Source organism: Bacillus tuaregi (assembly GCF_900104575.1).
In the GTDB taxonomy this organism is placed as follows: domain Bacteria; phylum Bacillota; class Bacilli; order Bacillales; family Cytobacillaceae; genus Bacillus_BD; species Bacillus_BD tuaregi.
Genome location: NZ_LT629731.1, coordinates 3,404,354 through 3,462,024 on the forward strand (window position 1 = coordinate 3,404,354; position 57,671 = coordinate 3,462,024).

Annotated in this window: 52 protein-coding genes, 1 tRNA gene, 1 pseudogene and 3 other annotated features (2 of these 57 running past the window's edge); of the genes and pseudogenes, 5 read left to right on the forward strand and 49 right to left on the reverse strand. The window is 39.9% G+C overall.

Features of this window, described 5'->3' with window-relative positions:
- The 16 genes and pseudogenes from tig to BQ5321_RS18870 all read right to left on the reverse strand — a co-directional run.
- A protein-coding gene (gene tig, locus BQ5321_RS18795) for a trigger factor (protein WP_071395950.1) crosses the window boundary here: on the reverse strand, positions 1-187 show its 5' portion. 1,109 nt of this gene lie to the left of the window's left edge; the window shows 187 of its 1,296 coding nt (coding positions 1-187); the start codon lies at positions 185-187; the stop codon falls past the left edge of the window.
- Between the two features lie 159 nt (positions 188-346).
- Positions 347-1,366, reverse strand: a complete 1,020-nt coding sequence (locus tag BQ5321_RS18800) for a tetratricopeptide repeat protein (protein WP_071395951.1) — start codon at positions 1,364-1,366, stop codon at positions 347-349.
- Between the two features lie 128 nt (positions 1,367-1,494).
- Complete coding sequence (leuD, locus tag BQ5321_RS18805; RefSeq protein ID WP_071395952.1) at positions 1,495-2,088, reverse strand: 3-isopropylmalate dehydratase small subunit; 594 nt, start codon at positions 2,086-2,088, stop codon at positions 1,495-1,497.
- 13 nt (positions 2,089-2,101) lie between these two features.
- Positions 2,102-3,502, reverse strand: a complete 1,401-nt coding sequence (gene leuC, locus BQ5321_RS18810) for a 3-isopropylmalate dehydratase large subunit (RefSeq protein ID WP_071395953.1) — start codon at positions 3,500-3,502, stop codon at positions 2,102-2,104.
- Positions 3,503-3,538: 36 nt separating this feature from the next.
- A pseudogene (gene leuB / locus BQ5321_RS18815) lies at positions 3,539-4,664 on the reverse strand (3-isopropylmalate dehydrogenase).
- A 146-nt stretch (positions 4,665-4,810) separates the two neighbouring features.
- The gene (locus BQ5321_RS18820; protein ID WP_071395955.1) at positions 4,811-6,346 is read right to left on the reverse strand and encodes a 2-isopropylmalate synthase; all 1,536 of its coding nucleotides are present in this window, start codon (positions 6,344-6,346) and stop codon (positions 4,811-4,813) included.
- Positions 6,333-7,355 carry a ketol-acid reductoisomerase gene (gene ilvC / locus BQ5321_RS18825; protein WP_071395956.1) on the reverse strand — a complete coding sequence of 341 codons (1,023 nt, stop codon included), beginning with the start codon at positions 7,353-7,355 and terminating at the stop codon, positions 6,333-6,335. The genes BQ5321_RS18820 and ilvC overlap by 14 nt, the downstream gene beginning before the upstream one ends.
- Before the next feature lie 145 nt (positions 7,356-7,500).
- Positions 7,501-8,016: an acetolactate synthase small subunit gene (ilvN, locus tag BQ5321_RS18830; RefSeq protein WP_071396979.1), complete on the reverse strand. Its 516-nt coding sequence runs from the start codon at positions 8,014-8,016 to the stop codon at positions 7,501-7,503.
- Positions 8,016-9,737 carry an acetolactate synthase large subunit gene (gene ilvB / locus BQ5321_RS18835; protein ID WP_071395957.1) on the reverse strand — a complete coding sequence of 574 codons (1,722 nt, stop codon included), beginning with the start codon at positions 9,735-9,737 and terminating at the stop codon, positions 8,016-8,018. The genes ilvN and ilvB overlap by 1 nt, the downstream gene beginning before the upstream one ends.
- 85 nt (positions 9,738-9,822) lie before the next feature.
- Positions 9,823-10,083 (reverse strand) — a binding site (T-box leader).
- A gap of 361 nt (positions 10,084-10,444) precedes the next feature.
- Positions 10,445-10,518: transfer RNA gene (locus BQ5321_RS18840), tRNA-Arg, on the reverse strand.
- Between the two features lie 97 nt (positions 10,519-10,615).
- A complete protein-coding gene (locus BQ5321_RS18845) occupies positions 10,616-11,128 on the reverse strand; it encodes a metallophosphoesterase family protein (RefSeq protein WP_071395958.1) in 513 nt (170 codons plus the stop codon).
- The gene (locus tag BQ5321_RS18850) at positions 11,128-11,736 is read right to left on the reverse strand and encodes an XTP/dITP diphosphatase (RefSeq protein WP_071395959.1); all 609 of its coding nucleotides are present in this window, start codon (positions 11,734-11,736) and stop codon (positions 11,128-11,130) included. Before BQ5321_RS18850 ends, BQ5321_RS18845 begins: the two co-directional genes overlap by 1 nt.
- A 118-nt stretch (positions 11,737-11,854) precedes the next feature.
- Positions 11,855-12,934 (reverse strand): GerMN domain-containing protein, encoded by a 1,080-nt coding sequence (locus BQ5321_RS18855; RefSeq protein ID WP_071395960.1) that lies wholly within the window; start codon positions 12,932-12,934, stop codon positions 11,855-11,857.
- Between the two features lie 140 nt (positions 12,935-13,074).
- Complete coding sequence (gene racE, locus BQ5321_RS18860; RefSeq protein ID WP_071396980.1) at positions 13,075-13,890, reverse strand: glutamate racemase; 816 nt, start codon at positions 13,888-13,890, stop codon at positions 13,075-13,077.
- Positions 13,891-13,906: 16 nt separating this feature from the next.
- Complete coding sequence (locus tag BQ5321_RS18865) at positions 13,907-14,350, reverse strand: MarR family winged helix-turn-helix transcriptional regulator (protein WP_071395961.1); 444 nt, start codon at positions 14,348-14,350, stop codon at positions 13,907-13,909.
- Between the two features lie 214 nt (positions 14,351-14,564).
- Positions 14,565-14,789 carry a helix-turn-helix domain-containing protein gene (locus BQ5321_RS18870; RefSeq protein ID WP_071395962.1) on the reverse strand — a complete coding sequence of 75 codons (225 nt, stop codon included), beginning with the start codon at positions 14,787-14,789 and terminating at the stop codon, positions 14,565-14,567.
- Positions 14,790-15,130: 341 nt separating this feature from the next.
- On the opposite strand from BQ5321_RS18870, the gene recQ reads away from it, so the two are divergent.
- Positions 15,131-17,266 (forward strand): DNA helicase RecQ, encoded by a 2,136-nt coding sequence (gene recQ / locus BQ5321_RS18875; protein WP_071395963.1) that lies wholly within the window; start codon positions 15,131-15,133, stop codon positions 17,264-17,266.
- A gap of 93 nt (positions 17,267-17,359) precedes the next feature.
- Here the strand turns inward: recQ and sdhB are convergent, their stop codons facing one another.
- From sdhB to BQ5321_RS18890, 3 genes are all read right to left on the reverse strand, one after another.
- Entirely contained in the window at positions 17,360-18,121 is a 762-nt protein-coding gene (sdhB, locus tag BQ5321_RS18880; protein ID WP_071395964.1) for a succinate dehydrogenase iron-sulfur subunit, read from the reverse strand.
- A gap of 46 nt (positions 18,122-18,167) precedes the next feature.
- Positions 18,168-19,922 carry a succinate dehydrogenase flavoprotein subunit gene (sdhA, locus tag BQ5321_RS18885; protein ID WP_071395965.1) on the reverse strand — a complete coding sequence of 585 codons (1,755 nt, stop codon included), beginning with the start codon at positions 19,920-19,922 and terminating at the stop codon, positions 18,168-18,170.
- Positions 19,923-19,993: 71 nt separating this feature from the next.
- Positions 19,994-20,602, reverse strand: coding sequence for a succinate dehydrogenase cytochrome b558 subunit (locus tag BQ5321_RS18890; protein ID WP_071395966.1), 609 nt, complete (start codon positions 20,600-20,602; stop codon positions 19,994-19,996).
- A gap of 376 nt (positions 20,603-20,978) precedes the next feature.
- Between BQ5321_RS18890 and BQ5321_RS18895 the strand changes: the two genes are divergently transcribed.
- Positions 20,979-21,443: a YslB family protein gene (locus BQ5321_RS18895; RefSeq protein ID WP_084786861.1), complete on the forward strand. Its 465-nt coding sequence runs from the start codon at positions 20,979-20,981 to the stop codon at positions 21,441-21,443.
- An 82-nt stretch (positions 21,444-21,525) separates the two neighbouring features.
- Here BQ5321_RS18895 and uvrC read toward each other — a convergent pair whose 3' ends face one another.
- The 10 genes from uvrC to zapA all read right to left on the reverse strand — a co-directional run bounded on the left by uvrC (position 21,526) and on the right by zapA (position 33,303).
- On the reverse strand, positions 21,526-23,298 hold the full coding sequence (uvrC, locus tag BQ5321_RS18900) for an excinuclease ABC subunit UvrC (protein ID WP_071395967.1): 1,773 nt from the start codon (positions 23,296-23,298) through the stop codon (positions 21,526-21,528).
- A 145-nt stretch (positions 23,299-23,443) separates the two neighbouring features.
- A complete protein-coding gene (gene trxA / locus BQ5321_RS18905) occupies positions 23,444-23,758 on the reverse strand; it encodes a thioredoxin (RefSeq protein WP_071395968.1) in 315 nt (104 codons plus the stop codon).
- Between the two features lie 179 nt (positions 23,759-23,937).
- Positions 23,938-24,915, reverse strand: coding sequence for an electron transfer flavoprotein subunit alpha/FixB family protein (locus tag BQ5321_RS18910; RefSeq protein ID WP_071395969.1), 978 nt, complete (start codon positions 24,913-24,915; stop codon positions 23,938-23,940).
- Between the two features lie 222 nt (positions 24,916-25,137).
- Positions 25,138-25,911 carry an electron transfer flavoprotein subunit beta/FixA family protein gene (locus tag BQ5321_RS18915; protein ID WP_071395970.1) on the reverse strand — a complete coding sequence of 258 codons (774 nt, stop codon included), beginning with the start codon at positions 25,909-25,911 and terminating at the stop codon, positions 25,138-25,140.
- 51 nt (positions 25,912-25,962) lie between these two features.
- Positions 25,963-27,645: an AMP-binding protein gene (locus BQ5321_RS18920; RefSeq protein WP_071395971.1), complete on the reverse strand. Its 1,683-nt coding sequence runs from the start codon at positions 27,643-27,645 to the stop codon at positions 25,963-25,965.
- 223 nt (positions 27,646-27,868) lie between these two features.
- On the reverse strand, positions 27,869-28,276 hold the full coding sequence (locus tag BQ5321_RS18925) for a DUF350 domain-containing protein (protein WP_071395972.1): 408 nt from the start codon (positions 28,274-28,276) through the stop codon (positions 27,869-27,871).
- Positions 28,277-28,294: 18 nt separating this feature from the next.
- Positions 28,295-30,652 (reverse strand): endonuclease MutS2, encoded by a 2,358-nt coding sequence (locus BQ5321_RS18930; protein WP_071395973.1) that lies wholly within the window; start codon positions 30,650-30,652, stop codon positions 28,295-28,297.
- Positions 30,653-30,702: 50 nt separating this feature from the next.
- Positions 30,703-32,415, reverse strand: coding sequence for a DNA polymerase/3'-5' exonuclease PolX (polX, locus tag BQ5321_RS18935; protein ID WP_071395974.1), 1,713 nt, complete (start codon positions 32,413-32,415; stop codon positions 30,703-30,705).
- Between the two features lie 74 nt (positions 32,416-32,489).
- Positions 32,490-33,035 (reverse strand): CvpA family protein, encoded by a 546-nt coding sequence (locus tag BQ5321_RS18940; protein ID WP_071395975.1) that lies wholly within the window; start codon positions 33,033-33,035, stop codon positions 32,490-32,492.
- A gap of 7 nt (positions 33,036-33,042) precedes the next feature.
- Positions 33,043-33,303: a cell division protein ZapA gene (gene zapA, locus BQ5321_RS18945; protein WP_071395976.1), complete on the reverse strand. Its 261-nt coding sequence runs from the start codon at positions 33,301-33,303 to the stop codon at positions 33,043-33,045.
- Positions 33,304-33,444: 141 nt separating this feature from the next.
- Here zapA and rnhC point away from each other — a divergent pair, with 141 nt between their 5' ends.
- The gene (rnhC, locus tag BQ5321_RS18950) at positions 33,445-34,401 is read left to right on the forward strand and encodes a ribonuclease HIII (RefSeq protein WP_071395977.1); all 957 of its coding nucleotides are present in this window, start codon (positions 33,445-33,447) and stop codon (positions 34,399-34,401) included.
- A 77-nt stretch (positions 34,402-34,478) separates the two neighbouring features.
- Here the strand turns inward: rnhC and BQ5321_RS18955 are convergent, their stop codons facing one another.
- The 4 genes from BQ5321_RS18955 to BQ5321_RS18970 form a co-directional block, all read right to left on the reverse strand.
- Positions 34,479-36,209, reverse strand: a complete 1,731-nt coding sequence (locus BQ5321_RS18955; protein ID WP_071395978.1) for a methyl-accepting chemotaxis protein — start codon at positions 36,207-36,209, stop codon at positions 34,479-34,481.
- Positions 36,210-36,393: 184 nt separating this feature from the next.
- The gene (gene pheT, locus BQ5321_RS18960; protein WP_071395979.1) at positions 36,394-38,808 is read right to left on the reverse strand and encodes a phenylalanine--tRNA ligase subunit beta; all 2,415 of its coding nucleotides are present in this window, start codon (positions 38,806-38,808) and stop codon (positions 36,394-36,396) included.
- Positions 38,809-38,837: 29 nt separating this feature from the next.
- Positions 38,838-39,878: a phenylalanine--tRNA ligase subunit alpha gene (gene pheS / locus BQ5321_RS18965; protein WP_071395980.1), complete on the reverse strand. Its 1,041-nt coding sequence runs from the start codon at positions 39,876-39,878 to the stop codon at positions 38,838-38,840.
- A gap of 92 nt (positions 39,879-39,970) precedes the next feature.
- Positions 39,971-40,207, reverse strand: a binding site (T-box leader).
- A gap of 49 nt (positions 40,208-40,256) precedes the next feature.
- Positions 40,257-41,000 (reverse strand): TrmH family RNA methyltransferase, encoded by a 744-nt coding sequence (locus BQ5321_RS18970; RefSeq protein WP_071395981.1) that lies wholly within the window; start codon positions 40,998-41,000, stop codon positions 40,257-40,259.
- A 121-nt stretch (positions 41,001-41,121) separates the two neighbouring features.
- Between BQ5321_RS18970 and sspI the strand changes: the two genes are divergently transcribed.
- Complete coding sequence (sspI, locus tag BQ5321_RS18975; protein WP_071395982.1) at positions 41,122-41,328, forward strand: small acid-soluble spore protein SspI; 207 nt, start codon at positions 41,122-41,124, stop codon at positions 41,326-41,328.
- A gap of 51 nt (positions 41,329-41,379) precedes the next feature.
- Here the strand turns inward: sspI and BQ5321_RS18980 are convergent, their stop codons facing one another.
- Entirely contained in the window at positions 41,380-42,465 is a 1,086-nt protein-coding gene (locus BQ5321_RS18980; protein ID WP_071395983.1) for a M42 family metallopeptidase, read from the reverse strand.
- A gap of 174 nt (positions 42,466-42,639) precedes the next feature.
- On the opposite strand from BQ5321_RS18980, the gene BQ5321_RS18985 reads away from it, so the two are divergent.
- Complete coding sequence (locus tag BQ5321_RS18985; protein ID WP_071395984.1) at positions 42,640-43,047, forward strand: sigma-w pathway protein ysdB; 408 nt, start codon at positions 42,640-42,642, stop codon at positions 43,045-43,047.
- 46 nt (positions 43,048-43,093) lie between these two features.
- On the opposite strand, the gene BQ5321_RS18990 is transcribed toward BQ5321_RS18985, so the two are convergent.
- From BQ5321_RS18990 to polA, 15 genes are all read right to left on the reverse strand, one after another.
- The gene (locus BQ5321_RS18990) at positions 43,094-43,669 is read right to left on the reverse strand and encodes a TVP38/TMEM64 family protein (RefSeq protein ID WP_071395985.1); all 576 of its coding nucleotides are present in this window, start codon (positions 43,667-43,669) and stop codon (positions 43,094-43,096) included.
- Positions 43,670-43,737: 68 nt separating this feature from the next.
- Positions 43,738-44,001, reverse strand: a complete 264-nt coding sequence (locus BQ5321_RS18995; RefSeq protein ID WP_071395986.1) for a DUF1294 domain-containing protein — start codon at positions 43,999-44,001, stop codon at positions 43,738-43,740.
- Between the two features lie 80 nt (positions 44,002-44,081).
- Entirely contained in the window at positions 44,082-44,441 is a 360-nt protein-coding gene (rplT, locus tag BQ5321_RS19000; RefSeq protein ID WP_071395987.1) for a 50S ribosomal protein L20, read from the reverse strand.
- 33 nt (positions 44,442-44,474) lie between these two features.
- Positions 44,475-44,675, reverse strand: a complete 201-nt coding sequence (rpmI, locus tag BQ5321_RS19005; protein ID WP_071395988.1) for a 50S ribosomal protein L35 — start codon at positions 44,673-44,675, stop codon at positions 44,475-44,477.
- A 15-nt stretch (positions 44,676-44,690) separates the two neighbouring features.
- Complete coding sequence (infC, locus tag BQ5321_RS19010) at positions 44,691-45,194, reverse strand: translation initiation factor IF-3 (RefSeq protein ID WP_071395989.1); 504 nt, start codon at positions 45,192-45,194, stop codon at positions 44,691-44,693.
- Positions 45,195-45,289: 95 nt separating this feature from the next.
- Positions 45,290-45,416, reverse strand: a sequence feature (ribosomal protein L20 leader region).
- Positions 45,417-45,595: 179 nt separating this feature from the next.
- Positions 45,596-47,527, reverse strand: a complete 1,932-nt coding sequence (thrS, locus tag BQ5321_RS19015) for a threonine--tRNA ligase (protein WP_071395990.1) — start codon at positions 47,525-47,527, stop codon at positions 45,596-45,598.
- A 369-nt stretch (positions 47,528-47,896) separates the two neighbouring features.
- Complete coding sequence (ytxC, locus tag BQ5321_RS19020) at positions 47,897-48,790, reverse strand: putative sporulation protein YtxC (protein WP_071395991.1); 894 nt, start codon at positions 48,788-48,790, stop codon at positions 47,897-47,899.
- Between the two features lie 93 nt (positions 48,791-48,883).
- On the reverse strand, positions 48,884-49,813 hold the full coding sequence (gene dnaI, locus BQ5321_RS19025; protein WP_071395992.1) for a primosomal protein DnaI: 930 nt from the start codon (positions 49,811-49,813) through the stop codon (positions 48,884-48,886).
- Positions 49,800-51,227 carry a replication initiation and membrane attachment family protein gene (locus tag BQ5321_RS19030; protein WP_071396982.1) on the reverse strand — a complete coding sequence of 476 codons (1,428 nt, stop codon included), beginning with the start codon at positions 51,225-51,227 and terminating at the stop codon, positions 49,800-49,802. Before BQ5321_RS19030 ends, dnaI begins: the two co-directional genes overlap by 14 nt.
- A gap of 100 nt (positions 51,228-51,327) precedes the next feature.
- Entirely contained in the window at positions 51,328-51,789 is a 462-nt protein-coding gene (gene nrdR, locus BQ5321_RS19035; RefSeq protein WP_071395993.1) for a transcriptional regulator NrdR, read from the reverse strand.
- A gap of 220 nt (positions 51,790-52,009) precedes the next feature.
- Positions 52,010-53,038 carry a glyceraldehyde-3-phosphate dehydrogenase gene (locus tag BQ5321_RS19040; protein ID WP_071395994.1) on the reverse strand — a complete coding sequence of 343 codons (1,029 nt, stop codon included), beginning with the start codon at positions 53,036-53,038 and terminating at the stop codon, positions 52,010-52,012.
- Between the two features lie 247 nt (positions 53,039-53,285).
- Complete coding sequence (gene coaE / locus BQ5321_RS19045) at positions 53,286-53,894, reverse strand: dephospho-CoA kinase (RefSeq protein WP_071395995.1); 609 nt, start codon at positions 53,892-53,894, stop codon at positions 53,286-53,288.
- A gap of 18 nt (positions 53,895-53,912) precedes the next feature.
- Positions 53,913-54,554: a sporulation membrane protein YtaF gene (gene ytaF / locus BQ5321_RS19050; RefSeq protein WP_071395996.1), complete on the reverse strand. Its 642-nt coding sequence runs from the start codon at positions 54,552-54,554 to the stop codon at positions 53,913-53,915.
- A 115-nt stretch (positions 54,555-54,669) separates the two neighbouring features.
- Positions 54,670-55,503 (reverse strand): DNA-formamidopyrimidine glycosylase, encoded by an 834-nt coding sequence (mutM, locus tag BQ5321_RS19055; protein WP_071395997.1) that lies wholly within the window; start codon positions 55,501-55,503, stop codon positions 54,670-54,672.
- A gap of 65 nt (positions 55,504-55,568) precedes the next feature.
- Positions 55,569-57,671, reverse strand: the 3' portion of a protein-coding gene (gene polA, locus BQ5321_RS19060) for a DNA polymerase I (RefSeq protein ID WP_071396983.1). Its footprint extends 531 nt past the window's final position; the window shows 2,103 of its 2,634 coding nt (coding positions 532-2,634); its start codon lies off the right edge, out of view; it ends in the stop codon at positions 55,569-55,571.

Genomic DNA, 57,671 nt, shown 5'->3' on the forward strand with positions numbered 1-57,671 from the left:
ATGATTCAACACCGAAACGCTTTTCAAATAATGCACGTGGCATTTTCCCTTTACGGAAGCCTGGTACATTTACTTGCTTTACTACTTTTTGGAATGCAGAATCTAAGCTCTTGCTTACTGTTTCTGCATCAACTTCAACTGTAAGAACCCCTTGGTTCCCTTCTAGCTTTTCAAATTTTGCAGACATACTTTATTTCCCTCCAACAATCTATTTCATTTACCTTTACTAGCGAAATGATGAATGAATACGAATCAATTTTCGATCATATTCTAATAATAATATGATTTTTTTCACAAAAGCACCACTACATTATAACACAGGTTGTCACTGTTTCAACAGGCTGTCTTAAAGATTAGGATAAGAAATTTCTTCAATCATGCGGATATAGGAGTCTGCCTGCTGCAAATCAGCTTGTAATACCCGGTACTCCTCTATTAATTCATCTTCTGTATCATATTTTCCAAAATATTCATTTCCTAATACATGATAAGCCGCTGCCCAAGCGTTAAGGTTATTTGACTCTAGCTCAAAAGGATACAGCAAAAAAAACTGTCGTTCGACCAATGCCTTTATATGAGCAAATAAGACAGGATCCTCGTTTTCCAGTTTTTGTCTAAGGATTTCAAGAATCTCCTTCAGCTGGCGGCTTTCATTGATATGTGGTAATTTCTCTGGAATAACCGTTATTCTTTTATCAAATTTTTGAATCTCAATCGGCTTGTCATATTCCTGTTCCTTTAATACATTTAACAGCAGCGTTTTAAAGAAAACACTGCCCTTTTCAGATTGAAGATATTCAGTCATATCCTTCACAAAGGGGCGAGTGTTTTTGTTATTCAATTCACCTGCCAACAGCATTTGCTCCTCTGGAGTTTGATAAAGGAAGAAATCAATTTTCCGATTTGCCCACGCATTCTCCTTTGGTTCCTGCTGATGTACATCAATCGAACTATCCAGCATTCTAAGACTAAAATCGAGCAGGCGATGAAAATGCTCTAGCTTATCAGCTGGAATTCTATTCTCCGCTAATAGGTTCTCAATAGCGGCAACAACCTCTTCATATTTATGTAGCTGGACAAGATACATAATGTAGATATTCATGATTTCAATATCCTGACCGATTCCTTCTTGGAGCATTTTATCAGCTAAGTCCATCGCTTTATCTATCAAACCCGCATCGAAATAAGCTAGCAGCAGACCTATATGACTTTCACTGTTCCTTGCATCCAATCGGATCGCATGCTCCAACAGGTCAATCGCTTCATCATATTGTTTCTGATGTAAATGCTCAAGTCCTTTTTCCACCAGTCTTTGCTCTAAACCAGGAAAATAAACAATTTTATTCTTTTGGTTTTTATTATCCATCGGTATCAGCCTCAATGATTTTAATTGAGGTAAGTGTAGCACAAGAAAAAAAAGAAAGTAAACGTTTATCTTAACAGACTGAATCCTCACAAAAAAATCCACAGCTAAAACTGTGGATTTTTAGTCTATTACTGAATAGGTGCGTTTTCTTGCTCATATTTAGAAATTGCCTCATCAAGCTGCAGAGTGATTTCAATTTCATCCCAGCCATTGATCAGCATTTTCTTCCAATATGGTGACACAGAAAATGAAGCACTGAAGCCTTGATTATCTGAAAGTACTTCGTCTTCGAGATTAATAGTTAATTCATACGGCTGATTTTTTGCCGCTTTAAGCAAATACTCAACTTTTTCCTTTTCTAGCTTGATAGGCAGCATCCCGTTTTTAAAACAGTTTTGAAAGAAGATGTCTGCAAAGGATGGAGCGATAACTACCTTAAATCCATAGTCCTGTAACGCCCATGGAGCATGCTCACGGGACGAACCACAGCCAAAGTTTTCATTGGCAATTAAAATAGATGCCCCTTGATTTTCAGGCTGATTTAATTCAAAGTCAGGATTTAACTTTCCATCCTCAAGAAAGCGCCAGCCGTAAAAAACAAATTGTCCAAACCCTGTTTTCTCAATTCGTTTTAAAAATTGCTTTGGAATAATTTGGTCTGTATCTACATTTACCCGGTCAAGGGCAACTGCTTTTCCTGTATGTGTTTTAAACCCGCTCATGAAGTTTCCCCCCTTAGTTCAATATCTCTGATTTACGAACATCAACAAATTTTCCATGAAGCGCAGCATTGGCTGCCATTGCAGGACTTACTAGATGTGTTCTAGCACCTGCCCCTTGTCTTCCTTCAAAGTTACGGTTTGATGTAGAGGCACAATGCTCACCTGCAGGTACGACATCATTGTTCATACTTAAACACATGCTGCAGCCAGACTCACGCCATTCAAAGCCTGCCTCGATAAAGATTTTATCTAAGCCTTCCTGCTCAGCCTGTAATTTAACCTGCTGTGATCCTGGTACAACTAACGCGCGAACACCTGGATGTACTTTGTTACCTTTTGCCACTTCTGCAGCCGTACGAAGGTCTTCGATACGGGAATTTGTACAAGAGCCAATGAAAACATGCTGAATTTTAATGTCTTCAATTTTTTGACCCTCTTTTAGACCCATATATTGCAATGCATTTGCTAATGCCTTTTTATCCGTTTCAGTAGCACAATCAGCAAGAGTTGGAATACTTTCGCTCACTTTAGCTGTCATGGATGGATTGGTTCCCCAGCTGACCATCGGTTCGATGTCAGTAGCATCAATTTCAATTACCGCATCATAGACAGCGTCCTCATCAGAGGCTAGCTCTTTCCAGGCTTCGACTGCCTGATCAAAGTTTTTCGGAGCATATTTCCTACCTTTTAAATAAGCAAACGTTGTCTCGTCTGGTGAAACAAGTCCTGCTCTAGCTCCGCCCTCGATAGACATATTACAGATTGTCATTCTTTCGTCCATCGACAGGCCACGAATGGCCTCGCCGCAGTATTCAATGATATGTCCTGTTCCAAAGTCAATTCCATGCTTGGCAATGACATAAAGAATAACATCTTTAGCAGATACTCCTTCAGATAGCTTGCCTTTAAAATCAAGCTTCATCGTTTTAGGCTTTGTTTGCCAAAGTGTTTGAGTGGCTAAACAGTGCTCTACTTCACTTGTTCCGATACCAAAAGCAATAGCACCAAATGCACCATGTGTTGAGGTATGACTGTCACCACATACAATGGTTTTTCCTGGCTGTGTTAAACCAAGCTCAGGTCCAATGACGTGGACAATCCCTTGGTCAGGGCTGTCAATCCCTGCTAATGGAACACCAAATTCCTGACAGTTTTTCTCTAACGTTGTCATTTGATTCTTCGCTACTTCATCATCAATGACCGTACGATTTACGGTTGGAATATTATGATCCATTGTAGCAAATGTTTTATCAGGTCGTCTTACTTTACGGTTTTTCATACGTAAGCCTGAAAAAGCCTGTGGTGATGTAACTTCATGGACTAGGTGTAAATCAATGTAAAGTAAATCCGGTTTTCCTTCTTCTTGATGGACGATATGCTTGTCCCAAACTTTATCAATAATTGACTTTCCCATTCGATTTCCCCCCTCAAGTGGTATGCGATACTATTATCATAGAATATTAAGTGAACTATAACAATTTTTAATTTTTAGTATAATCTTATTTTATAAGAGCTTTCTTTACTTCTTCCACCATTTCTGTTGTTGATACCTGGGTCTTTCCTTCTGACATGATGTCACCTGTTCTAAAGCCAGCATCTAGAACATGATTGACCGCTTGTTCGATTAGTGCCGCTTCTTCATCTAATCCAAATGAAACCTTTAGCATCATGGCAGCAGAAAGAATGGTTGCCAATGGGTTCGCAATATTTTTGCCCGCAATATCTGGTGCAGAGCCGTGAATTGGTTCAAATAAATATGGTCCATCTGCTGATATACTTGCAGAAGGCAGCATTCCTAATGATCCAGTTAATACCGATGCTTCATCACTTAAAATATCGCCGAACATATTCTCTGTTACAACCACATCGAATTGCTTCGGATTACGAACTAATTGCATGGCACCATTATCAACGAGCATATGCTCTAGAGTAATTTCTGGATAGTCCTTGCTGATTTCAACCGCTACTTCACGCCATAAACGACTAGATTCCAACACATTTGCTTTATCAACAGAGGTCACTTTTTTTCGTCTAGACTTCGCTAATTCAAAGGCTTGACGAATGACACGTTCCATTTCTTCTCTTTCATAATAAAGTGTGTCAACAACCGCTTCTTTTCCATTTACATCTCTACGCTCTCTCGGTTGACCAAAATAAATTCCACCTGTTAGTTCTCTTACCATAAGCATATCGACACCCTCGATGATTTCCTTTCGAAGAGGTGAAGAATCTGCTAAGCTAGCAAAATATGTCGTTGGACGCAGGTTAGCAAACAAATTTAATTCCTTACGAATTTGCAGCAATCCCTGTTCTGGGCGAAGGTGGACAGGAATTGTATCATATTTAGGACCACCTACAGCGCCTAAAAGAATGGCATCACTTTCTTTACAAAGTGTGATGGTTTCCTCTGGAAGAGGAACTCCAGTTGAATCATAGGCAGAACCGCCAATTTCACCAAATGTGAAAGTAAACTGGTGATTAAAACGTTCACCTACTGCTTTTAAAACCTCAATTGCACCTTGAACGACTTCCTTGCCAATTCCATCTCCAGGCAGTACAGCAATTCGCTTTTCCATGAATATCCCCCATTCATTTACCTATCTAATTTTTCAGTGAACTTATAAAACAAGGCTGACTTTAAAGAGCTTGACAGCTGCACCCTCTCGAGCCTTACAGCTTTTGTCATCTTCTCTTTCCAAGTCAGCCTTTCCTATTCTCTTTTTTACTTCACTAACTCTGAATCAGAAGATTCTTTTATATAGAGAACTCTGTTAATGGCATTGATATAAGCTTTAGCAGATGCTTCAATAACATCCTGTGCAAGTCCGCGTCCACTTGTATCCATTCCTGCGCAGTGCATTTTAACAAATACCTGTGCCAGCGCATCTCTTCCTGCTCCAACTGATTGAATACGATAATCTAATAAATTAACGTGCTCATCAACCATTTTTTCCAAAGTATTGTAAACAGCCTCTACACTGCCTTTACCAATACCTGTTTCAGTAATGTTTTCATTATTACGATCTGAAAGAGTTATGGTAGCAGAATGCTCATTCCCTTTACTTTGGACTTCAATAGACAGCAACTGATAATACTGGTCTTCTTTGGATATTTTTTTCTCCAAAACAAGTGCCGTTAAATCATCGTCAGTCATTTCTTTCTTGCGGTCAGCAAGATCCTTGAAAGCAGCAAATAATTCACTAACTTCCTCTTCCTCCACCACTAAGCCAAGTTCATCTAAACGATTCTTGAAGGCATGACGTCCTGAATGCTTACCAAGCACAAGGTTATTTGAAGCAAATCCAACTAATTCAGGTGAAATAATTTCATAGGTTGACTTTTCCTTTAGCACGCCGTCCTGATGGATACCAGATTCATGCGCAAAGGCATTGGCACCGACAACTGCCTTATTGGCAGGAACGATCATACCTGTTAATTTACTCACAACACTGCTTGTTCTGCTAATTTCCTGCAGATTCAAACGTGTCTCCGCATTGTAATAATCTTTGCGAATGCGTAGAGCAAGCGCAACTTCTTCTAAGGCCGTGTTCCCTGCTCTTTCACCGATACCGTTGATTGTTCCTTCAACCTGTGTAGCCCCATTTTCAACTGCCGAAAGTGAATTGGCTACTGCCATGCCTAAATCGTCATGACAATGGGTTGAAAGGTCAACCTTGTGGATAGATGGAACATTTTCTTTTAAGTATTTAAAAATCTGACCGTAGTCATATGGAGTACCATATCCTACCGTATCAGGAATATTGATAACATGTGCACCCGCTTGAATAACCTTTTCAACAATCTCTGCTAAAAACGGAAGCTCTGTACGGCTCGCATCCTCTGCAGACCATTGGACAACCGGGAATTTGGCAGCTGCATATTTTACCGCTTCAACAGATGCTTCAATCACCTGTTCCTTCGTCATCTTTAGCTTATACTCACGGTGAATGGGCGAGGTAGCTAAGAAAATATGAAGTCTTGGATTTACTCCGTCCTTTAAAGATTCCCAGGCAATATCCATATCCCTTTGAACACAGCGTGCTAATCCGGTTACGGTACTATTTTTAATCGTTTGGGCAATTTTCTGTACGGAAGCAGCATCACCCTTTGAGGCTGCTGGAAAGCCAGCCTCAATGATGTCTACATTTAAACGTTCTAATTGTTTCGCGATTTCTAGTTTTTCGGAAAAATTAAGATTGACGCCAGGAGTTTGTTCTCCATCTCGAAGTGTCGTATCATAAATCTTAATTTTTTGCACTACCCACCACTTCTTTCTGCTTAGCGTCATTTACGAATGGCATCATTTTTCTTAGCTCACGGCCAACCACTTCAATTTGGTGTTCGTTTTCACGAGCATTAATTGCGTTGAACATCGCACGGTTAGATTGGTTTTCTAGGATCCATTCTTTCGCAAATTTACCAGTTTGGATGTCAGTTAATACTTCCTTCATTTTCGCTTTAGCAGAAGCATCTACTACACGTGGTCCGCTTACGAAGTCACCCCATTGAGCTGTATCTGAGATAGAGTAGCGCATGTTAGACATGCCTCCTTCATAGATAAGGTCAACGATTAACTTCATTTCATGTAAACACTCGAAGTATGCAACCTCTGGCTGATAACCCGCTTCTACTAGAGTTTCAAATCCAGCTTTGATTAGTGAAGTTAAACCACCGCAAAGTACAGCCTGCTCACCAAATAAATCTGTTTCAGTTTCTTCTTTAAAGGTTGTTTCAATTGCACCTGCACGAAGTGAACCGATTGCTCTTGCATATGCTAAAGCAAGTTCTTTTGCGTTTCCAGTAACGTCTTGATAGATAGCAAAGATTGCTGGTACGCCGGCACCTTCTGTGTATGTTCTTCTTACTAAGTGTCCTGGTCCTTTAGGAGCTACTAGTAAAACATCACAATCTGCTGGAGGTACGATTTGGCTGAAGTGAATGTTAAAGCCGTGTGCAAACATTAATGCTTGACCTTTTAGGTTTGGCTCGATTTCTTCCTTATATACTCTTGCTTGCTGCTCATCTGGTAATAGAATCATCACTACATCAGCTTTAGCTGTTGCTTCAGCAACTGTATATACTTCAAATCCAGCTTCTACTGCTTTATCCCAAGATTTACCTTTACGAAGACCGATGATACAATTAACTCCGCTTTCTCTCATGTTTTGTGAATGAGCATGTCCTTGAGAACCGAATCCAATTACTGCTACTGTCTTTCCATTTAAAAATTCTGCGTTTGCATCCCCGTTATAATACATTTTTGCCATTGTAAATACTCCCTCTCTGGTTTCATTTTTTTTAGAATAATAGTTTGATTATTTTCTTGATTCATTATTATTATAAATATTAAACCTGTCATAAGTAAAATTCTATTACATCCTAACAGGCATATTAACCTAGCCTAAATAAAGCTTATACAATGGAGAACTTTTGCGGATTGGATTGCAGCTGCATTCCTCTCGGAAAAGCAGTTGTGCCTGTTCTCGTAAGCTCTTTAATTCCATATGGCTTTACAAGCTCGATAAAGGCATCAATTTTCTCTGATTCTCCTGTAATTTGAATCACAATGCTCTCTTTACTTACATCTACTATAGAAGCACGGAACGGTTCGATTAGAGAATAAATCTCATGTCGATTCGTTGGCTGAGTAGGGACTTTGATTAAGGCAAGCTCCCTTGAGACAATTGCCTGTTCCGTAATATCTACTACCTTTAGAACATCAACCTGCTTATTTAATTGTTTCGTAATTTGTTCAATGATATTTTCATTTTCCACTTGAACTACACAGGTAATTCTGGATACTCCTTCGACCTCAGAGTGACCGACAGAAATACTTTCAATATTGTAATTCCGTTTAGAAAACAGGTTTGTAATTCGGTTAAGAACTCCTGGACGATTAAGTACGGTTAAACTAATAATCCTTTTAATCATGGCTTAACACCTTCCATTTCATGTAGTCCTTTTCCTGGTGCAATCATTGGATAGACTAGCTCGCTAGGATCAATTCTAAAGTCTAATACGACAGGTTCATCATTGTGAAGCACTTCATTTAGTACCGCTTCAGCTTCTTCATTTGAGGCAATTTGGTAGCCTTTAATGCCGTATGCTTCGGCTAGCTTAACAAAGTCAGGCTGACCTGGAATTAAACTGTGGGCGTAGCGTTCCTGATAGAACAGCTCTTGCCATTGTCTAACCATTCCAAGAGCCATATTATTTAAAATGACCATCTTGATTGGCAATTTATGTTCACTAATGACTTGAAGCTCCTGCGTACACATTTGGAAACCTCCGTCACCGGAAACAAGAACAACTGTAGAATCAGGAGCCGCAATTTGAGCCCCGATACTCGCCGGTAGGCCAAATCCCATGGTTCCTAAACCACCGGAGGTTACCCATTTATCCGCTTTGTTTAGTGGATAATATTGAGCAGCCCACATTTGATGCTGACCAACATCCGTAACAACAATCGCTTCACCGTTTGTTTTTGCATGAATCATTTCCAGCACTTTTTGCGGTTTTAGGTTTTCTTGATCTTCCTTGTTATAGTGATAAGGATATTCCCTGTTCCAGCTTTGGATTTTTTCAAGCCATTCCTTGTTTTCAGGCTGTTTACCTTCCTGAGCAATCAATTGCTTTAATGCTTCCTTTGCATCCGCAACGACCGGGATTTTGGTTGGAACATTTTTTCCGATTTCAGCTGGATCAATATCAATATGAGCAACTGTTGCATTTGGAGCAAAATGCGCTAGATTGCCTGTAAGACGATCATCGAAACGCGCTCCTATGTTCAATAATAAATCAGATTCATACATAGCCATATTTGCTGCATAGCATCCGTGCATACCGCCTAATCCAATAAACAATTCATGATCCTGCGGGAAACCTCCTAAGCCTAGCAAGGTGTGGACAACAGGAATATTTTGCTGCTCGGCATATTCCTTCAATTCCGCCGTAGCCTTTGAATGTAGAATCCCTGCACCTGCAAGTATGACCGGCTTTTTCGCAGAGCTGATAGCTTCTGTTAATTTGCGAATTTGCAAATAATTAGGCTGTAATGTTGGCTGGTAGCCTGGTAGGGAAATCTTTGGATCCTCATCAATTTTCCCAACTGCAGTAGCAATATCCTTAGGAAAATCGATTAATACTGGTCCTGGACGCCCTGTTGTGGCAATATGAAATGCCTCTTTGATAATGCGTGGAATATCATTAATGTTTCGAACCTGACAGTTATATTTTGTAATCGGCGTTGTGATTCCCAGTATATCCGCCTCTTGGAAAGCATCCGACCCAATCACACTCGTTGCTACTTGACCAGTAAACACAACTAATGGTAATGAATCCATCATCGCATCAGCTAAACCCGTTACAAGATTCGTTGCTCCTGGGCCTGATGTAGCAATTACGACTCCAGGTTTTCCTGATATCCGTGCATAACCCTCTGCAGCATGAATTCCACCCTGTTCATGACGTGGTAATATATGACGGATTTTCGAATCATAGATTTTATCATATATTGGTAAAACAGCCCCACCAGGGTAACCAAAAATCACTTCCACCTTTTCTTTTTCCAGAGATTTTAATAATAAATCAGCCCCGCTAATCGGCTGCTTATCAGCCTTTATACCGGCAAAGGTAGTTTCCTGCAACATTTGGATTATACCTCCTCTTTCCTCTTTCCTCTTTCAAATAAAAATATAAAAAGCCCTTCCATCCCTTAAATGCCAAAAATTTTGACTAAGGGGTGAAAAGGCTTTGGAAACCTACTCCACGGTACCACCCTTGTTTACGCAAAATAAATGCGTACACTTATGAGCAGACGATGCTGCCCGCTTTAGTAACGAGTGTCTTGCACCCGTCCAGCCTTACTGAAAATAAATTGTTCAGGTTGGAACTCAGAGGTGAGTTCATCTTATACCGAATTCACCGGCTCCCAGCTCTCCCGGCTCTCTGTAGAATTCTATGCATAAAACTACTTATCCTCTTCATCATTTTAAACTATATTACTTACACTATATGTCATATGTTTCACTTGAAATGGATAGAACTTTCAAACAATTAAGAGTACAATTTTACTAAATAGAATTTGTTTTCAATCTCTTTATAATATTTTGTAACTCTTTTGTTGAAATAATCTTACGCTGATTTTCCAAATGAGTCAAGACTAATCATAAGAATTATTAAAAAATTATGTTAAAGTAATATTTTGTATCCGCTTACAATGCTAATCTATAGATGTTTTATGAAAAATAAAAAAATTTACAGTTTCATTTTACTATACAAAAAAACATAAAAATAACTCATCCTTGTACAAAGATGAGTTTGATTGGTAGAATTTATGTAGTTGGTATTTAGATGACGTCCCAGGAGAGATTCGAACTCCCGACCGACGGCTTAGAAGGCCGTTGCTCTATCCAGCTGAGCTACTGGGACATACTTTCAAAGACAATTTTTATTATAGTAAGGTAACTATAAATTGTCAATAGCAGACAGGGGAAATTTCATTAAGAAAGTTTTCCCCTATCGATTATTACGATAGAGGGAAAACTTGCCTAAGCTCAGTTATTTCACCATTATCAAGATCATAAACATTAAGCTCAAAGGCATTTTCAAGAATCTCAACAATGACATAGGTTCTTTCTCGTCTGCCCCGTGGCAGCCTGATACTGCCGGGATTAAGATAAAGAGTCCCATTGACCATTTCAGCCCCAAGATAATGAGAATGACCGAAGCAAGCAATATCTGCCTCTAACTCCTTTGCCCGGTATGAAAGCTTCATTAAATCTGATTTAACTGAGTATCGATGTCCGTGTGTTATAAAGAACTTACGGTTACCAATCTCTTTAGTAATATCCTCAGGATATTCATTATAAAAATCACAATTTCCCCTAACAGTCACAAACTCACTTATCGCTGGATGATCCGGCGATAATTCTGAATCTCCACAATGAATGAAGTACCTTACCTCATGTCCATGGATCTCCTTCAATTTCTCAAGCTCCGCTGTCATCCCGTGACTATCACTAACAATCAGTACCTTCATTACTCGTTCTCCTTTAAAAACATTTGCGCCAATTGGCCCTCCAATTTCTGTAACGCTTTTGCACGATGGCTGATTTGATTTTTCTCATGTGGCAAAAGCTCGGCCATCGCTTTATTCAATTCTGTTACAGAAAAGATGGAATCATAGCCAAACCCATTCGTTCCTCTTCTCTCAAATAGAATAGAGCCCTCACATTTCCCGCTTACTGTGACTGTCTCCCTCCCAGGCATAGCGAACGCTAATGCGCAATAGAATCTTGCTGAACGGTTAGGTTCTTCTACATCCTTCAGTTCATTTAATACTTTATCATTATTTGCCTCATCATTTTTTTCTTCACCAGCATAACGTGCCGAGTAAATTCCTGGTCTACCGTCAAGCGCATCCACCATCAATCCTGAATCGTCTGCAATGACCATTTGGTTTAGTTGCTTACACACTGTCTCAGCCTTTAGTACAGCATTCTCTTCAAATGTACGACCGGTTTCTTCTATGTCTTCTATGTCAGGATAGTCAAGCAGTGTTTTCACTTCTATCCCATATGGCTTAAACATCCTGCTAAACTCTTTCGCTTTTCCAGAATTCTTCGTTGCAATGATTACTTTCTTCATGTTTGTAGCCCACCTTTTATATGCGCGGTTAAGCGCTCGACATTATACATACGGAATAAGAGTCGGCAGCTATGCCCACTCTTTTCCACTATTACTATATAGTATATCAAAAAAATCTTTAGAAGCTACCTGTATTTACATTTTCTGGTCGTGTAACAGGCTCTGTCAGCTTTTTACCATCCTCATTGACTAACTCCGCTTCTCCATTTACGGTTACGACAACACTATCAATTCCATTTTGCTCTGTCAGAGTAAGGACAAGGGAATCCAACACATTTTGAGATATCATCTTTTTATCAAAGCTGCCAAAAATCGATTCATTAAAATTAAGTGTAACCTTCCCATTCTCCACCTTTGGTTCAGCTAATAACTCGACATCCGAATTGAATTCATTTAATAAATTAGAAGCAACACTCGGACCCTTTACTAATTCATTTATGGCTGCATCGATGTTATTCTCCATTTTATTGCTTACACGCTTTGTTACCGGAACAAAGTAATAGGAATCCTCTTCACCACCAATATAATAGACCGTTATAGGCTTTGTATTCGTAATATCAGCGACCTGAGATGTATCAATATTAATCCCGTCTTTTCTTGTTAATTCGTCACCTATTGGCGTACTATTAACAGGCATTTCCTCAAGCGGATGACCATTTATTTGCAGCTTTACTTGTTCAATAGAATCAAACTGCGTTAACGTCCATGTAATGGATTGGAGGATTTTCAGCTCATCCTCTGCCTGATAGTTTTTAAATTCATTAGAAAAATCAACCGTGGCTACTTTATCCTTTACATTCACGCTAAACTTCGTATCATCAGGAATAACCGCTCGGAATCCATTTGGTAATATTTCAGTCACAGGACCGTTTTTCACTAGGTATTCGAGAGCCTGTGCAGCTACTGACTCTGTTTTAGGAAGGTCTATTGTTTGCGGTACGACATAACCGTTTTTATCAACTAAATAAAGCTCTGTTTTTATCGTTTCACTGGCCTCAGCTTCCTGATCCTTGTCTACAGCTTCCTGTTCAGTTTTAGCGGCTTTTTCCTCCATTTCCGCCTCTTCCTCTGTATATGTAACTTCTTTTGGCGGATCAATTTGTTTCTCTTCCTTCATTCCTAAGAGTCCACAGCCCGAGAGCAGGAAGCCCACAGCAACTACAGTTACTAAAGCCCTTTTATATTTAGATTTTGACATCAATATCCCTCCAAAGACAGTTTGTACTACATGTATACGAGCTGTTTTTATAAATTAGACCGTCTTTTACGAGAAAATATTCTGCATGGTCTAAAGCAAACCATTCCAGGATTTCGATAAAAAAAACCAAAAAAAGAACCTCATTTTTTCTGAGGTTCCAGCTCTAACTCAATATGAAATACATTTGTAATTGCTTTGTCCAACCAGTCTGAAGCGATTTTAGCGAAAATTGTTTTCGAGCCTGTTGTATAATACGTATGAATTGGCTCAACTCCCTCGGTATTCAATAGTCCGCTATGGTGAAGGATTGTGCTCACTTCACTCGCTGTTTCTTCGCCTGAGCTTATGACATTCACCTTACTGCCCATCACGTTTTGTATAACAGGCTCCAATAGAGGGTAATGCGTACAGCCTAAAATAAGGGTATCAAGCCCTTTATGCTTTAACGACCGCAGTGTTTCTGCAACGATTTTCTTCGCTACAGCACCGCTATATTCTCCGCTCTCAACTAAAGGAACAAACTTTGGACAGGCAAGTGACGTGACTTTTGTTCTTTTATTGATCTGCCTAAGGGCCTTTTCATATGCCGCACTTTTGATGGTTCCTTCTGTCCCAATTACGCCAATCCGGTTATTTTTCGTTGCCTTTATCGCTGCCCTAGCACCTGGATGGATGACTCCAAGCACCGGTATCGACAGCTCTTCTCTAATTTCCTCCAACACAACAGCCGTTGCCGTATTACAAGCAATCACAAGCATTTTAATATTCTTATTTACTAAGAATCTTGTCATTTGCCATGTAAAGGCTTTTACCTCCTCAGCCGACCTCGGTCCATATGGGCAGCGCGCTGTGTCACCTACATATATAATTTGTTCATTTGGAAGCTGACGCATAATTTCCTTTGCCACTGTCAGCCCGCCAACACCTGAATCAATAACTCCTATTGGATGTTTCAAATCTACCGCCTCATTCTTATCGCATATCATGGTGTAATCTCATTAAATTATTTTGTATTTGAACTAAATCTTCCTGTGAATATTCTTTAAAAAGCTCCATTAAATAAACCTGTCGTTTTTTTATGACCTCATCAATTAACTTTTTCCCTTCCAGAAGAAGATGTACCCGGACAACACGGCGGTCATTCTCATCCCGGACTCTTTTGACTAGGTCGTTTTTTTCCAATCTGTCAATTAGATCCGTTGTCGTACTGAAGGCTAAATACATTTTAGTCGACAGCTCGCCAATCGTCATATCACCTTCATCAAATAGCCATTGTAGCGCAATAAATTGAGGCAACGTAATCGAATAATCGTTCAATAGCTCGCGTCCCTTTTGCTTTATGATCCCGGAAATATACCGAAGATCTTTTTCGATATTGGCCACAACATTACGATAATCATTTACATCAAATTCCATTATATTTTGGACAACTCCTATGCGTTCGTTGAACATTTCTGAATGGCTGTTTTTATTTTCTATCACTTTATTTTAAAATTCAAGCAGAAATACGCAGTAAGTACACTAACTATGTAATTTTCATTCATAAGTAAGACTTCTAGCTCATTGATATAGGAAAGAAATCCTATAAATGTATTAACCGGTATCCTCAAGTGAGGATACCGGTTAAATTTCAAAGCTTTAGCTCTCCCATACGAAGGAGCTCTATTACAGCTTGAGAACGCCCCTTTACACCTAATTTTTGCATGGCATTTGAGATGTGATTTCGAACTGTTTTCTCGCTTATAAATAATTCTCCCGCGATTTCTTTTGTTGTTTTATCTTGTACTAACAGCTCGAATACTTCTCTTTCTCGTTTGGTGAGTAACGGCTTGTGTGTGTATTCATTCTCCTTCAAGTATTGTAACCCTCCTTGCCTTCGCCAGCTTTGAACTGCGGGATGGGTATATATTTAGTCACCATATCATATGTCTGTGAAAGTGCTGGAGTGACAATATTTCTTGAGTGAAAGTCATAAATAAATTTGTCGTGCATAAAAAATTTTGACATTTGTATAACGATTACCATTTATGACTATTATTTGATTTATTCAGAACACCCTATTATATGAAATCCAACATAAAAAGATTAGAGCAAATTCGCCTGTCGTTTTTCTTTTGTCTTTGAATCCCTTCTTATCATACATCCTGTTCAATGGTAAAATAGAGAATATTAACTATAAAAAAAAGGTGATATGGAATGTTAGTAAAGGCTAAGGATTTATTACATGAATATTTTGGGTATGATTCATTTCGAAATGGTCAGAAGGAAATTATTGAAAATATCCTAGCAGAAAAAAATACGCTTGGTATTTTACCAACAGGTGGAGGAAAGTCACTTTGTTTTCAAATTCCTGCATTGCTCTTCTCCGGAACAACCATTGTTATTTCCCCGCTTATTTCACTTATGAAAGATCAAGTCGATTCTCTCTCTAGTGCAGAAATTCCAGCAACATTTATTAATAGCTCTCTTACTGCCCAGGAACATACTGAACGGATTTCTCTCATCCGTCAAGGAGCATATAAGCTTGTCTATGTGGCACCGGAGCGGTTTGAATCAGGACAATTTATAGATTTACTTAACAGCATCGATATCCCCTTAATCGCTTTTGATGAGGCTCACTGTATCTCACAATGGGGACATGATTTCAGACCAAGCTATCGTTCAATTATCTCATCCTTAAGCAAATTAAAGCATCATCCGGTTATCGTTGCTTTGACAGCAACAGCAACAGAAAATGTCGCAGAGGAAATCCGTACGCTACTAAATATCGATTACACCGATACATTTAAGACAGGCTTTGCCCGTGAAAATCTTGCTTTTAATGTCATAAAAGGAATCAATAAAAGAGACTATGTTGTTTCATATATAAAACAGCATCAACAGCAATCCGGCATAATTTACACAGCTAGCAGAAAAGAAAGCGATCAGCTTCATCATTACTTAACACAGCACGGTTTTTCTGTTGCAAAATACCATGCCGGTCTCAGCGAAAAAGAGCGAAAGCTAGCACAGGATCAGTTCGTTTATGATGAAAAGGATATCATGATAGCAACTAATGCATTTGGAATGGGCATCGACAAATCCAATGTCCGGTATGTTATCCATTACAATCTGCCTAAAAATATTGAAGCCTATTATCAGGAAGCAGGTCGTGCCGGGCGAGACAGTGAGGAGAGCGAATGCCTCCTTCTATTTTCACCGCAGGATATCCAATTACAGAAGTTTCTCATCGAGGAAAGTCATCTTGACTTTGTAAAGCGTGAGCAGGAATACCACAAGCTAAATCAAATGGTCATGTACTGCCATACAGGGGAATGTCTCCAATCCTATATTATTCAATATTTTGACCAAACCAGTCATCCCAATAACTGTGGAAAATGCTCAAGCTGTCAGGATCGACGTGAAAAGGTTGATATTACCCGTGAAGCGCAAATGGTTTTCTCCTGCTGCAAGCGGATGGGAGAGAGATTCGGGGTTACACTAATTGCCCAGGTCTTAAAGGGATCAAGCCAGAAACGGATCAAGGAACTGGGCTTTCAAGAGCTATCCACCTACGGTTTATTACGAGCCCAATCAGAAAAGGACATCGTCAACACCATCAATTATTTACTTGCAGAAGGATATCTTCTCCTAACAGATGGTAAATATCCAGTTGTAAAGGTAACGCAAAAGGCCGTCCCTGTCTTAAAGGGGCAGGAAACCGTTATGATGCGAAAAACAGTGGTGGTTGAGCACAAGCAGGAAAACGAAGAAAATAAGGATTTATTCGAAGTTCTGCGCGTGCTACGTAAAGAGCTGGCAGATCAGGAACGCATCCCACCATTTGTCATTTTTGCTGATAGTACTTTAAGGGAAATGAGCACCTACTATCCAACAAATGAAGATACTATGCTGAGGATAAAAGGCGTCGGACAAACAAAGTTTACCAAATACGGACAAGCATTCATCAACAAAATAGAAGAATTTGTGCAGGAGAATGATATTTCAACGGTTAACTTTCAACCAGTACAGAAGGAAGTGTCCACATCGGTAGAGCCGCACGAGGAGCCTAGCCATATTCTATCCTACCAACTATATAGACAGGGGAAAACAATCAAAGACATTGCGAAAGAGCGGAAATTAACGAGCATCACCGTGCAAAAACATATCATCCGTAGCATTCAGGAAGGCAATGAAGTCAACTGGGAGGAGCTGTTTGATTCTGATACTGAAAAGCGGGTAATAGCAGCCATAGAGTCAGTTGGAGGTGAAAAGCTAAAACCTATTTGGGAAGAGTTAAACGGCGAGGTTGATTATTTTATTATTCAAGCCGTTATGTGTAAAAGGATTTAGGAGTTAGTTTGTTTGTTGGTTAGGAAAAGCAAAAAACTAACCCACTTTCAACCCTAAAGAAAAAGCCCGCTATTTGCGGGCTTTTTCTTTTAATCAAACTGTATCACTGCCAAAGAAATTTTTAAATGATTGGATTGCTGTATCTCTATTAAGAGCTGCAATGGATGTTGTTAAAGGAATACCTTTTGGACAAGACTGAACACAGTTTTGTGAGTTTCCACAGTTAGCCAAGCCTCCATCACCCATGATCTCCTCTAGACGTTCTGCTTTATTCATTGCACCAGTCGGATGCGCATTGAATAAGCGAACCTGTGATAGCGGAGCTGGTCCGATAAAGTTTGATTTAGCATTTACGTTTGGACATGCTTCTAGACATACACCACATGTCATACATTTTGAAAGCTCATATGCCCATTGACGTTTTTTCTCTGGCATACGTGGTCCAGGCCCTAAATCATATGTTCCATCAATTGGAATCCACGCTTTAACCTTTTTCAAAGCGTTAAACATACGGCTACGATCAACCTGAAGGTCACGAATAACCGGGAATGTACTCATTGGCTCCAGACGAATCGGCTGCTCAAGCTGGTCAACAATGGCAGAGCAGGATTGACGCGGCTTGCCGTTAATAATCATCGAGCAGGCGCCACAAACTTCCTCTAAGCAGTTCATTTCCCAAATAACAGGTGTTGTTTTTTCCCCTTTTTTATTTACAGGATTCCGGCGAATCTCCATTAATGCTGCAATAACGTTTAAATTCGGACGATACGGTACCTCAAACTCCTCTTGATAAGGATCTGAATTCATATCATCTTGACGGGTGATAATAAATGTAACGGTCTTTTTTTCAGACATCCCTATTTCCCCTCTTTTTTGATTTTTTCATTCTTGTTAGACACTTTTAGTGACTGCTCTTCGTATAGTCTCTCTTACGAGGCTTAATTAGTGATACATCCACCTCTTCATAATGGAACTGAGGTGCTGATTTACTATCAACAAATTTAGCCATTGTGGTTTTCAAGAAGTCCTCATCATTACGATCAGGGAATTCAGGCTTGTAGTGCGCACCGCGGCTTTCATTACGATTATAAGCTCCAAGCGTAATCACACGTGCAAGCTGCAGCATATGCTCTAGCTGGCGAGTAAATGCAGCCCCTTGGTTGCTCCATTTAGCCGTATCGTTAATATTGATATTTTGATAACGTTCAATAAGCTCTTGAAGCTTTTCATCTGTTTGAAGAAGCTTGTCGTTGTAACGAACAACCGTAACATTTGCTGTCATCCATTCTCCTAATTCTTTATGGAGAACATATGCATTTTCGGTTCCATTCATAGTCATGATGTTGTTCCATTTTGCTTCTTCCTGCTTCACATAGCCATCATATAATGAAGAGGCAACAGCATCTGAGCTCTTTTCAAGTCCGTTAATGTAGCGAACTGCGTTAGGACCCGCAACCATTCCGCCATAGATAGCAGACAGTAAAGAGTTAGCGCCTAAACGGTTCGCACCGTGCATAGAATAATCACATTCACCGGCAGCAAAAAGACCAGGAATATTTGTCATTTGATCATAGTCAACCCATAATCCACCCATTGAATAGTGAACAGCAGGGAAGATTTTCATTGGTAGCTTACGTGGGTCATCACCTGTAAATTTCTCATAGATTTCGATGATACCGCCTAATTTAATATCAAGCTCATGCGGATCCTTATGAGAAAGATCCAAATACACCATGTTCTCGCCATTAATACCAAGCTTTTGATTAATACACACATCGAAAATCTCACGTGTTGCAATATCCCTTGGCACAAGGTTTCCGTATGCCGGATATTTTTCTTCTAGGAAGTACCAAGGCTTACCGTCTTTGTAAGTCCAGATACGACCGCCTTCTCCACGAGCAGATTCACTCATGAGACGAAGCTTGTCATCCCCAGGAATGGCAGTAGGGTGAATTTGAATCATTTCACCATTTGAATAGTATACACCCTGCTGGTAGGCAATCGCTGCCGCAGATCCAGTATTAATGACAGAGTTTGTTGATTTACCAAAGATAATTCCAGGTCCGCCAGTAGCTAAAATAACGGCGTCTGCAGAAAATGATTTAATTTCCATTGATTTAAGGTCTTGTGCCACAATACCGCGGCAAACGCCTTCATCATCAACAACAATGCTTAATAATTCCCAGCCTTCATACTTTGTAACCAATCCGGCTACTTCATGGCTTCTCACTTGCTCGTCCAGCGCATATAGTAGCTGCTGTCCAGTCGTTGCACCAGCAAAGGCTGTTCTATGGTGCTGCGTTCCACCAAAGCGACGGAAATCTAGTAAGCCTTCAGGAGTACGATTAAACATAACTCCCATACGGTCAAATAAGTGAATAATTCCCGGTGCAGCCTCAGCCATTGCTTTAACTGGTGGCTGGTTCGCTAAGAAGTCTCCACCGTATACAGTGTCATCAAAGTGCACCATTGGTGAGTCTCCCTCACCCTTTGTATTAACCGCTCCATTAATACCGCCTTGGGCACAAACAGAGTGAGAGCGTTTTACCGGTACAAGTGAAAACAGTTCAACTGCTGTTCCCGATTCTGCAATTTTTGTTGTCGCCATTAGACCTGCAAGTCCTCCGCCGACTACGATAACTTTCCCTTTCGACATTCGAAGCTCACTCCAATCATTGTACGTTCATTGTTTCAATCAATCTATTAAACTGTAATTAATCTTATCTATTAAACAAACGCTAGTATAGCGCGTACGCCAACAATCGACAGCGCAACAAAAATAGCCATTGTTACATAAGTGGAAATCTGCTGTGATCTTGGTGTCATTGTAATACCCCAGCTTACGAAGAATGACCATAAACCGTTTGCAAAATGGAAGATTGCAGAAATAATTCCGATTAGGTAGAACGTTAACATTAATGGATTATCTACAATATTCTCCATCATTTGGAAGTTAACCTCTGTTCCAAGTGCTGCAGCAATTCTAGTTTCCCATACATGCCAAACCACGAAGATTAACGTAATAACACCAGTAACACGTTGTAGCAGGAACATCCAATTTCGGAAAAAGGTGTATCTGCTTGTGTTATTTTTTGCCGTGAAGGCGATATAGATTCCATAAATCGCATGGTATAATAACGGTAAGAAAATAACAAATATCTCTAAAAAGATCTTGAACGGAAGGTTCTCCATAAAGTGCGTTGCACTATTATATGCCTCCTCTCCCTTTGTAGCAAAGTGATTCACAACAAGATGCATGATTAGGAATAATCCTACCGGTATAACACCTAGTAATGAATGCAATCTGCGATTAAAAAACTCTCGATTTCCAGCCATTGCATTTTACCCCCTTATTTTTTTGAAAAGTGTTCCTGGCTTTTCTGCTTTCTCCCCGCTTGATTTGAGCAAACGCTCAACGTCGGAAAAGTAAATAGTTTATTTTCTTACAATTGTGTGACAACTTCATTTTACTCTCTAGTGAAATCTAGGTCAAGAAACGAGTTACATAATTATCGGAATTACTACATTTTTTTTAAAAAATTCAATCTTATTACAAATTTTCCTTATAAAGCATGCTACTACTTGGGCAATTTTGTAGAATTTTGCTTAAATTTACAGAAGAAACTATTATTTCCATTTATCTTTTTTCGTGACAGCTGCTTAATCAAATTGAAAATTGTATATAATAGAATCATAGAAAGAGGGGAGAATATTGAGTAAAAATACTGCTACAGAGGTGCATCAGGAGGTCACGATTGAGGAGACCGTTCCTGCTTTTGGTTATGAACTAATCAGAGAAGTGTTACTACCTGAAATATTAGGAGATGACACCCCTGAGATTTTATATTGGGCTGGTAAAAAGCTGGCTCGTAAATTCCCGCTTTCCAGTCTCGAGGAGATCATTGACTTTTTCCATCAAGCAGGCTGGGGACACTTAACCATCCTTAAGGAATCAAAAAATGAACTTGAATTAGAACTATCCAGTTCAATCATTCTAAATCGGATGCAAGATAAAAAATCGCGAGATTCACATCATTTTCAGCTTGAGGCCGGATTTTTGGCAGAACAATTGGAAATGCAAAAGCAGGTCATTTCAGAAGCTTTTGAACATCCGCGAAAAAAATCTGCTAAAGTTCACTTTACCATTAAATGGGATAAAAAGGACATCGTTTCATAAAAAACGAAATTCCTCCATCAGCAAGTTTAGGATCCATGCTGGTGGAGGTTTTTTTATGCATTTACAATGGTTAACAACCAGATTATTCCTGGAGCTTTTCAAGTATTGATTTTGCAATATTTTGCGGGATACCAGCACCTGTAATTTCTTCAAGTGATGCTTCCTTTAATTTCTTTACGGAGCCAAAGCTTTTTAATAGTTGTTTTTTTCGTTTCTCTCCTATGCCGGGGATATCATCAAGGATGGATTGAAATGCATTTTTCCCCCTTAATTGACGATGGAAGGTGATGGCAAAACGATGCACCTCGTCCTGTATTCGCTGTAATAAATAAAACTCTTGGCTATTTCTTGCCAGCTCGATTACTTCCAAGGGGCTCCCATATAATAGCTGGGACGTCCGATGCTTCTCATCCTTTGCCAGACCAGCAATGGGTATCTCCAACCCCAGTTCATTTTCCAATACATCCCTCACAGCCTCTATATGTCCTTTTCCCCCATCAATAAGGATTAAATCAGGTAATGGCAATTCTTCCTTTAAGACGCGGCTATATCTTCTCCGGACAACCTCCCGCATGGATTCATAATCATCCGGTCCCTTTACTGTCTTGATTTTATATTTGCGATACTCCCTTTTATCCGGTTTTCCGTCAATAAAGACAATCATCGCAGAAACAGGGTTTGTGCCTTGAATATTGGAATTATCGAAGGCTTCAATTCGATGGGGAGTATAGATTCCCATTGCCTCCCCAAGCCTATCGATAGCATGAATGGTCCGTTCTTCGTCACGTTCAATTAACGAGAACTTTTCAGATAAAGCTATTTTGGCATTTTTACAGGCCAGTTTAACTAGCTCCTTCTTTTGCCCTCTTTGCGGACGCAATACCTTTACTTGTAATAGCTCCTCAGCCAAATCAGCGGAAACGGTATCTGGCACAAGTATTTCCTTTGGTTTAAAATGATTGTCCTTCGTATAGAATTGTCCTAGAAAGGTCAGCATTTCTTCTTCAGCTTCATTATACAGCGGAAACATTGATACATCTCGTTCAATTAATTTCCCCTGTCTAATAAAGAATACTTGGACACACATCCAGCCTTTATCGACAGAGTATCCAAAGACATCTCGGTCGGTAAAGTCCGTTGTAGTCATTTTCTGTTTTTCCATGGTTGCTTCAATATGTGCAATCCGATCTCTGTATTCCTTTGCTCGCTCAAAATCGAGCTCCTCTGCTGCCTCCGTCATTTTTACGGTTAATTCTTGTTTGATTTCTTTATAGCCACCATTTAAAAAACGAGTAATTTCATCTGTTATTCGCCTGTATTCCTCTTCATTTACTTGATTTACACAAGGGGCCAGACACTGATCTAGATGATAATACAAGCAGACGCGATCAGGGAGCGTTGAACATTTACGCAATGGATAAATGCGATCAAGCAATTTTTTCGTCTCGTTGGCAGAATGCACATTGGGATAGGGACCGAAATATTTTCCTTTATCCTTTTTTACTTTTCTTGTTGTAATCAGTCTTGGGTGTCTTTCTGATGTTAGCTTAATAAAAGGATAGCTTTTATCATCCTTCAGCATAATATTGTATTTAGGATCATATTTCTTAATTAAGTTGATTTCAAGCACTAATGCCTCGATATCAGAAGACGTTACGATATATTCAAAATCCTCAATTTCATTGACTAGTCTTAATGTTTTTCCATCATGGGAACCCGTGAAATAGGACCGCACACGATTTTTTAGAATCTTTGCTTTCCCTACGTAAATAATCGTCCCTTGACGGTCTTTCATTAAATAACAACCAGGTTGTTCTGGGAGCAGTGTTAGCTTATTCTTGATTGTTTCGTTCATCCGGTTCCCTCCTTTTTCAATTCTTCATTCATTTTATAGGTTGTAGGGATGCTTGGGCAACAAAGAAAGAGAAGAAAAGGTTAATAAAAGTAAAAAACCCGCTAACAAAGGGTTAACGGGTAATCTCTATATTTTGCTGCTTTTATTAAAATTGCTGCTGTAAACGCTCAGAAAGTGCTTCTTTCGGCTGGAAGCCAACCACTTTATCAACTACTTCGCCATCTTTAAGGACAAGTAAAGTTGGAATGCTCATAACACCGAATTTTGCAGCCGTTTCTTGGTTTTCATCCACGTCTACTTTAACGATTTTCACTTTCTCGCCGATTTCAGAATCCAGATCCTCTAAAACTGGTGCAATCATCTTACAAGGTCCGCACCAAGGTGCCCAGAAATCGACAAGAACTAAACCAGAACCAGTTTCATTTGCAAACGTTTGATCAGTTGCATGTGTAATAGCCATTTTAACAATTTCCTCCTCGAATATCTTCAAATTCATTGAAAGTATATCACCGTTACATTCAACATGCTAACAATTTGCTCCATCGGTGGTAGTATATCCAAAAAATATTGGTCTAAAACAAAAAACGAACGGTTTGATGCATCAATCCGTTCGTTTCTTCCTGTGTTCTACTTGATGAGCTATGTCCTTGAAAGCAGGATTCTAAATTCTGCAGTCAGCATTGGCACAACTTCGAATAAATCACCAACAATGCCGTAATCTGCTACATTAAAAATATTTGCTTCTGGATCCTTATTAATCGCAACGATTACTTTTGAATTAGACATGCCGGCTAAATGCTGGATAGCCCCAGATATCCCGCAGGCAATGTATAAATCTGGCGTAACAACTTTTCCAGTCTGACCAATCTGCAGGGAATAATCACAATAATCTGCATCACAGGCACCACGGGAAGCTCCGACGGCACCACCTAATACGTGAGCTAATTCTTTTAACGGTTCAAATCCATCTTTACTTTTCACACCTCGTCCTCCGGCTACAACGACCTTTGCTTCAGATAGGTCTACTCCTGTACTTGCTTTCCGAACAATATCTTTGATTATGGAACGCAGGTCTTTAATATCAACCTTTAAGGCGGAGATGCTACCCGTTCTAGATTCATCCTTCTCCAACGGTGAAACATTGTTTGGACGTATCGTAGCAAAGGTTAACCCTTCCGTCATGATTTTCTTTTCGAAGGCTTTCCCAGAATAAATCGGACGGTTGAAAATAATTTTTCCGCCATCCTCCTCTATTGCTGTAACATCTGAGATTAAACCAGAGTCCAATTTCGCTGCCAGCTTTGGTGCCAAATCCTTTCCTAACGCTGTATGACCGATAATTATACCATCCGGACTAACAGCTTGAATCACAGCTAAGAGAGCTTGGGTGTATCCATCTGGTGTATATTGAGATAATTTCTCATGTTCAACTATTACGACACGGTCTGCTCCATGGTGTATGAATTCATTTCCAAAACCATTGATAGTATGTCCAACAAGAACACCAATGACTTCGCCGCCCTGTGCCAAGCTTTTGGCCGCTGCTACTGCTTCAAACGATACATTTCGGAGGGAACCCTCACGAACTTCTCCAAGCACAAGAATCTTTTTAGGCATAAGTATCAACACCTCCAAGGTTCAATTTATCCACGTCATCAAATTCGCCCCGTCGAATTTGCGTCCGGATTTTTATCGAGCTCGATAAACTACCTTAAAAAAATCCGTGACATCCGCCGGAGGCTTAACTTCATTCAGCTGGGGTTTGAACCCCCACTGAATCGAAGAACCATTTGCATTCATCCCCCACTTGTAGAAGTGGAGGACTTCTGCTGAATGAAGTTAAATCACTTTCGCTTCATGATGGAGCAGCTGTACCAATTCCTTTACTTGTTGATCAAGCTCTCCCTGAAGCACCCTCCCAGCTTTTCTTTTCGGCGGAAGGAATATTTCAATTGTGTTTGTTTTAGCTTCAACCTCTTCCACCGAAAGCCCCAAGTCATCCAATTCCAGCTCAGCAAGCGGCTTTCTCTTTGCTTTCATAATGCCTGGTAATGATGGATAACGAGGCTCATTTAAACCCTGCTGAGCCGTCACTAATAATGGCAGACTCGCTTCTATCTCTTCAGAATCCCCTTCTACATCCCGTACAGCTGTAACGTGATTACCTTTTATTTCTAGCTTAGTTATCGTCGTTATATAGTTAATACCGAGTAATTCAGCCACCCTTGGCCCAACCTGACCTGACCCGCCATCAATCGCTACGTTTCCACCTATTATTAAATCAGCAGACTTATCCTTCAAATATCCCGCAATGATTTTTGCCGTTGTATATTGATCCCTATTTTCAACTGCATCTTCAATATTGATAAGAACCGCCTTATCAGCGCCCATTGCTAATGCCGTACGGAGTTGAGTAATAGCCTCTTGACCGCCTACAGAAAGAACCGTTACTTCGCCGCCTTGCTCTCCCTTCACTCGAATCGCTTCTTCGATTGCATACTCATCATAAGGATTGATGATAAATTCAGCTCCGTCTTCATTTATTCGACCGCCTGAAAGGACAATTTTCTCCTCTGTATCAAATGTTCTTTTCATCAGGACGTATATATTCATATCAATTAACCTCCTGTTATTAGGACTTGGTCTACCTTAATCATCAGGACTTCATTTGTCTGTTTTATTTCCTTCTTCATCAACTAAGACTCTGCGCAGTATTTTACCAACCGTGCTCTTAGGTAATTCATCACGAAATTCATATATTCGCGGTACTTTATATGGTGCAAGTTGTTTTCTTGCAAATTCGTCCAGCTCCTGCTTTGATACAACACAGCCCTTTTTTAATACGATGTAAGCTTTAACGGTTTCACCGCGATAGGAATCAGGAACACCAGCAACCACTACCTCCTGAATATAGGGATGCTCATACAGTACTTCCTCCACTTCCCTGGGATATACATTAAATCCACCGGCGATTATCATATCCTTTTTCCGATCGACGACAAAGAAATATCCTTGCTCATCCATATAGCCGAGATCTCCTGTAAAAAGCCAGCCGTTCTGGAGGGTTTGCTCTGATTCCTCTAACCTGTTCCAATAGCCCTTCATAATTTGTGGACCTCTTATGATGATTTCACCAATTTCTCCAGGTGGAAGAGCCTCTCCATCCTCTAATGATACTACCTTTGCTTCTGTGTCTGGCCATGGTACTCCAATACAGCCCTTCTTTCTAGGCCGATCCCAGAGAAAGTTTGCATGGGTGATGGGTGATGCTTCTGTTAATCCATATCCCTCCACAAGCTTGCCGCCTGTTTCTTGTTCAAATTGCTCCTGTACTTCTACCGGTAATGGAGCAGAGCCGCTGAGACAGGAATCGATTGAGGAAAGATCATATTTTTTCAATTTAGGATGATTCAGAAGACCAATATAGATGGTGGGGGCACCAGGAAATAAGGTTGGTCGCTGTTTATGAATCGTTTTTAATGTTGTTTCAGGATCAAACTTCGGCAGCAGCACCATTTTATAGGCTTCCAATACTGCAAGAATCATCAAGGTTGTTATTCCATACACGTGAAATAACGGAATAATACCAAGAATAATTTCCTCGCCTCTTTTACATTTATACAGCCAAGCAGAACACATTGAACCGTTAGCAACAAGATTTTTATGTGTCAGCATAACCCCTTTAGGAAAACCGGTTGTTCCTCCTGTGTATTGTAGAAGAGCAATATCTTCTGCATCGAAATCATCATTGGCGATATTTTGCCTTTTGGGGCTCTTTAAAACCTCTTTCAGCAGATGGTTATTATTCTCATGTCTAACGTTAACAACAAGTCCATACTGTTTTTTCTGGAGAAACGGATAGATTAAGTTTTTTGGGAAGGGGAGAAAGTCCTTGATAGCGGTTACAATAATATGCTGAATATTCGTGCTCGCCCTTACCTTTGACACCCTGGGAAACAAAATATCCAGCGTAATAATTAGTTTTGTTCCGGAATCATCCATTTGATATTGCAGCTCACGTTCAGTGTATAAAGGGTTCGTTTGCACGACAATCCCACCGGCCATCAAAATACCGTAGAAGGAGATGACTGCCTGCGGACAATTTGGAAGCATAATGGCGACACGGTCCCCCTTTTCAAGTCCAAGATCCCGTAAATAACCTGCCAGCTTCCAAGCAGCATCATATATATATTGAAATGTAAACTCTTTGCCTAAGAAATGAACAGCTATTTTATGTGGGTATTGAGTGGCTGATTGTTTTAAGTAATCATGAAGCGGTTTATATTCATAGTTTAACTGTGGAGGGATTTCCTCCGGATAAAGTTGAAGCCATGGCTTTTCACTCATGATGCCCCTCCTTATTCATGACAAACCAATTCAAACTACTATTCTTTATTTATATATATGGATGTCTTGTTGACGTTTAGAACAAAAAAACGAACCTGCAGTCATAGCAGGTTCGTCTTTCCCCTTTAAACAAAGAACACCATATAAATAATTCCAATCAATATGAAAATACCACAACAGATTAATAGTATTTTGGCAAGCTTTTCCACTTTATACTCTCCCTCTACGTGATACTTGCTCCAATGACATAGGACAGTCCAATCGAGATCATCATTGAGATTAGACCGATTGCCCGGTTATCCTTTTCAATTTCTTCATCAATTTTAATGGATGGTGTTAAAAATTCAAATATGAAATATCCAATAAGTAGTAGAAAGAAACCATACACACCCCATCCTATCATTGTCAGCAATGTATCGTTATGTTCAATGGAGTAACGGAAAATATTTGTAATACCAAATATTTTCCCTCCGGTGGCCATTGCAACTGCCAAGTTTCCTTTCGCTATTTCCGTCCAGTTTTTATATTTTGTTACTAGCTCAAATATAGCTAAAAACACTATGATACAAAGGATAACCACACTGTAATTGGCAGCCGTTTGAACATATTGGTTCTCCCAAAACTGATTCATGAAAAGCCTCACCGCCCGTTATTTAAACTCCACTATCGTGACCCCGGTACCGCCTTCTCCATGATCTCCGAAACGTATATTCTTCACTGCCCGATGATTCCGTAAGTATTCCTGCACACCTTGTCTCAATGCTCCGGTTCCCTTACCATGGATGATCGATACACGAGGATACGCTGCCAGGAGTGCATCATCAATATACTTTTCCACCCTGGAAAGAGCATTTTCATATCGTTCTCCACGCAGGTCCAGCTCGAGGCTAACATGGAAATCCTTTCCTCTCACTGTTGCCAGCGGTTTTGTTTCAACTGTTTTCGGCGTCTTAATATACTCGAGATCCTTTTCTTCGACCTTCATTTTTAATATTCCAATTTGGACCTGCCATGTATCAGACGATACCTTCTCCAGCAATGTCCCTTTTTGATCAAAGCTTAATACCTTCACTTCATCGCCTGGTTGATACTCATGTTTTTTTGCTTGCTTCGCTGTTAGAGTTCTCGATTTTCTCTCTTTCGGAGCTGCTTCGTTTAATTTTCGCTGTGCATCAATTAATTCATGCTCTTTTATTTCTGCCTGTTTTTCATGGCGCATTTTGCGCAAATCATGAATAATGCCCTCAGCTTCTCTTTTAGCCCTCTCAATAATCTCACGGGCTTCATCTGTTGCTTTATCATACAAGCTGTCTTTCTTTTCGTAGTATTCTACCATTTGCTTTTGGAGGTCCTTTTGAAGCATTTCGGCATTTCTCAGGAGTTCATTCGCTTCCTTTAGTTCCTTTTCAGCCTCACGCTTGCTATCCTCTAAAGAAGCAATCATATTCTCAACCTGATGACTGTCCGCACCGACAAAAGAACGAGCCCTTTCAATAACCCTGTCGTTTAAGCCAAGTCGCTTAGAGATTTCAAAGGCATTACTTCTGCCCGGAACACCAATCAACAGCCGATAGGTTGGGCTTAGTGTTTCAATATCAAATTCGACACTTGCGTTCACAACTCCTTCCCGATTATATCCGTAAGCTTTCAATTCAGGATAATGGGTTGTGGCAATGACGCGGGCACCCCTTCTATTCACTTCATCTAAAATGGAAATTGCAAGTGCTGCACCCTCCTGTGGATCCGTGCCTGCTCCTAGTTCATCAAATAACACAAGGCTTTCAAAGTCCACACTCTTTAATATATCAACGATATTAACCATGTGAGAAGAAAAGGTACTTAAGCTCTGTTCAATGGATTGTTCATCACCTATATCGGCGTAGACAGCTCCAAAAACAGCCATTTCCGAACCATCTAAGGCAGGAATCTGGAGGCCAGCCTGTGCCATTAAAGTACAGAGACCAACCGTTTTAAGTGTCACTGTCTTACCACCTGTATTGGGACCTGTGATAACGATTGTTGTAAAATCCTTTCCTAGTGTCACATCATTAGCCACGACTTCATGAATGGGAATGAGCGGATGACGGGCTTTAACTAATGAAATACGACCTTCCTGGTTCATAATTGGCTTGGTGGCTTTTATCCTGTTAGAGTATCTTGCCTTGGCAAACATAAAATCTACATCAGCCAGAATTTCTACGATTGTTTCGAGTTCAGAGTTATCCTCTCCCGTTAAGGCAGAAAGCATAATCAGGATTCGCTCAATTTCCTGCTGTTCCTTCACGCGAATGTTCTGAATCTCATTATTTAATTCAACGATCGTCTGCGGCTCAATGAACAGCGTTTGACCGGAAGAGCTTTGATCATGAACAATCCCTCCGTAATGTGAACGATATTCCTGTTTAACAGGAATAACAAAACGATCATTACGAATCGTGATAATAGCATCAGATAGCATTTTCTGTGCACTTGATGAGCGAATCATGCTTTCAAGGCGTTCCCTGACCCTTGCTTCTTTGGTCCGAAGCTGATGTCTAAGTGAACGCAAGGTATCACTTGCACTGTCCAGCACTTCTCCGTTATCATCAATCGCATTTTTAATGGACTGTTCTAACTCCGCTAAAACAATAATTCGATCTGCTTTTTCAACTAGAAGGGGGATTGTCCCCTCTTCTTCAGAGAACTCCTCGATAAACCGTTTCATTTGTCTGCTTGCATGCACGGTACTGGCAACCTGCATTAATTCATGCGAACTAAGCATTCCACCAATAACAGCACGTTTGACATGTGGTCGGATATCAAAGATTCCGCCTAAGGGAATGTTTGCTTTGATACGGAACACTTTTGCTGCTTCGTCTGTTTCTTCTTGTCTTTGGACAACTTCTTCAAAATCCGTAGAAGGCAACAGCTTCTCAGCCAGCTCTCTTCCTAATGACGAAGAAACAAATTCGAGGAGCTGGGCCTTCACTTTATCGAATTCTAATACTTTTAAAACCTTTTGCTGCATGGAGTTATTTCCTCCCTTTATAGTTAGAAGGCGCTTATTACCTTCTATAATTACCGTTCTTTAAGGTATGCCATCAAATCATGGCTATCCCATGTATTGAGGACATTTTCTTTTTTAATCCAGCCCTTTTTGGCAGTGGAAACGCCTATATTCATATGATCAAGTGTTTCGCGCTTATGGGCATCGGTATTTATCATGATTTTCACCCCTGCTGCCTGTGCTTTTTGAAGATGGTCAGCAGATAAGTCAAGACGATTTGGATTTGCATTTAGCTCTAATGCCGTATTAGTTTCCTTTGCTAATTCAATCAATAAATCTATATCAACTGAATAGCCGTCTCTTTTTCCAATTTTTCTTCCGGTTGGATGGGCAATCAAATCTACGTTAGCATTATACAAGGCTGTTTTTAAACGCTCCATAATTTTTTCCTGCGATTGGGAAAAGGCAGAATGAATAGAGGCAATCACAAAGTCCATCTCCTTCAGCAGTTGATCATCATAATCTAACGTCCCATCTGGTAAAATATCCATTTCCACTCCGGCAAGAATGGTAATATCATCAAACTTTTCATTTAATCGTTGGATTTCTTCCTTCTGTTTTCGCAGCCGATCAGGTGATAAGCCATTTGCAACCTTTAAAAATTGAGAATGGTCCGTAATCGCCATATATTGATAGCCCTTTGCCCTGCAGGACTCAACCATTTCCTCAATCGAGTGGGCACCATCACTCCAGATTGTATGCATATGGAGATCGCCTTTTATGTCTGAGAACGATATTAAACCGTATTCTTCTTTATATTCATCTACTTCATTTCCGTCCTCTCTCATTTCAGGCGGGATTAACGGTAAATCAAAATGAGCATAAAAATCAGCCTCTGATGAAAATGTGAGAACATCACCTTGTTCCGTCTGAACTCCGTACTCACTGATTTTCTCACCTCTTGCCTTTGCAAGCTGCCTCATCCGTACATTATGTTCCTTTGATCCAGTAAAATGATGCAAAGTGGTCGCAAATTCTTCCGGTCTCACCAGCCGAAAATCAATGGATACATCATAGCCATTTTCCAGTACAATCGATACCTTTGTATCCCCAGCGGCAATGATTTCCTTAATCTCAGACAACTGTAACAGCTGTTCCTTTACCAATAAAGGCTTTTCCGTAGCAATAATAAAGTCCAGGTCCTTTATCGTCTCCTTTATTCTCCGAAGACTGCCTGCCCGTGAAAACTGTACAACATATTCCATTTGAGCTAATGCCGCTTCTATTTTTTCCGCCAATGGAAGCATAAAGGCTAGTGGAAGGCGGTCAGGTCGCCCACCTGCCTTTAGAAGTGCCGCCAAAATCTTTTCCTCTGACTTCTTTCCAAAACCGGTTAATTCCTGTATTTTATGATTACGGCAAGCAGCCTCCAAATCGTCAGCATTTTCAATCCCAAGCGCTTGATACAGCTTGGCAATTTTTTTACCTCCCAGTCCCGGTAGCTGTAAAAGAGGAATTAACCCTTTTGGGACCTCCTCCTGCAGCTCCTTTAGAACCGTGGACTTCCCTTCCGTCATATATTCTTCAATAACAGCAGCCGTGCCCTTACCAATTCCAGGCAGGATAGTAAAATCCGATATTTCTCCTAAGTCTTCTTCCATTACCTCTAATGCCTGTGCTGCTTTTCTAAAGGCAGATACCTTAAACGGGTTCTCACCTTTTAATTCCATATAAATCGCAATACTTTCCAATAAACGAATAATTTCTTTCTTATTCACAGTCATTTCTTTTCACCTCCAGGCACATTCAAGTTCTTCTTACTATTCCCTTAAAAAGAAAACTTCTCTCGAAAGAGAAGTTATTTAACCGGAGGGGCTTGTATCCACAAATCTTGTATGTGTTGTGACAGAATCGGAGTTTGCTTTACAATAAATTCTGCAAGAATTGAATTCGTTAAAGAGCCTTGAATCGATTCAATAGGCAGAAGTGCTGCTATAAATAATATAATAAACATGATAAGATAAACCTCAATGAACCCTAGTATTCCACCTGCCCAAATATTTAACTGCTTTAAGATAGGAATTTGGGCAATAAAATCCAGCATACTTCCGATGATTTGCAGTATTATCTTCACAGCAAAAAAAATCACGACAAATGCAATGGCGCGATAATAAGCATCTTCTAAATTTGCATTTTCAAACAAGAGTGTGTATGTAGAATTCATGTCCAGATTCGGGTATGGTATCCATAGAGTTAATCTTGGAGCAAGCTGATCATAATATAAATAAGCAACGATAAAAGCAATAATAAATCCGGTAAGGTGCACAAGCTGAAGGATAAACCCTCTCTTTAACCCTACTAAAAAACCAAAACATAAAATGATGAGTACAGCTAAGTCTAACATGACTTTTTCAGTCCTTTACTCTTTTTAATTCTTCTTCCAAACGTTCAACTTTTTCTACTAAATGGAGATAATCATTAACAGCATTAATGGCTGTTAGTACGGCCAATTTATTGGTACCGAGAGAAGGATTCATGGAGTTAATCTCACGCATTTTTTCATCTACCAATGAAGCAACCTGACGAATATGGCTCGGGCTTTCGGGACCGATTATTACATACTGTACTCCGTAAATATCAACAGTGATGCGATTTTTTTGGGTCTGTGACAAGTTACATGCCTCCATTCAAAGAATCCTAAACATAATCATAACATGAACAGAAAACAGTGAAAAGAAAGAAATGTAAGATAGAGTTGAAGAATGTCAAATTACGTCTTGATTGGTCTAATTTATTGTAAAGGAGTGTTTCAATTGAGCAATGTCGTACTAAAGAAAACCAGCCTGGAAATGAAGAGAATGATGGAGCATTATCAAACAAATTTAACAGCGAAAACACCACCAGGAGGATTATTCTCCGCAAAGCTCCCTTCCTGTACCATTACAGCTTACAATTCTGGCAAAGTCCTTTTTCAAGGTAGCGGATGTGAGGAAGAAGCTAGTAAATGGGGGACACCCGCTGCCCGTGAGACAAATACAAATACAAATACAAATCGTAAAACACAAGCAGCTGCTAAGCTGCCTGCCAAGCTGCCACATAATATCAGCAGTCTTTCTGCCATTGGCTCAGACGAAGTGGGAACAGGCGATTTCTTTGGGCCTATCACAGTCTGTGCTGCCTACGTAAGAAAAGAAGAAATGCCGTTATTAAAGGAAATCGGTGTTCAGGATTCAAAAAATTTAACCGACGAAAAAATCTCTGCTATTGCAAAACAATTAATTACCTTTTTACCTTACAGCCTTTTAGTCCTACATAATGAAAAATATAATAAACTGCAGGCTTCAGGCATGTCGCAGGGGAAGATGAAAGCTCTCCTTCACAATCAAGCAATCGGTCATTTGCTGGCAAAGGTCGCTCCGGAAAAGCCTGAAGCAATCCTAATTGATCAGTTTGCCAAAGAAGAAGTGTACTTTAATTACTTAAAAGGACAAAAAACCATCCAAAGAGAAAAGGTTTATTTTAGTACAAAAGCCGAAGGAATCCATCTAGCCGTTGCTGCTGCCTCGATTATTGCCCGACACGCTTTTGTCCAGCATTTTGAAAAATTAAGCAAAGCAGCCGGTTTTAAAATCCCAAAGGGCGCCGGTTCCCAAGTAGATGTTGCTGCCGCAAGATTGATTAAGGACAAGGGAAAAGATATTTTGCCCAAATATGTAAAGCTGCATTTTGCCAATACCGAAAAAGCTATGAAGCTAGTCAACAAAAGCTAGCTTTTATCCAATTAATTATACATTTAGAAAAGAGACGGATGATAAAGTAGATCACGAGTCTCTTTTCATTTTCTCCATTAATCTAACTCTGACTCCAGCTTTGTCAATAATGATACGACAGTACTTGATGCCTCTTCTAAACGAGAAAGACAGGTCTGCGCAGTGTCGATATCTCCTTTCTCATATTCCTCAACAGCCTTTCTTGCCAATCGATGGACCTGCATATGGGAATCCTCGATTTGAATAAATGAAGGCTTATTTTTTATCCCCGCAGGTAATTCCCCATAATACCAATGACCTAATCTGCAATTCTTATGGGATTGAACAGAACTCGAGTCAATGCTTTCTAAACCCAGTATCATATTGTATACTCTCCATTTCCACAGCAGATGGTCCGCTTTGGCAATAAGTATCACCTCGTTAGGATTAAGGTTTAGATTTAGCCTAAAAAAACTATTTCGATATTCCTCTAAATCCTTGCTTAGCTGTTGAATCATCCTTGCAGACTCTTTAGCAACCTGCTGAGAATTCACGCTGTGCTCATAAATTAGATTGTTTCGCTGCGCAATATCAAGGACTGCAGATGACTGTTCTTCAGTCATCGCGGCAATTTGCGAAATCGACTGATTTATATCCTTCATTGTCGTTACAATTTTCACGAGTGCATCCCCGGCATATTGAGCTCCCTTTACACTATGTTCAACTAGCATACCGGTTTGTTTAATTTGCTGTGTTACTTGATTCGAGACCGACTGCAGGGACTCCATGCTGGAGGTAATCTGTATGATTTGCTCCTTCGTATGCTCTGACAATTTCCGAACCTCTGTTGCAACGACCGAAAAGCCCTTTCCATGTTCACCAGCCCTTGCTGCCTCGATACTGGCATTTAAAGCAAGCAGATTCGTTTGTTCTGCAATTCCTTTAATAATCATTACGACATCCTGAGTATATTGAATTTCTTGATCGAGCTGGCTTACCTTATCAACGACCTGCTCATATACATGACCCACCTGGTTAATATCCTCCAGCGCTTCATCGACAACCTCTTTACTTTGCTCAGCAGAATGAACGGCCTCATCCGTACCTTCTGATACTTTGATAGCATGATTAGCAACCTCTTGAATAGATGTTCCCATTTCCTGAGTGGCAGCCGTAACATTTTGTGTTTCTTCAATTTGATTTTCCATCCCTGTAATCAGCTGCTTCATCGTATCTAGTTGAGTTGTCCGGCTCAGTGTATCGGATATTCCGAAGAGAAAAGGCTTATAGGTTTCCTCTATATATTTTTCTAGAATAAGCTGCAGATCAAAAGCAGCTAATTTTTGTACTGCACATACTGCATCCATCATACGATTTGGCTTACGGTGTAACTCCTCCATTAAAATAGAAATCATCATCCGGATTAACCTTTGATGGACTGAAATAAAGTAGCTCACACTTAGCTGAATTTGACTATGTGATTTTCCAATAGCTGCCCTGGAGCTTAAATATTCCTGGTCTATTTCTCCGCGTAAAAATTGCTCTAAATAGCTTTCCAAGACCTGCTTCGCTTGACTAAGCGTTAAATGCTCCAGCATTTTCTTTTGAAGACGCTCATTTACGCTGATGCAGCCAAATAATTTCTCCATGATTTCCTTTTTATATGGTAAAAGAATGAAGGCGGCGTCCTTTATAGACAGTAAGGTCTCCTGATTTAGACCTATCAGACAGATTTGCTCCTGATCCTTTTCATCCCCATTAGAAATATCCGTTTCATGCGAATATTCGATGTACTCACTCCATGCTTTAGTTTTTGTAAAAATACTCATATAATCACTACCTCCTTTACTTTAGTAGAATGACCGACCGCTATATAGTACTTTTTACTTATAGCCTAATTTTACCATTAAAAGAGGTATTATAAGTTTGAACCCTTTTCAAAAATATGAACAAATTACTACTATCAGCATAAAAACCCACTGCCAATTGGCAGTGGGAGGGAGTCTATCGTCATTAACTGCGTAAAACAGCACCAGCCTGCTCTTTTACTGCATCTAATACCTTGTCATGTACCTTTGTAATTTCTTCATCTGTTAAAGTACGTTCTGGATCAAAGTATTTAAGCGAGAAGGCAAGGGACTTCTTACCTTCTTCCATACGTTCACCTTCGTATAAATCAAATAGATGTACGTCTTTTAGTAAAGCTCCGCCAGCATCCGTAATAATGGTTTCCAGTTCACCTGCTGATTTCTCTTTATCCACCACAAGGGCAATGTCACGTGTAATAGAAGGGTAACGTGGAATCATTTCATATGAGATTGGTTCAACCTCTGCTTCAGCGAGTGCTTTAAAGGATAGTTCAAAAACATAGGTTTCTTTAATATCGTAATCCTTCTGCACGGTTGGGTGCGCCTGACCAACATAACCAATTGCTTCACCATTTAAAAGCACTTCAGCTGTACGCCCCGGATGCATCTCTTTCATTACTGCTTGGCGATACGTAATGCTTCCTGTTACTCCAAGGGAATCAAATAATGCTTCTAACACACCTTTGGCCACGTAGAAATCGACCTGCTTTTTCTCACCCTGCCATAGGTTTGCTTCCCATAAACCTGTAATAGCACCGGCAACATGCTCTCTCTCATTAGGAAGCTGGTTATCTCCCTGCTTTAAGAAAACAGACCCAATTTCATATAAAGCAACAGAATCAATTTGACGAGCCTGATTGTATTTTACTACCTCTAATAGCTGAGGAAGGATACTTAAGCGAAGCTGACTGCGTTCTTCACTCATAGGCATAGCGAGACGAATAGAATCACCCTGCTCTAGTGCGAATTGAGCTGCTTTCTCAGGACTTGTCAATGAATAAGTAATTGCCTGGTATAGTCCAGCACCTTCTAGAGTACGACGGGCAATACGGCGTTTTTGTTGATAGTCTGACAATCTACCAGGTGTTGCTGCACCGACTGGAAGGGTGGAAGGAATATTATCATAGCCGTACAAGCGGGCAATTTCCTCCACTAAATCTGCTTCAATGGTAATATCACCACGGCGGGTTGGAACTGTTACAATGAAGGTGTCACCATCCAGCTTCACATCAAATTGTAAGCGGGTGAAAATATCGATTACTTGTTCAGCACTGATATTTGTGCCAATTGATGTATTGATTTTATCAAGCGTGATGGAAACCACGGCAGGCTCCACTCTTAAATCATTAAATTCAACTGAGCCTTGTAGGATAATCCCACCTGCGTATTCCGCCATCAGCTTGGCAGCACGCTCTCCTGCTTCACGTACTCGTGCAGGATCCACCCCTTTTTCAAAACGGGCACTCGCTTCACTTCTTAAGCCATGGTCTTTAGAGCCCTTACGAACAACAGCCCCTGCAAAATAGGCTGCTTCAATGATTACATTCGTTGTATCGTCCTTCACTTCAGAATCAGCGCCGCCCATGACCCCTGCAATCGCAACAGGTTCAATTCCATTTGTAATGACAAGATGATCAGGTGTTAACGTACGCTCCACTTCATCAAGAGTCGTGATTTTTTCCTCTGCCTTTGCTCTGCGCACGACAATTTCTTTAGAACCAAAACGATCATAATCAAACGCATGAAGTGGCTGACCGTACTCAAGTAAAATAAAATTGGTAATATCCACGACATTATTGTGTGGACGGATGCCGGCATTCATAAGTCGTGTCTGCATCCATAATGGAGACGGTCCGATTTTGACATCCTTAACAACCTTTGCCATGTATAATGGGTTATCCTCAGGAGTTTCTACTTTTACATCAATATAATCTGCTGCCTTCTCAGCTGCCTCCACTTTATCACTATCCGGCCACTTTACCTCACGACCCAGAATCGCAGCTACTTCATAGGCTACCCCTAGCATACTTAAGGCATCTGAGCGGTTAGGTGTTAGGCTAAGCTCTAGGATTTCATCATCTAAGCCTAGAGCAGCAAGAGCATCCTCTCCCACTACTGCATCCTGCGGGAAGTTAAAGATCCCTGTAGAATATTCCTTTGCGACTAATTTTGCTTCAATCCCAAGCTCCTGAAGTGAACAAATCATGCCGTTTGACACTTCACCGCGTAGCTTAGCCTTTTTAATTTTAAAATTACCCGGCAGTACGGCACCAACGGTTGCCACTGCTACCTTCTGCCCTTTGCCAACATTCGGTGCACCGCAGATAATTTGTACTGGATCTTCAGCACCAATATCCACGAGACATTTATTTAATTTATCGGCATTCGGATGCTGTTCACACTCTAATACGTGACCAATAACAACACCCTTTAATCCCTCACTTTTCTTCTCTACTCCTTCTACTTCAATGCCACTCTTTGTTATTTTATCAGCAAGTTCGTCAGCACTGATTCCGGAAAGGTCTACATATTCCTGCAGCCATTTATATGAAACAAACATGAAAATCCTCCTTTATATTAGTAATGTTATTATGATTCGTAATGGTCAAATTGCTTTAAGAAACGAGCGTCATTTGTATAGTAATGACGGATATCATCTACACCATATTTCAGCATGGCAATCCTTTCAACACCGATACCGAAGGCAAAGCCAGAGTATTTCTTTGAATCAAATCCCGCCATTTCAAGTACGTTAGGATGAACGATTCCTGAACCTAATACTTCAATCCAGCCAGTTTGTTTACATACGCTACAGCCTGAACCTTTACAGATTTTACAGGAAATATCGACTTCAACAGATGGTTCTGTGAATGGGAAAAAGCTTGGACGAAGACGGATTTCACGATCCTGACCAAATACCTTTTTCAAGAAGACTTCAAGCGTCCCTTTCAAATCACTCATAGAGATATTTTCATCAATGACCAATCCTTCAATTTGCATAAATTGATGGGAATGGGTCGCATCATCGTTATCGCGGCGGTACACTTTACCAGGACAGATAATTTTCACTGGACCCTGTCCATTATGCATTTCCATTGTTCTTGCCTGTACCGGTGATGTATGGGTACGCATTAAGATTTCTTCTGTAATATAGAATGAATCCTGCATATCACGGGCAGGGTGGCTCTTCGGTAAATTTAGTGCTTCAAAGTTATAATAGTCCGTTTCCACTTCAGGACCTTCTGCTACTTGATAACCCATTCCGATGAAAATATCCTCGATTTCCTCAACAATACGAGTTAAGGCATGATGATTCCCGCGCTTAACCGGTCTAGCCGGTAATGTCACATCAATGGTTTCAGCTGCCAGCTGAGCATTAACGGCTTCCTCTTCCAGTACAGCTTGTTTTTCTTCAATTTTTGATGTAATTTCTTCACGAACCACATTCACTAGGGCACCCATTTTTGGTCGTTCTTCAGCAGAAAGCTTTCCCATTCCGCGCAATACTTCAGTAATCGGCCCTTTCTTACCTAAATAAGCAACACGAATATCGTTCAGCTCTTTTAAGCTTGCAGCAGCAGCTACCTTTTGCAGCGCCTCTGCCTGCAGTTCTTGTAAACGTTCCTGCATGACAAATTCCTCCTTTGGTTTATGAAATCTCTTAGTTTGAGATTTTGTTTGTTCCTCATGTTATGGTAAAACACAAAAAAACCTCGCTCCCAAAAAGGGACGAGGCTTATGTATCGCGGTACCACCCTTATTAGCGCAGATATCATCACCCGCACTCACTCAATACGTATAACGGCTCTTCACCGGAACATTTTTCAGACAGAACGTCTTCCCAATGTCGACTCGAGAGGTGAATTCACTTAAACAGCGCCATTAAAATGCTCTCAGTCACGGCATTTTTTCCCTTGAAATGGATATCCTAAGCTACTCTTCTCTGTCAATGTCTTTTTTTATCAAATTTATGTTATATTATATTACAATTTATATTTGGTTTCAAATTCATTTTCTTAAATAGTACATTAATATTCCTGCTGCAATCCCGACATTCAACGATTCACTCTTTCCGTAAATAGGTATATATAGATTTTTCGTTGTTTTTGCCAATAATTCCTTCGCGACGCCCTGGCCTTCATTTCCTAAAAGAAGAGCAAAAGCGTCTGCTTTTTCTACCTGTTCAAAAGGGATTCCACCTTCTAACGCCGTTCCATATACAGGTATCTTTAGTTTCTCGATGAACTCCCCTAATGGTGCCTTCATAATCGGTAAATGAAACAAACTTCCCTGAGTGGACCGAATCACCTTTGGATTATAAGGATCAGCACAGCCATCTCCTAAAATCACAGCATCCATTCCTGCTGCATCGGCGGTACGAATCATAGTCCCAAGATTACCTGGATCCTGAACTCGATCCAGCAGCAATAGCTTCTCCAAACGGATTTCTTCTATGGTACTTTTCCTTTGCTCACAGACAGCAGCAATGCCCTGCGGTGTTTCCGTATCACAAATCGCCTTCAAAACCTCTTCTTTAACATAGATTACCTCTGTACCTTCTATATTTAACGATGCCGGTATTTCTGTATCCTGATTGACAATGACTTCTAGAACTACCTGTTCCTTTAAGGCTTCTTCAACAAGATGAAAGCCTTCTATTAAATATTTTCCTGTTTGATCTCTTTCTTTTTTCGTTAATAGCTTCTTCCAAGCCTTTACTTTTGGGTTTTTTATAGATTCAATATACTTCAACCTTAACGCTCCTTTAATATTGACACTTATTTCTATTATAGCTTAATTTTCATACATAATTCATTAAGTAATGTGGAAGACTATGGCTGTTGGAGATTATGTATACAGGAGGAGTGCTCTTATGAATTTAAATTTGCGCAACGCAATTATTCACAATGTAGCTGGAAATACGCAGGACCAGCTGGAGGATACCATTGTAGATGCGATTTCAAACGGTGAAGAAAAAATGCTTCCAGGCTTAGGCGTTCTTTTTGAGGTTATTTGGAAAAATTCCTCTGAACAGGACAAAAAAGAAATGCTCCAGGCATTAGAGAGCGGTTTAAAATAATGAATGGAAGCTTAAAGAGCACCCGATTATTTAGGTGCTCTTTTTGTTCCATCATTCAAATGTAATACGATTTACTGTTTCACGGTCCAAACGTTTAATGACTTCAACAACTAGCTTTACGGCATTCTCAAAATCATCACGATGAAGCATCGCAGCATGCGAATGAATATAGCGTGTAGCAATGCCAATCGATAAAGCTGGAACACCTTTTGCCGTTACATGTATAGAGCCTGCATCTGTTCCACCGCCAGGTATGGACTCAAATTGATATGGAATATTCAATTCATCTGCAGTGTCAGTGACTAAATCACGTAAGCCTTTGTGAGACACCATGGAAGCGTCATACAATACAATTTGCGGACCATTGCCCATCTTGCTAAGTGCTTCCTTTTCCGTTACTCCTGGTGTGTCACCGGCGATGCCTACATCAACAGCAAAACCAATATCCGGCTCAACCTTAAAAGTAGAGGTTTTTGAACCACGCAGACCCACTTCCTCTTGAACAGCGCCAATACCGTACACAACATTAGGGTGATTAACCTGGTTTAGCTGCTTCAAAACATTGATGGCAATCGCACAACCAATTCGATTATCCCAGGCTTTGGCAAGCAGCATCTTTTCATTATTCATTACGGTAAATTCAAAGTAAGGTGTAACCATATCCCCAGGACGCACACCCCATTCTTCCGCTTCTTCCTTACTGGAGGCGCCGATATCGATGAACATATCCTTTATTTCATATGGTTTCTTTCTTGCTTCTGGGGATAAAATATGAGGAGGCTTCGAGCCAATAACTCCTGTAATATCTCCTTTACGGGTAGTGATCGTCACTCGCTGCGCCAGCATAACCTGATTCCACCAGCCGCCAACCGTTTGAAATTTCAAGAATCCGTTCTTATCAATTTGCGTCACCATGAAACCAACTTCATCTAAATGGCCGGTAACGATAATCTTAGGTCCGTTCTCGTCACCTGTTTTTTTGGCAATCAAGCTGCCAAGATTGTCCATCGTGACTTCATCTGCATAAGGAGCTATGTATTTATTCATGACTTCTCGCGGTTCCCGTTCATTTCCAGGAATCCCTTTAGCATCCGTTAATTCTTTTAACATCATAAGGGTTTCATCTAATTTAGCCATCATTTCGACTCCTTTATATGGTTTCTTTTCTATTATACAAAAGGGGGTTAGGTTTATACAAAAAATAGCCTTTTCAATTCTTTTAGATATTTTTCATTGAATAGTATTCTAAGTGAAACTTTTTTGCTTGTTAAACGTAAAATAAGAAAACAATAGAGAGGGGAGAATTTTTTAATGATGTGGCTCATACGCTTATTACTGTTCGCCCTCATCATTTTTCTAATCTATCGAGTAATAAAATTTATCCTCAATCCGAAGAGAAAACTTGAGCTCGCACATGAACAAAAGAATTTTTATTTTTTAGATGATCCTAACAATGTAAGGAAAAACTTCCTTCTTACCTATAAAGGTGCACTCTTCGAAGGTGAGAAATATTTAGGGACAACAGATAAGCAATTTGATGTTGTATCTATTTTTATTTGGCCCCACAGCGTTAATGCATTGAAGGGCTTTGTCCGCGACGACTTTCGTTTTCTTGAAGATATGATCAAAGTGGATTACCCCAATGCTTCCATAGATTGGAAAAGTCCTGTCAAGGAGTTTGTCCAACGTAATCATGAACCTGAAACCCCTTATGAATAAAAAGAGACTTCCCTACAAGGAAGCCTCTTTTTTTATGATCCTTTTATTAAGCCTGGTCTGTTTTAAAAAACTCTTTCCATTTAATGATCGATGCCTTTTCTCGAAATAGATAAGCAAGAACCATTAAAGAAAATAAAATAATAGCAATAATCATTGGCGTAAAACCGCTAATAAATTCTCCAAAAACGGAGAAAAAGAAGGCTAGCGGAAGATTAGATAGCAAGCAATTCTTCACATATGATTTAAACTCATGTTTTTTTTCGATTAAACAAAAGTTCAGCAAATGGTAATGAATAAAGGGAATTAAACGTAATATAGCCGTTTGTGTAACCGTCACATTACGGTATTCACCAAACCATTTCTTTTTCAAATTAGACAATTTTTCATGAGTTTTCGGCAGCTTACCAATTAGTAAATAAAAACAAATGGAGCTTACCATTAAACCAATTAGAGAATAGATGGTTCCGAGTACGGAGCCAAATAAAATCCCACCGGTCATGCAAACGAGCGTCACCGGTATAAATAGAAACTGACGGAAAATATGAAAGAGAATAAATGCAACGGGCGCCAATACCCCTCCCGCTTGAACCATTACGAGTAAGATGGCAAGACTCTCATCCATTCCTTCACCTTCTCTCTGCCCAATTCTTGCTGTCTTTAAAGCTTATCATCAAATAGGGAAGGTTATGACTAATTAATCAAATAGAAGAAAAGAATGAAATCAAGCAGTGCCAGGAGCGGAAAGCCCATTTTAAAGGAAGGATGCTTTGTTTTATGTCTGAATAGCCTCATTCCCAATGTTGTACCTATTGCCCCTCCAATGAAAGCTATTGTCCAAAGCGTCTGTTCACTAATGCGATATTGCTGCTTGATGGCTTTCTGTTTATCCTTTTTCATAATGAGAAGTCCAATGAGATTGATCAGTAGAAAATATAAAATGATGTAGCTAGTCATATTATCCTCCATACAAAGAAATGTTTCCTATTTCATACAAAAAGCCACTCTCCGTTTAGAGAATGGCTTTTAACAAATAATTATTTGCTTAAGTTTGCTTTTGCAACAGATGCTAATTCAGCAAATGCATTTGCATCACTAACTGCTAATTCAGCAAGCATTTTGCGGTTTACTTCGATACCAGCAAGCTTTAATCCGTGCATTAAACGGCTGTAAGAAAGACCGTTGATACGTGCAGCTGCGTTGATACGAGTAATCCAAAGCTTACGGAAGTCACGCTTTTTCTGACGACGATCACGGTAAGCGTATTGTAAAGACTTCATTACTTGTTGATTGGCAACTTTATATAATGTATGTTTTGAACCGAAATAACCTTTTGCTAATTTAAGAACCTTTTTACGACGTTTGCGAGTAACTGTACCGCCTTTTACACGTGGCATATGGTTTCCCTCCTGTTATCATGTACTTTCGAATTACTTGATGTTGTCTAATAAATGACGAATACGTTTGAAATCACCTTTAGAAACTAAAGCACCTTTACGAAGTTTACGCTTTTGTTTCGTAGATTTATTTGCGAATAAGTGGCTTGTATATGCGTGGTCACGCTTTAATTTACCAGATCCAGTTTTTCTGAAACGCTTTGCAGCGCCGCGGTGAGTTTTCATTTTTGGCATTTGGTATTCCTCCTCTTACTTTTCGATTTTAGGTGCTAAGACCATGAACATGCTTCTTCCATCCATTTTTGGATGTGATTCAATAGTCGCAATTTCTTTACATGCTTCAGAGAAACGAACTAATACACGTTGTCCAATTTCTTTATGTGTGATAGCACGTCCTTTAAAGCGGATCGATGCTTTCACTTTATCGCCTTTTTCAAGGAATTTAATCGCATTACGAAGCTTTGTATTGAAATCATGCTCATCAATAGTCGGGCTCAAGCGAACTTCTTTGATATTGATAATCTTTTGATTTTTACGCGCTTCTTTTTCTTTCTTCTGCTGTTCGAACTTGAACTTTCCATAGTCCATAATACGGCCTACTGGAGGCTTCGCGTTCGGAGCAACCAGAACAAGATCAAGATTAACACGAGCAGCAATTTCAAGTGCTTCATTTTTTGATTTAATTCCTAATTGTTCACCGTTTTGATCAATAAGACGAATTTCGCGAGCACGAATTCCCTCATTTAATAACATATCTTTGCTAATAGTCAAACACCTCCGGGGTTTTATCAGAATACAAAGTTTAGGTCAAGATTCACCTGATCCTGTGACAGCAGGTATATATAATATCAACAAAAAAAGTGTGGGTGAACACACCCACACTTTACGAAACCAACATTAATAAAAGTCTTCGCAAAACCTGTCAACTGCCTGGTGCGTCAATCAGGTGAGAAGCGGGTGCTTCTTCTTTTCCCTAAAAGTATTCAATTTCAACTGTTTCACTATATCACAAATGATGTTGTTATGTCAAAGGAATAATAATTACTTTTTATCACAACAAAAAGAATCTTATCAAATAAATGAATGTCTTGCAATAGTTTTTTACCATCCATTTATTGTCTTTCTCATTTGGATATAGTAAAAGCGGAAGGAAGTTACTTTTTCACTTCTGCATTAAGTCCATTAACAAAATCTGCAAATGGAACTGTTTCAGACTTCTGCTCACCGTATTTACGGACATTCACAGCTTCCTCTGCTACTTCTTTATCCCCTACAACTAGCATATAAGGAATTTTTTGCATTTGCGCTTCACGAATTTTATAACCGATTTTTTCATTTCGGGCATCAAGTTCAACACGGAAGCCCTGTGCTTTTAACTGATCAAGAACCTTTTTCGCGTAGTCAAAGTGTACATCCGGAGAAACCGGGATGACTTGAACTTGTACTGGTGCCAGCCAGGTTGGCAGTGCGCCTTTATATTCTTCAATCAGGAAGGCAACAAATCGTTCCATTGTTGAAACAACACCACGGTGGATAACGACCGGGCGATGCGGCTTGCCGTCTTCACCAACATATGTCAAATCAAAACGCTCAGGTAGTAAGAAGTCTAACTGTACTGTTGAAAGGGTTTCTTCCTTGCCAAGAGCAGTTTTAACCTGTACGTCCAGCTTTGGACCATAGAAGGCTGCTTCCCCGTCTGCTTCGTAATAGTCAACACCCATTTCATCAATAACTTCCTTCAGCATGCTTTGGGCTCTTTCCCACATTTCGTCATCATCGTAGTATTTTTCTGTATTTTCAGGATCTCGGTAAGATAACCGGAAGGAATAATCAGTAAAGTTAAAGTCCTTATATACCTCTAAAATCAACTCGACAACCCGTTTAAATTCTTCCTTGATTTGATCCGGACGGACAAAGATATGGGCATCATTTAATGTCATACCACGAACACGTTGCAGACCTGAAAGTGCTCCAGACATTTCATAACGGTGCATCATGCCAAGCTCCGCAATCCGAATCGGCAGCTCACGATAGCTGTGCATCGAATTTTTATAAACCATCATGTGGTGTGGACAGTTCATTGGGCGAAGAACAAGCTGTTCATTGTCCATTTCCATCACAGGGAACATGTCTTCCTGATAATGTGCCCAGTGACCAGATGTTTTATAAAGCTCCACATTTGCCATGATTGGAGTATACACGTGGTCATAGCCAAGGCTGACCTCTTTATCAACAATGTAACGCTCAATAAGACGACGAATTGTCGCACCCTTCGGAAGCCATAACGGGAGACCTTGTCCAACCTGCTGCGAATGAGCGAATAAATTCAACTCTTTCCCAATCTTACGGTGATCACGTTCCTTTGCTTCCTCGAGCAGTCGTAAATGCTCGTCAAGATCCTCTTTTTTAAAGAAGGCCGTACCGTAAATACGCTGCAGCATTTTATTATCGCTGTCACCGCGCCAGTAAGCACCTGCGATACTTAAGAGTTTAAACTCTCTTAATTTCCCTGTAGACGGAACGTGGACTCCGCGGCATAGGTCAAAGAACTCGCCTTGTTCATACATCGTCACCGTTTCATCCTCAGGAATCGCTTCAACTAGCTCGATTTTGTATTCATCGCCGATTTCCTTGTAAATTTGAATCGCTTCATTGCGGCTTACTTCTTTACGGATAATCGGAAGGTTTTCATTAATAATCTTCTTCATTTCCTTTTCAATAAGCGGCAGGTCCTCTGGTGTTAAGGATTGCTCCATATCAATATCATAATAAAAGCCGCTTTCAATGACAGGTCCCACGCCAAGCTTAACATCCTTGTATAAACGTTTAATGGCCTGTGCCATTAAGTGAGCACTGCTGTGACGTAGAATCTCTAAAGCCTCCGGCTGATCCTGAGTAATAATCTCAATCGCTCCATCTTCTTCAATCGGGCGTTTTAAATCATACATCACACCGTCTAGCTTTCCAGCCAAGGCCTTCTTCTTTAAGCCTGAGCTAATAGAAGCAGCGATATCCTCTGTTGTGGTTCCTTTAGGAAACTCCTTCACAGCTCCATCCGGAAACGAAATTTTCACAACCTCTGACATGTTTTTTCCTCCTTGAAAATCATTATGAAAAAATAAAAAAGCTCATCCCTATAAAAAGGGACGAGCTGTTAGACACGTGGTTCCACCCTACTTCTCATATTCGCATAGCAAAAATGACTTCGTAGTAAGATAACGGTTTATTCCGTCTTCCGATACTCAATGAATACAGCCAGTGTTATTTTACCGCCTGAATTCGTTTTTCCCGGTTGAAGTTTAGAGGTGGTAAGTAATCGATTCGTGTTAGGAAGGTTTCAGCCTTGCCTTCCCTCTCTATAAACCGTAAAAGAATACCCTTGTCCTCGTCAATACTTTTCAATATCCATTCTATGTACGTATTATAGTTATTATCATTTCTAAAATCAAGGGCTTTTATACTTTTTTGTCGAAGGCGTCTCCAGATTGCCTCCAGTATTCCCCAATCGATTTTAGAGGACGGCTGATTATTCTTTCTTCGAAAATATTTCGAATGGTACGGACAATCGGTTGATCAGGGTCATCTGTATAAATATAAATCTGCGCTGGAGCAATCGAGAGCAAGGGGGCAATGGTAACCGAGTCAATATAGACGGGATGATTGATTAACAGTCTGCGGTCAACCATTTTTGCCAATTCTGCACGCTTAATTTCCTCAAACTGCTCATTAAAAAACGTAATAGCATCGGATACTAGCACATGCAAATGCTTTAATTTAGGCTCTCTGTCCACTAGAAAGTCTCGCAGTGTTTGTATAAACATTTGATATTCCTGCTCTAATTTATATTCATCAAGCGACAATTCAACATACTTCTTCAACTCATTATGGAAGTTCCGCAGTCTGAAGGTTACAAAGGAGTCAAAGGCAAATATCCCTGCATGCTCCTGAAACCAATCATGAATAAGACTTGATAAGTAGTCCTTGATATTCATTTTAGGAAGAAAAACTGTTAATTCTTCCATTTTTCCTTCTAGTACAGAATGAACAATTTCGATAATTTGCTGCTGCTCTTCTTCATCCCGATAATGATAATGTGTTGCCAGCATATGTCTTAACCAATCATTTAATTTAACTGTCAGCATAAATTGACATAAGGACTTTTTTACCCATTGTAAAAAAGCATTATGATCCTCTAAACAGCAGGTATCTTCTAAATACCTGCATTGAACTATATGTGAATCTTCATAATGAAGAGTATATTTAGAAAATGACTCGTAGTCTAGCAATTGCTGAAAGTAGCCATACAACCTCATTGCATCTTCTTTATGCTGAAAATGGATTTCAATCAACCGTATCCCCCCTTTACATATCTCTGCTTATATGTATATGGGGGTCTTGGCCAAATTAGAAGCAGGTCATAAGAAAAACCGGCTATTAGCCGGTTAATTTCTTCGATTTTTTCCTGTCACGTAGACTGGCTCAGCTAAATACTTAATTCTTTCCATAATTCTTCTAGCCTTAACCTTCTCTTCTTCGCCACGCTGGCTATAGGTTAGGTGGTGCTCAAGACCTTCAAAATCATAATTTGAGGTGAAAAAGGTCGGTAAATTATCAAGCATGCGGAATTGTAGAATGGGACCAAGAATCTCATCTCTAACCCAGCTTGACATCGTTTCCGCACCGATATCATCCAGCATTAATACGGGCATCTTTTTGATTGCTTCCATTTTTTCATTCAATGTTGAATCTCCAATGGCACTCTTTAATTCTCTGAATAATTCCGGAACATATACAATCATAGAAGGAATCTTCTTTTCCGCTAATTCGTTAGCAATCGCACCTAAAAGATAGGATTTTCCAACTCCAAACTGTCCATAGAAATATAAGCCTTTATTAACCTCTCCTTGCTTATAGTTAATAACAAAGGCAAGTGCTTTTTGGATGGCATCTGTACGATCCTCATCCTTTTCCATATCATAAAAGGAGGCACGTAATATATCCTTTGGTACATATAGGCTTTGAATAAGCTTTTCATTTTTTCTCTTTTCATCATCCATGATTTTATTAGGACATTTATCATAATGAATCTCAATTGAACCTCTGGATATTATTAGTTCCGGATGATACCCCTTCATTAAGTTAATACATCCACCAAGGCTTGGACACTTATCACATTTTTTACTTTGGTTCGAATACTCATGAAGCTTCATCATACTTTTTTCAATCATATCCTGTGTCAGTTCATCCTTATGTTCAAGCAGAAAGGCTTTTACTTCAGGATTCTCCAATATCTTTTGTTTCATTTCCTGATATTTCTTCTGAAAATTAGCATTTCCAGCTAAGCGTTTCATTGTATCATTAATTTTCTCCATGTTCCTCCACCTCATGTGGTCGTAATTTTTTCAGCATGGCTTCAATTTCTTGTTTTTTATGGTCCTGATTATCTGTTTTCTTGTTTGGCTTTGTTGTACCGGTTTTATCGTCACCATCGAACCACTCCGGTATCACTTCCGTTCTTATTGGTTTCTTTTTCGAAGTGGTCTGTTTAGCTGCTGTTTTCTTTGTCTCTGCCCACTCAGCATATTGACGATGCTCCATTTTGGCCAAGTCCATTGCATCTTTTACAGTTTTGATATTCTTTCTTGCCCAATGACTGGCGATTTTCTCGACATAATTCTTCGTCAGCTTCATATCCGTTTTTTGCAGCACATTATCAATTAAAACATTCACAACACCCGGATTTAGCTTTTGTTGAAACATCACATCTTCAATGATTTTTATATCTGCCTTGGAAGGCTCTGCACCACCGCTTTTGTCTCTTAAAAACTGAAGCGGTGAAGTATTTTCAAAATAATAAACTAATCTTTCTTCCTGTGTCTCCGGCTCCTGCTTGGCTGTTTGAAAAATGGGCGGCTGTGTTCTGTCGATAAGGGAAGGCAGATGGTCTTGATGTTCAAACTGATACCAGTCTCGTGCAGACTTTCTTAACTCTTCAACATCAATTTCATTATTTTCCGTAATGGCGCTTATCACGATATTTTTCATCTGCAATGCATCAATTCCATATAAAAAGGCTAGATTACTTACAGCTTCCCTTACCTGCAGTGTGAAAGCACTCTTCGTAATTAAATTTTCATGTATGCCAGCTAAAAGTAAATCAAAATTAAAATCAACCGGCTCCGTTTTTATACTGTTGCCATCTCCGCGACCAATAAAACGTTCCGCCTCAGAGATGCTTGTATCACTTCTTGTTTCTGCATCATAAGCTAATACGCTGGGATGTCCAGATGAAAAGACGTCCTGAAACTCCTTTGTAACCTGTGTAAACTCTGAATGGTCGATCGTTTTTTCACTAAAGAAGCGCTTGACTCTTGCGTATTGGGATTTACCGATTTTGCGATAAAGATAGATATTCAGCATTCCATCCGAAAGAAACTGCTCTGGTGTTAAAGGGGGCTGTAATTCATATATAAAAGCTCTTTTATCTTCATCTTTTTTGAGGTATGCCCTGAGCAGTCCAATCCCCTCCAGCTTTAAGCGGTTTTCATAAATCGCTTTTAGGTTCATATCCATGAAATTCATTAAGCTGTGATGTGAGTGAGATTCCGACCATAAACGGTTTTCTTCCAGCTCCGCCCATAGCGTCATATATAAACTTATACAGCCTGCACCAATTAATGGCTGATACAGGAAGGTAAGTACTTTTCGATCATAATCATGCAAAAGACCATTGGCAGCGACGACATATCGGTCAATAGGTAAAAGTTCTTGCCAATGTTGAGTCATGACAGTCAACCTTTCATGAATAATTTGAAAAAGAGCCAAAGAATACTCTTTAGCTCATAGGAAAAGCGTCAGGGAATGGCAAAAAGGTATGCCGTATTGATTAGGATTGTTCTTTTTTGATTAATTCCTTTAATTCATCAATAAACACATTAATGTCTTTAAATTGACGGTAAACAGATGCGAACCGGACATATGATACTTCATCAATTTTAGCTAACCTTTCCATAACCATTTCGCCAATTTCATCACTTTTGATTTCAGAAACCCCTTGATTACGTAATTCCTTCTCCACTTCTGAAGTAAGATCCTCCAGCTGTTTTAAGGCAACGGGTCTTTTTTCACACGCTTTGATTAAGCCGCGCAGCATTTTTTCCCGACTGAATTCTTCCCTTGTTCCTTCCTTCTTCACAACAACAAGTGGACTTTCTTCTACTTTTTCAAATGTAGTAAAACGATAACCACATTTCTCACACTCTCTTCGACGTCGTATAGACCGTCCCTCATCAACAGGACGAGAGTCAACAACACGAGAATTATTATTTTGGCACGAAGGGCATTTCATACAATCAGCTCCGACTTTAATTTCCTATCTACTATCTTATTAAAAAGATGTAGGCAGTACAAGTCATTTTGAATTTATGATAAAAAAAGAGCTCATCCTCTAAATCCCATACTCCATTTTCAAAATATTGATAATGAATGATGAAGCGAAAGAGGAATCGCCACAATAAAAAGGATTACCTCTAAGAGATAATCCTTTTTGCTAGACTTCTATATTATTATTAAGCGTTAACAATCGAAGAATTTAAAAGCTTTTCAGCTACATAGTTGGTTAAGTCGACTACACGGCAGGAATAACCCCACTCGTTATCATACCAAGCCAATACCTTCACTTTATTCTTACCAATCACCATCGTTGATAAACCATCAATAATAGCGGAATTAGGGTTTGTATTAAAATCAACAGATACCAATGGTTCATCTGTAACTGCAAGGATTCCATTTAGTTCATTTTCAGACGCAGCTTTAAAAGCATTATTGATATCATCAATGGTCACGTCTTGCTTAAGGTCCACTACTAAATCCACTAATGAAACATTCGGAGTTGGAACACGTAAGGACATTCCATGCAATTTACCCTTTAATTGCGGTAGTACGAGCGCAAGGGCTTTAGCCGCACCTGTTGATGTTGGGATAATCGACTGAGCGCATGCTCGAGCTCTTCTCAAATCTTTATGTGGATTGTCAATATTCTTTTGATCATTTGTATAAGCATGTACAGTTGTCATCAAGCCATTTTCGATGCCAAACTTCTCATCAAGTACTTTAGCAACCGGCGCTAAGCAATTGGTTGTACATGAGGCATTCGAGATGACATCGTGCTCTGCAATATTTAAAGCCTTTTCATTGACTCCCATTACAATGGTTACATCTTCATTTTTACCAGGTGCTGTCAGAATCACCTTTTTTGCTCCTGCATTTAAGTGAAGGGCTGCCTTCTCACGCGCATTAAATTTCCCTGTAGCTTCTATAACAATATCAATCTTCAACTCTTTCCATGGCAATTCTTCCGGATTACGGTTGCTTAATAATTGAACACGCTTACCATTTACAATTATGGCATCCTGTTCCGCTTTTACCTCGCCTGCAAATGGACCATGATTTGTATCATATTTTATTAAATGAGCAAGCGTCTCCGCAGGATAGCTTGCATTAATAGCGATTATATCAAGATTATTATCAACAATTGCTCTTCTAAACACCATTCTTCCAATTCTTCCAAAACCATTAATTGCTATTCTTGCCTTCATAACTCGGCCCCTTCCACAATAAATGTTATACTTTTATCTGTTCATATGTAATTAGTATAACACATTGCCCTTCGTTTGTGACAAGTTAAAGAAATATTTTATTAACATTTTTTAATTTTCTCTTAATTGCCAATAAATACTGATTTCCATTCCGGGCACTTCGCTTTCCACTACACTCTACAAAGTCACAAAAATCAACATTGTCCTTTCACATAGTCAACAGTAACAAACAAAAAAAGAGGCTACTTTAGCCCTCTTTTTTTAATCCCCATTCCTTTAGAATGCTATACAATTGCTGCTTTGTCTGTTCCATTGTGCCGTTATTATCGATGACTGCATCTGACTTGGCTTTCTTTTCTTTTAACGGCATTTGGGATTGGATTCGTGCAAGCGCTTCTTCCTTTGTCAATTGATTCCGATTCATCAAGCGCTGTAACTGTACCTCTTCATCCACATAGACTAATAATATACGGTCAACCATATCGGTTAGTTTACTTTCAAACAAAAGAGGAATGTCCAGAACAATCAGCGTCTCACCTCTTGTTATGGCTGCCGCTTGCTTTTCTATCATTCTTTTTCTAACCGCTGGATGAACCATTCCATTTAAAACCTTTCTTTCTTGTTCATTATTAAAGATAATTTCTCCTAATTTTGCACGGTTAATTGAGCCATCCTCAAGAAGAATGCTCCGACCAAAATGATGAACAATTTGATTATAGGCTTCCTCACCTATTTCAACTGCCAGTCTTGCTTCAATATCAGCATCAATCACAGTTATTCCCTGTTTTTTAAGCATTTCTGAAACCGTACTTTTACCACTTGCAATACCACCAGTAAGTCCGATAATAACCGCCATGTTTATCTACATCCCCTGTTAGATCTGTATTTTCAATAATCCAATAATAATCAGGACAATTCCAGGAATAAAAGAAAATCTTTGCAGCCAGGCATTTTGCCTTAGGTTTGTTCCCAGCTTCATTCCTAAAAATACAAGTCCAGAGCTCAAGAAGGCAACCGCAAGCGCTAAATAAACTGGTGAAAACCCTAGCATGACCGCACCCACACCAGCCCCAAAGGCATCAAGTGAAAGCGCGAGCCCAAGCATAAAAGCTTCAACCCCTGTTATCGTTCCTGATTTATCAAAATCTGCTACCATAGGCTTTTTCAAAATATTAATTACAATGCCGAGCGACTTTATCTCAAAATTAACGATGACTTTTTCATGCGGCAAGATATCCTTTTCTTTTTCAGGTCGAAAAAACTGATAAAGTACCCAAACACCAAGAGCAATTAATATCATTCCACCCATACTTTCAGCGAATGAGGGTGACATGAACTGCTCAAGAAGATGTCCCATAAGCATAGCCAGCATCAGGGTCATTGCCGAGCAGACTGCTATAATGGCTATCGACTTGAGAGGAATTCGCATTTTCCTTAGCCCATATGTGAAACCAACACTAAAGCTGTCTAAGCTTACAGCTAATGCTAACAATACAAGCGAGACTATCTCTACCATTGGATTAAGCTCCTTCCTGCATAAACAACTATCTTAGTTTATGAAAGGAGCCCTTCCAATGTTAATCAGAAAAGAATTAATTATAGGCGCCTACGCTTTTAATTTTATCCAGCACCTACGCTTTTAATTTTTGACAGTCTGGGCAATAGACGGTTCCTCTGCCTCCGACAACCGTTTTAATCAGCTCGGCTCCACAGACTTTACAGGCTTCCCCTTTTCGTCCGTAAACGTAATGCTCTAACTGAAACATACCCATTTCTCCCTGAGAGTTTACGTACGTACGAACCGTACTGCCTCCTTTTTTCACCGCTTCAGACAAAGTATCCACTATACTCTCAAAGAGTGAATTTACTTCTTTGTCTGAAAGGGACTGTGCCATTCTTTCTGGGTGGATGCGGGCCTTAAATAGTGCCTCATCAACATATATATTTCCAAGCCCGACTAAGACCGTTTGATCAAGCAGCACTGATTTAATATTGCGCTTCTTATTTGCAAGCTTGTGCTTAAATTCCGCTAGATTAAATGTGTTCTCAAGCGGCTCAGGACCTAGCTGTGATAAGGGCAGTGCATTAAATTCCTCTCCTTTACGGAAAAGATGCATCGTCCCAAACTTTCGAACATCACGATAACGAAGCTCTGTGCCATCAGTAAAATGGAAGATCACATGTGTATGCTTATCAATGGGTTCCTCTGCCTCTGATACGGTGTAGCGACCCTCCATTCTTAAATGCGAAACAAGTGCATAGAGCTCCGTATAAAATACAAGAAATTTCCCGCGTCTTCCTATATCCTGTACCGTTTGCCCAACTAATGCATCCGAGAACTGCTCGACCTCTGCCGGCAGTTTAATGATTTTCGGCCAAAAAACAGATACTGAATGTATTTTTTTGCCAATAACAAGCTCAAGTAGCGTTCTCCTAATCGTCTCTACCTCAGGAAGCTCAGGCATATCACTCCCTCCTTTCTAAACATCGATATCGAAATCCGACTCCCGGCTACTCGTAGGTCTTTAGCTTATTTAGCATCAAACCAGGTTGGACCATAGGCATAGTCTACCTTTAGCGGTACTTTTAGTTCAATGGCATTCTCCATGACATCAGGAACCATTTCCTTCAGTATTTCAATTTCTTCAACCGGAGCTTCAAATATTAATTCATCATGCACCTGCAATAATAAGCGGGCTTTTAAATTCTCGACCTTTAAACGCTCTGCCATATCCAGCATGGCTTTTTTAATAATATCAGCTGCGCTTCCCTGAATCGGTGTATTCATGGCAGTCCGCTCGGCAAAGCTGCGTAAATTATAATTTCTGCTTGTTATTTCCGGCAGATATCTACGCCTGTGCATTAATGTCGAAACGTACCCTTTTTGCTTAGCTTCTGTAACAATTTCCTCCATATATTCCTTTACACCCGGATAGCTTTCTAAATAACGAGTAATAAAATGTCCAGCTTCCTTACGGGTTATCTTTAGACTCTGACTTAATCCGTAATCACTTATACCGTATACAATTCCAAAATTAACTGCCTTAGCGTGTCTTCGCATGTTGGCTGTCACTTCATCAGCCTTAACATGAAAGACCTCCATGGCCGTTTTGGTGTGAATGTCCATTCCTTCTTTAAAGGCTTCAATCAGCTTTTCATCATTGGCAATATGGGCCAGGACCCTCAATTCGATTTGCGAATAATCGGCTGCAAAGATCACCCAGCCCTTTTCAGAAGGGACAAAAGCCTCACGGATTTTTCTTCCCTCTTCAAGACGAATCGGGATATTTTGAAGATTCGGGTCAGTCGAGCTTAATCTTCCTGTTTGTGTCAATGTCTGGTTATAAATGGTATGAACCTTGTCATTCTTCGGGTTGATGACTTTTAACAGCCCTTCAATATAGGTAGATTGAAGCTTTCCAAGCTGACGGAACAATAAGATTTGTTGAATGATTTCATGGTTATCCTCTAATTTCTCCAGTACGTCCGCAGAGGTAGAATAACCTGTTTTCGTTTTTTTAATAACGGGCAGCCCTAGCTTTTCAAACAATATGACCCCGAGCTGTTTAGGTGAATTTATGTTGAAGGCCTCACCGGCTAAGCTATAAATCAGCACTTCAAGGTCATTTAATCTAGCCTTAAGCTCTTCTCCCATCCCGCTCAAGCGCTCACGGTCGACCTTTACGCCCTGCGATTCCATATCAGCAAGAATAAAGGCAAGCGGCATTTCCAAATCATGATACAATTCTAGCTGCTGGTTTTCCTTTAATTCAGTCTCGAGCTTTTCTTCGAGCTCATATAAAGCCAGCGCCTTACGGACAAGATGCCCAGAAAGTTCATTGTCCTCTGGAACCCTTCGTTTTGCCCCCTTCCCATAAAAGATTTCATCCGATTGAATAGCAGAATAACCGTATCGATGGGCGATCGATGCAATATCGACCGTGGTTTCTGAAGGGTTTGCCAGATAGGCGGCAATCAGTAAATCAAAGGTCACTCCGTTTAAATGGATACCATGATGACGCAATGCAACCTCGGATCGTTTGACATCATAAACCGTTTTCTTCCATTCCATATTCTCAGCCCATGCTTTAAAAATAGATGATTCAAGTGCTACATGCGTTGGGATAAAATAGCTGCCCCTTTCATTCACTAATGAAAAGCCGATAATATCAGCATAATGATAATTATCCTCCAGCACTTCAACATAGAAGGCACTCTGATCAGCAAAAATCTCTTCACGTATTTCCGTTACTATTTCAAACTCGATATCCTCTAATTCTTGAGCATCTGTATCAACAAGCTCCGCTCCAAACTTCTCTAACAAGGATTGAAATCCAAGCTCCATAAATAAACCACGTAGCTTTTCCTTTTCAAAGCCTTCATATTCAATATCAGCTAACTGGACTTCAATCGGCGCTTCTCGCATAATTGTTGCCAGCTCTTTGCTTAATAGAGCCTGGTCCTTATAGGTCATTAGCTTTTCTCTTAATTTATTGCCGCTCACTTTATCTACAGAAGATAATAAATCCTCCAGCGTATGATACTCTTTTAAAAGCTTAATGGCAGTTTTTTCACCTACACCGGGAACACCGGGAATATTATCGGACGCGTCCCCCATCAGACCCTTCATGTC

Excerpts from the sequence above, each read along its gene's own strand:
- BQ5321_RS18800 (WP_071395951.1), bottom strand. The coding sequence starts at position 1,366 with ATGGATAATAAAAACCAAAAGAATAAAATTGTTTATTTTCCTGGTTTA.
- leuD (WP_071395952.1), bottom strand. The coding sequence starts at position 2,088 with ATGAGCGGGTTTAAAACACATACAGGAAAAGCAGTTGCCCTTGACCGG.
- leuC (WP_071395953.1), bottom strand. The coding sequence starts at position 3,502 with ATGGGAAAGTCAATTATTGATAAAGTTTGGGACAAGCATATCGTCCAT.
- ilvC (WP_071395956.1), bottom strand. The coding sequence starts at position 7,355 with ATGGCAAAAATGTATTATAACGGGGATGCAAACGCAGAATTTTTAAAT.
- ilvB (WP_071395957.1), bottom strand. The coding sequence starts at position 9,737 with ATGTTGCAGGAAACTACCTTTGCCGGTATAAAGGCTGATAAGCAGCCG.
- BQ5321_RS18845 (WP_071395958.1), bottom strand. The coding sequence starts at position 11,128 with ATGAAGGTACTGATTGTTAGTGATAGTCACGGGATGACAGCGGAGCTT.
- BQ5321_RS18850 (WP_071395959.1), bottom strand. The coding sequence starts at position 11,736 with ATGAAGAAAGTAATCATTGCAACGAAGAATTCTGGAAAAGCGAAAGAG.
- BQ5321_RS18855 (WP_071395960.1), bottom strand. The coding sequence starts at position 12,934 with ATGTCAAAATCTAAATATAAAAGGGCTTTAGTAACTGTAGTTGCTGTG.
- BQ5321_RS18865 (WP_071395961.1), bottom strand. The coding sequence starts at position 14,350 with ATGGAATTTGATGTAAATGATTATCGTAATGTTGTGGCCAATATCGAA.
- recQ (WP_071395963.1), top strand. The coding sequence starts at position 15,131 with ATGTTAGTAAAGGCTAAGGATTTATTACATGAATATTTTGGGTATGAT.
- sdhB (WP_071395964.1), bottom strand. The coding sequence starts at position 18,121 with ATGTCTGAAAAAAAGACCGTTACATTTATTATCACCCGTCAAGATGAT.
- sdhA (WP_071395965.1), bottom strand. The coding sequence starts at position 19,922 with ATGTCGAAAGGGAAAGTTATCGTAGTCGGCGGAGGACTTGCAGGTCTA.
- BQ5321_RS18890 (WP_071395966.1), bottom strand. The coding sequence starts at position 20,602 with ATGGCTGGAAATCGAGAGTTTTTTAATCGCAGATTGCATTCATTACTA.
- uvrC (WP_071395967.1), bottom strand. The coding sequence starts at position 23,298 with ATGAACGAAACAATCAAGAATAAGCTAACACTGCTCCCAGAACAACCT.
- trxA (WP_071395968.1), bottom strand. The coding sequence starts at position 23,758 with ATGGCTATTACACATGCAACTGATCAAACGTTTGCAAATGAAACTGGT.
- BQ5321_RS18910 (WP_071395969.1), bottom strand. The coding sequence starts at position 24,915 with ATGCCTAAAAAGATTCTTGTGCTTGGAGAAGTTCGTGAGGGTTCCCTC.
- BQ5321_RS18915 (WP_071395970.1), bottom strand. The coding sequence starts at position 25,911 with ATGAATATATACGTCCTGATGAAAAGAACATTTGATACAGAGGAGAAA.
- BQ5321_RS18920 (WP_071395971.1), bottom strand. The coding sequence starts at position 27,645 with ATGAGTGAAAAGCCATGGCTTCAACTTTATCCGGAGGAAATCCCTCCA.
- BQ5321_RS18925 (WP_071395972.1), bottom strand. The coding sequence starts at position 28,276 with ATGAATCAGTTTTGGGAGAACCAATATGTTCAAACGGCTGCCAATTAC.
- BQ5321_RS18930 (WP_071395973.1), bottom strand. The coding sequence starts at position 30,652 with ATGCAGCAAAAGGTTTTAAAAGTATTAGAATTCGATAAAGTGAAGGCC.
- polX (WP_071395974.1), bottom strand. The coding sequence starts at position 32,415 with ATGACTGTGAATAAGAAAGAAATTATTCGTTTATTGGAAAGTATTGCG.
- BQ5321_RS18940 (WP_071395975.1), bottom strand. The coding sequence starts at position 33,035 with ATGTTAGACTTAGCTGTACTCATCATTTTATGTTTTGGTTTTTTAGTA.
- BQ5321_RS18955 (WP_071395978.1), bottom strand. The coding sequence starts at position 36,209 with ATGAGTATTTTTACAAAAACTAAAGCATGGAGTGAGTACATCGAATAT.
- pheT (WP_071395979.1), bottom strand. The coding sequence starts at position 38,808 with ATGTTTGTTTCATATAAATGGCTGCAGGAATATGTAGACCTTTCCGGA.
- pheS (WP_071395980.1), bottom strand. The coding sequence starts at position 39,878 with ATGCAGGAACGTTTACAAGAACTGCAGGCAGAGGCGCTGCAAAAGGTA.
- sspI (WP_071395982.1), top strand. The coding sequence starts at position 41,122 with ATGAATTTAAATTTGCGCAACGCAATTATTCACAATGTAGCTGGAAAT.
- BQ5321_RS18980 (WP_071395983.1), bottom strand. The coding sequence starts at position 42,465 with ATGGCTAAATTAGATGAAACCCTTATGATGTTAAAAGAATTAACGGAT.
- BQ5321_RS18985 (WP_071395984.1), top strand. The coding sequence starts at position 42,640 with ATGATGTGGCTCATACGCTTATTACTGTTCGCCCTCATCATTTTTCTA.
- BQ5321_RS18990 (WP_071395985.1), bottom strand. The coding sequence starts at position 43,669 with ATGGATGAGAGTCTTGCCATCTTACTCGTAATGGTTCAAGCGGGAGGG.
- BQ5321_RS18995 (WP_071395986.1), bottom strand. The coding sequence starts at position 44,001 with ATGACTAGCTACATCATTTTATATTTTCTACTGATCAATCTCATTGGA.
- rplT (WP_071395987.1), bottom strand. The coding sequence starts at position 44,441 with ATGCCACGTGTAAAAGGCGGTACAGTTACTCGCAAACGTCGTAAAAAG.
- rpmI (WP_071395988.1), bottom strand. The coding sequence starts at position 44,675 with ATGCCAAAAATGAAAACTCACCGCGGCGCTGCAAAGCGTTTCAGAAAA.
- infC (WP_071395989.1), bottom strand. The coding sequence starts at position 45,194 with ATGTTATTAAATGAGGGAATTCGTGCTCGCGAAATTCGTCTTATTGAT.
- thrS (WP_071395990.1), bottom strand. The coding sequence starts at position 47,527 with ATGTCAGAGGTTGTGAAAATTTCGTTTCCGGATGGAGCTGTGAAGGAG.
- dnaI (WP_071395992.1), bottom strand. The coding sequence starts at position 49,813 with ATGGAGAAAATTAATGATACAATGAAACGCTTAGCTGGAAATGCTAAT.
- BQ5321_RS19030 (WP_071396982.1), bottom strand. The coding sequence starts at position 51,227 with ATGACTCAACATTGGCAAGAACTTTTACCTATTGACCGATATGTCGTC.
- nrdR (WP_071395993.1), bottom strand. The coding sequence starts at position 51,789 with ATGAAATGCCCTTCGTGCCAAAATAATAATTCTCGTGTTGTTGACTCT.
- BQ5321_RS19040 (WP_071395994.1), bottom strand. The coding sequence starts at position 53,038 with ATGAAGGCAAGAATAGCAATTAATGGTTTTGGAAGAATTGGAAGAATG.
- coaE (WP_071395995.1), bottom strand. The coding sequence starts at position 53,894 with ATGGCGGTTATTATCGGACTTACTGGTGGTATTGCAAGTGGTAAAAGT.
- ytaF (WP_071395996.1), bottom strand. The coding sequence starts at position 54,554 with ATGGTAGAGATAGTCTCGCTTGTATTGTTAGCATTAGCTGTAAGCTTA.
- mutM (WP_071395997.1), bottom strand. The coding sequence starts at position 55,503 with ATGCCTGAGCTTCCTGAGGTAGAGACGATTAGGAGAACGCTACTTGAG.